The following is a 57061-nucleotide window of genomic DNA, read 5'->3' as shown; positions in this document are numbered from 1 at the left end:
ACGATGGATGGGTCAGACCGGGAGGGTCGCACGATCATGAACGACAACAACACGTACAAGGCAGTACTGTTCGGGCCCAACGTCATTGGCTCAGGCACGCCGATCGACCTCGAGTATGCCGACGGCAAGATCCAGGACATCGTCGTCGTCGACGTGGATGAAGACGGCGAGACGATCAGCCGCACCTTCAAGCGCGGTCACGAGACCACGGAGCCGATCCCCTACCGTTTCGTCGAAGAGTCCGATAGCGAAGGCCCGCCCAGCATCCAGAACTGACCGCTACCTGCCGTCTCTGGAACGCGCACTACTTTCCGCGCGTGCGCTCCAGGTGCCGCCTCACGAGTGGTGGAGACGACACATCGGGCGCACGCGTGAGCGGTTGGCGGCGCGGGGCGCGCCTAGATGCGCTTGGTGGTGCCGCGGCCGAGACGCACCGGCAGCGCCATCAGCGGTCCGATGAAGCGGCGCTGCAGTCTCCGGGCCGGACCCCAGACGTATTGCACGACGTACTGGGCGAGGATGGCGCCGGCAGCCAGTGCTCCGGCGACTGCGCCAGCGGTCAACAGGCTGACGAGCCCCTCTATGCTGCCCTCAGACAATTGCAGCAGGCCACGGAACAGGATGAGACCCGGAACCAGTGGCACCAGGGCAGACACCACGATGACGAGGGGCGGCGTGCGCGCGATGTGCGACGCCACCGCCGCGACCAGGCCGACCCCGACGGCGCTCGCCCCCGATGACCAGACCAGGCCGAGTTCCGCGCCGATCCCGGCCAGATAGAGAAACTCGGCCAGCGCGCCGAGCACACAGACCACCCAGAATGCGCGCCACGGCACCTGCGCAGCGAGGGCGAAGCCGGCAACGATGACGACGGATGCCACCAGCAGCACCGGCAGGTCGGCCAGCGTCGGAGCCGTGGTGGACTCGATGCGCAGGTCGAGGCCGAGGCGTCCGAGAAGCAGGGCGGCCCCGGCGACTCCCGTCACGAGGCCGCCCGAGATGAGCAGCGCCTCCATCAGCCGTGCCGTGCCGGTGACGTAGAAGCCAGACAGCGTGTCGTGCACGGCGCCGAACGTGGTGACACCGGCGAGGAGCATGATGATCGTCGCGACGACCACGATCGACGGGCTCGCTGACGGGTCGACGATCTGCACGAGGGCGGCGACGATCGGCCCGATCGCCCCACCGACCACCGTCTGGTAGAACACGGGCACCTTACGGTTGGCCATCACCGTGGTGATCAGGTCGACGAAGAAGGTCGCCACGAAGGCGGCGACGAGCACCGTCAGCCCGCCGCCGATCAGGACGGCGGCGCCGGCGCCGACCAGGCTCCAACCGATCCTGCGCCAGAAGACAGGCACCTGCGGCTTCGAGCTGACGATGGTGGCGAGTTTCTTGCGCGCCTCCGCGACATCCGTCGGCGCCTCGATGAGATCGGCGATCAGCTCAGTTGTCTCGGTGAGCTTGGAGTAGTCGAGCGTGCGGTATTTCACGTTGCGGCTGCGCGAGATGGACTCGTGTGAGCCGGGATCTTCGTGGGTGAGCGTCAACAGGGTATGCGTGATGTCGGCCTCCGTGCCCTTCAGGCCGTAGGCCCGGGTCACGGCCAGCATCGCCGCTGTGGCGTCTTCCGCTCCGGCGCCAGAGGAGAAGATCACCTCCGCCAGCCGCATGGTCAGGTCGAGGACCGACCTGGTGTATGCGGCATCGAAGACGGGGAGCGACTCGGTGGGGTCAGCCATCGGCGGGCCTTGCCTGAGTGGGCTCTGGCGTCTGCTCAGTCATTCGTCAACTCAGTCATTCGTCAACTCAGTCATCGATGGGTCCGAGCCAGGCGTTTGCGACGGTCGCGTGCGCCGACTCGGCGTCTGACGGGTGGAAGAGCCCGGCGAGCACGTCGCGGTACAGGCGACCGAGCTCGTTGCCGGCGAAGTACGACGAGCCGCCGCTGGCCCGAACAGCCTCATCGACGACATTCTTCGCGTTCTCGGTTGCGCGGTGCTTGAGCCCAGACAACAGGGCGAACCACTGAGGGCCGTGGTTGGCGAGTTCGTCGACATCGCGGGCAATGGCATCGATCTGCGGGTAGATAGCGTCCATCATCATGGCCGCTTCTGCGACGCGCCAACGGATGTCTGGGTCCTGTGACAGGGCACGCCCATCGTTCTTGAACGAGGTGCGCCGGCCGGCTGCCTCCACCGCCAGCTCGAGGGCACGGCGCCCGATTCCGGTGTATACGGCGGCCAGGAGAATCTCGAAGTTGGCGAAGATGCTGAAGATCAGCGGGTCGGGGTTGGGGCCAGGATCGAGCCTGCGGACGACACGATCGGCACGCGCGTATGCACCGTCGAGCACGGTCGACTGGCTCTGGCTGGCCCGCATGCCGAGCGTGTTCCAGTCGTCTTTGGTGATGACTCCATTGCTGACTCCATTGCTGTTTCCGTCGCGCGCGCCGGTGCTGACCGTGCGGTCGATGAATGCCCAGACGATCTTCGGGGCGTCTGGCGACGTGGTGTCGAGGCCCATGGTGCCGAGCCTGGTCCAGGCCGGGGAGAGCGAGGTGAAGATCTTGGTGCCGGTGAACCGGTAGCCGCCGTCTTGTTCCGGTGCGGCATCCGTTCTCGACCCGAACAGCACCAGGTCGTTGCCGGGTTCGCTGACGCCGAATCCGAAGACCTCGCCCAGACCGGTCTCGTGCAGCAGGAAAGAGAGGGAAGTGTCGCCGCGGTCGTGCAAGGCCTTGGCCACGCCGGTCCAGACCAGGTGCATGTTGACGGCGAGTGCGGTTGCCGGGGCCGCGGCCGCGAGTCGGATCTGCTCGCGGGCCACCTGCTTCAGGCTGAGCCCGAGTCCTCCGAACTCGGTCGGAACCAGAGCTCGGAGGTAACCGGCCTCGGCCAGCTCGGCGAGGTCTTCGGTGAAGAAGATGTTCTCTCGGTCGTAGTCGGCGGCGCGCGAATGGATGCGTTCGAGCAGTTCAGTGGTCAGTATGGTTTCGCTCACGCTGCCAGCCTAGGCGCCTCCCGTTGCGCCTGGTCGAGCTGGAGTGCGGCGTCTGTCAACCAGTGGGAGCGGGAGGGTCGACCGGGGCCGCCGGCTGGGCGGGTGTGACAGCCCGGGCCATACGACGCTTGCGCGTGGAAAGCCGCACGATCAGCAGCACGATGGCGCCGACCACGGCCAGCACGAGCAGCCACGGCAGCAGAACCCCGAGTCCGACGAGTAGTCCGCCGAGCGTGGCGACGAGAGCGTTCCATCCGGCTACGACGCCGGTCCAGAAGTTGTCCGGCGCTCCAGGCGCGACAACGCCTTCGGCGTACAGTTCGAGCGTCAGAGTCGAATAGTCGACCTGGTCCGACAGGAAGTCCCGCTGCGACTGAAGGCTCTCGAGTTCGCTCTGCCTCTCCGACAGCGCACTCTCGATCGTGATCAGGTCTGCCGTGTCGGTGGCATTGCTCATCAGGCCGAGCAGCCGGTCGACGGATGTCTGGAGCGACGTGATGCGCGCATCGAGGTCCTGGGTCTGCTGAGTGACATCAGACGCATTCAGCGAAACATGGTTCACCGTGCCGAGCTCCTTCAGCTCTGCCAGCGATACGTCGAGCTTGTCTGACGGGATGCGGAGGGTGAGGTTTGCGCTCGCCGGCTGGTTGTCTGTGCCGGGCGACTCGGTGCGGCTGTCGACTCGGCCACCGGCCTTCTCGGTGATCGCCAGCGCGTCTTCTGCCGCTTCGATCGGGTCCTCAACGGTGAGCGACACCGATCCGGTGGTGACGACCTGGCGCTGATCCGGCGCGATCTCGGACGCGGCGCCGTCTTCCTGGAATGGTGCTGGCTCTGCCATGCCATCGGACTGGCCGCCCTGACCGGATGACACGTTCGGCAACGAGGAGTTCTGGGCGCCGGACGAGCAACCGACCAGAAGGAGAGCGGAGAGCACGACGGCGCCGACGGAGAGACTGTGCTTTATGGTGTCATTGTGCTTCATGGCCCAACTGTATGGTCTCGGCCGGCATCGCTGTCTGGATGAAGTCTGGGAGTCGGATCACAATCAGGTGTCGGGCAGCTGCCCCGACGTATGGTCGGAAGTGCCGGTCGGCTGCGGCCGGACCACCGTTTTCACAAGGAGGAACCATGGGATTCGCAGATGACGCCAAGGACGCGCTCGACGCCACGGGCAAGAAGATCGGCCGTGCCTTCGAGGATGCCAAGGACAAGGTCGACGACAAGGTCGACGAGGCGAAGGCCGACGCCGAGGTCAGTAAGGCCGAAGGACACGTGAAGAGGGCGGAAGCCGAACGCGACGCCACGGCGGCGAAGAACGACTACAAGGAGCGGCTGCGCGGCGATAGCTGAGTCTGAGTGAGAATTGGGCCATGAGCTGGTGGGCGGCGGTGACGGATCCCATCTTTCGGGATCGCAGTCGTCGGCGCCGCCCTCCGCTGTTGCACGTCGCGACGGATGAAGGTTCCGGTTCCGTCGTCATCCTCGTACACGGCATCGCTTCCACCTGGGCCACCTTCAGGGCACTGATTCCGCTGCTGACGCCGAACCATCGGGTGATCGCGATCGAGATTCTCGGGTTCGGAGAGTCGCCGGCACCGGCCGACAGTGAGTACACCCTCGAAGAACACGTCGCGGCACTTGGGGCGACCATCGCGTCGCTTCACCTGCGCCAGCCGTACACGCTCGTCGGGCACTCTCTCGGCAGCCTGATCGTCTCGCGCCTCGCCGCCGGGGACCGGGCCCACGGCATCCGTCGCCTGGTGCCTGGCGCACGCGGACGGGTCGCCAAAGTGGTTCTCGTCGGTCCGCCGGTTTACCTCGCGCCGGCCGAGATCGGTGACCCGAAGGTGCGCAGACGGGTGAGTGCGTATCTGCGCGCGTACAACTTTCTGCGGGCGAACAAGGACTTCACCTTGGCCAACGCCGCGATCATCTCGCGGTTGCTGCCGAAGGGGATCTTCGAGATCACCGAGCTCAACTGGACGCCATTTGTGAAATCACTCGAGCACTGCATCGAGTCGCAGACGCTCGTGAGCGATATCGCCAGCCTGTCGGTGCCTGTTGAGGTCGTCTATGGCGTGCTCGATGCGTTTATCGCACCCGGCAGCATGACCGTGATCGAGCGGATGCGGCACGTCACGATGCATCGCGTCGAAGCGAATGACCATCTGGTGCGCAAGCGCCTGGCCAGGGTGGTGGTGAAGGCGATCGACGCCGTGCCAGGGCAGTCCACGACCGCGTTGGCATCCGTTTCGCCTCAGGGCGCGTGAGCCCGTCTCCGCCTGAGGAATGTTCCGGGCCTGGGATGGCTACGCTGGAGGGATGCAGACTCGAATCCTTGGAAGAACCGGCCGCGCCGTCTCCGTGATCGGCCTCGGCACCTGGCAGCTGGGCGCGGACTGGGGTGACGTCACCGAAGCCGATGCGACCGACGTGCTCGCGGCATCCGTTGACGCCGGCGTCACGTTCTTTGACACCGCAGATGTCTACGGCGACGGACGCAGCGAGCAGGTCATCGGGCACTTCCTGAAGAACCACACGGATGCGGACATCACCGTCGCGACCAAGATGGGCGGCCGTCTCGGCAAGCTGCCGGAGACCTTCGTGCTGAAGAACTTCCGCGACTGGACTGAGCGGTCGCGCCGCAACCTGCAGACCGAGACCCTCGACCTCGTGCAGCTGCACTGCCCGCCGACCGTGGTGTTCCAGACCGGAGAGGTCTACGACGCGCTCGACACACTGGTCGATGACGGGGTGATCGCCAACTACGGCGTCAGCGTGCAGACTGGTGAGGAGGCGCTCACCGCCATCGCGCGGCCGGGCATCGCCACCGTGCAGATCATCCTGAACGCGTTCCGCCTGAAGCCGCTCGACGAGGTGCTGCCGGCGGCGCGGGAAGCCGGCGTCGGCATCATCGCGCGGGTGCCGCTGGCCAGCGGCCTGCTCACCGGTAAGTACACGCGGGAGACCACGTTCGCCGAGAACGACCACCGCAACTTCAACCGCGACGGCAGCCACTTCGACGTCGGCGAGACGTTCTCCGGTGTCGACTACGAGACCGGGCTCGCCGCAGCGGCCGAGTTCGCGGCGCTCGTCGCTCGCGAGAACGCCGACCTGACCCCGGCACAGGCGGCCCTCGCCTGGGTGGCGCAGATCGATGGGGTGAGCTCGGTGATCCCCGGCGCCCGCTCGGTGGCGCAGGCGGCGGGGAATGCGGCCGCGGGTTTGGTGCCGCAGCTGAGTGTGGAGTTCAACGAAGGTGTGCAGGAGCTGTACGACCGCCTGCTGCGGGAGCAGATCCACCCCCGCTGGTAAGGCTCCCGGGCGCGCTTTAAGGCAACCGGCGGCGCAGGGTCGCGCGTCAGCCCAGCGCGCGTCAGTCCAGGTCGTCTGGGTCGCGGCCGGTGCGCTCGCCGGAGTCCAGGCGCGCGATGGCAGCCAGGTCGTCGATGTCGAGTTCGAAGTCGAACACGTCGAAGTTCTCGCGGATGCGTGACGGCGTCACTGACTTGGGTATGACCACGTTGCCGAGTTGCAGATGCCAGCGGATGACCACCTGCGCCGCCGACCTGCCGTGTTTCGCACCGATCGCGTCGAGCGTCTCGTTGCCGATGGCGCGGCCTCTGGCCAGCGGCGACCACGCCTCGGTCAGGATGCCGTGGGCCGCGTCGTATGCCCGCACTGATTCTTGCGCGAGCCAGGGATGCAGCTCCACCTGGTTGATGGCCGGTACGACATCGGTTTCGGCGAGCAGCCTATCGAGGTGGTGGGTGTGGAAGTTCGAGACGCCGATGGAGCGAGCGAGGCCGTCGGCGCGCAGTTTTTCGAGGGCGCGCCAAGTCTCGATATAGCGGTCTTGCCGCGGAGCCGGCCAGTGGATGAGATACAGGTCGACAAAGTCGAGCCCGAGCTTGCCGAGACTCTCGTCGAACGCACGAAGGGTCTCGTCGTAACCGTGCCGGTCGTTCCAGACCTTGGTGGTGACGAAGAGGTCGTTGCGGGGCAGGCCGACGCGGCTGATTCCCTCTCCGACACCCGCTTCGTTCTCATACAGGGCAGCCGTGTCGATGTGTCGGTAGCCGGCTTCGAGCGCAACCTGCACGGTGTCGGCGGCCGCGGCATCCGGAACCTTGTAGACACCAAGCCCGAGTTGCGGGATGCGGTGGCCGTCATTCAGCGTGAGGAAAGGAGAAATGGTCATACGTCATTCTTGCCGATACAGAATTCTCGCCGAATCAGGAGGGCTGGATGGAGATCGGCTCGGTGTCGGGCATCGGGCTGATGTCGCGCCCGCGGAGGTCGGGGTGCCAGCGGCGGCCGAGCGCGGGAATCAGGCAGCCGAGCGCGGCGAAGCCGGCGGCGACCAGAATGGCGGATGTCGCGCCGTAGTGGTCGATCGAGAACCCGGCGATCGCGGAGCCCAAGGCTGCCCCGATCAGCTGCCCGGTGCCGACCCAGCCGTATGCCTCTGCCGTGTCGCTGAACTTCACGCTCGCCGAGACGATCCCGAACAACACAGCGAACGCCGGGGCGATGCCGACGCCGGCCAGGAGCAGGGTTCCGGCGAGCCACCAGAAGTTCAGCGAGATCGTGGCCAGGCTGATGCCGACCGTCACGATGAGCATCCGGCCGGCGAGTGCCCACGGCCCGATCGGCATGTGACCGAGCGCCAGGCCGCCGACGAGCGAGCCGACCGCGAAGATCGCCAGAACAAAGCCGGAGTCGGCGCTGCCGTGCCCGAATGCCGCGACGACACCGGCTTCCACTGATGCCGCCGCCGCGACGAGCATGAAGCCGACGATCGTGCTGAGCAGCACCGGGGGTCGCCTGAGCACAACGCCGAGCTTGCGCCTGCTGCGGGGGATGCGCACGCGGCCGAGTTCTGGCGACGTGATGAACCAGATACCGCCGCCGACGAGGAACACGACGGCGAGAAGGATGCCGGCAACGGTGCTCACCTGGATGGCCACGAACGTGGCGACCACCGGGCCGAGCACCCAGATGATCTCTTGCGCTGAAGCGTCAAGGGAGAACAGGGGAGTCAGCTGGCGCGAGTTGACCATCTTCGGATAGATGGTGCGCACCGCCGGCTGGATCGGTGGAGTCGCGAGGCCGGCGACGAAGCCGATGAGTACCAGGCCGATGATCGGCAACGGCAGGAGCACCATGAGGGTGATCGAACTCGCGCACACCGCCAGTGTCGTGATGATGACCGGCCGCATGCCCCAGCGCCCCATCAAGCGGCTGGTGAGAGGGCCGGCAATGGCCTGTCCGATGCTCAGGGCGCCAAGCACCAGCCCGGCCGCCGCGTAGGAGTCGAAGGTGCGCTCGATATGGATGAGAAACGCCAGTGAGAGCATGCCGAACGGGAACCTGGCGGTCAGCTGGGCCCCGATGATGCGCGCAACCCCTGGGGTCTTCAGAAGGGTCCAGTAGCTGCTCACAATTCCTCAAGTCTATTCGAGCGCGGTCGCCGTTCGACAGCGGGGCAGAGTCACGTCTGGCGCGCACAATGCGGGCCCAAAACGTTATCTGCGCAAAGAATCCGCGTACCGCCGGGCAGGTTATGCTCATTATTGTCGCCACCCGTTTACGGATTCAATGACGAAACCTGTAAGGCAAGAAGAACAAGAAGAGAGATGTGCAATGCGCGCTAGATACGTACTGCCGGCAATGGCCGCAGTGGCTGCCCTGATGCTCAGTGGATGCGTCGACAACTCGACGCCAGCGGCCGATGGAGCCTCTGACGCCCCGGCCACCAGCGATGTGAAAAAGGACGACGCAGCGGCGGCGCTGCTGCCGGACGATATCGCAGAGTCTGGCGAACTGGTCATCGGCACGGATGCCGCATACCCGCCGAATGAGTACAAAGACGACGCCGGCGCACCGATCGGCTGGGGCGTTGAACTGGCCAACGCCATCGCAGGCAAGCTCGGTCTCACGCCGAGTTGGGAGATTTCCTCCTTCGACCACATTATTCCCGGTATCGTCGGCGACAAGGTCAACATGGGTTCCTCGTCATTCACCGATAACGCGGAGCGGCAGAAGCAGGTCGACTTCGTCAACTTCTACGACGCTGGAATCCTCTGGGCACAGCCGGTCGGGTCTGATGTCGACCCCGACAACGCCTGCGGGCTGAAAGTTGCCGTGCAGGCGACCACCGTGCAGGACACCGATGAAATCCCTGCCAAGAACGACGCGTGCATCGCTGCCGGCAAGCCGGAGATCGAGAAGCAGAAGTACGACACGCAAGACCTGGCCACTCAGGCCGTCGCCTCTGGGAAGGCCGACGCGATGAGCGCCGACTCTCCCGTGACCCTGTATGCGATCTCGAAGACCGACGGCAAGCTGGAGCCGGCGGGTGAGTCGTTCGACACTGCGCCGTACGGCATGGCGGTCAAGAAGGACTCCGGCATGGCAGAAGCCGTACAGGCCGCGCTGCAGTCGATGGTCGATGACGGTTCATACGCCGACATCCTCGACGAGTGGGGTGTTTCGGCCGGTGGCCTCGAAGAAATCACGATCAACGCGGGAAGCTAACCGATGTCTGACGCCGCAGTGAAGAATACGGCGGCGGGGCCACCGCCGCCGGACGGCCCGGGCGAATCGGTTGCGATCAAGGCCATCAGGCTCCGGCATCCGTGGCGGATCGTGTTCGCCGTGGTGCTGGTCATCGCCTTCGCGCTGTTCGTGATCGACGCGGCCAATAGGCCGGCGTATGACTGGCCGACTGTTGCGAAGTACGTTTTCGACAAGCGGATCACGGAGGCCGCGTTTGTCACTCTTCAGCTGACTGTCTACTCGATGATCATCGCGATCATCCTGGGCGTGACGCTCGCGGTCATGCGGCTGTCGCCGAACCCTGTCGTGAAGTCTGTCGCTTGGTTCTACCTGTGGGTGTTCCGCGGCACACCGGTGTACGTTCAGCTGGTCTTTTGGGGCCTGATCGCGATCATCTACCAGACGATCGACATCGGCATCCCGTTCACCGAGCCGTGGTTCCAGATGGACACCAAGGTTGCCCTGAGCACTTTCACGCTTGCCGTGATCGGCCTGGCGCTGAACGAGGCCGCCTATATGGCGGAGATCGTTCGGGCCGGGCTGTTGTCAGTCGACAAGGGCCAGGAAGAGGCGGCGACGGCGCTCGGCATGAGCTGGTTCCAGACCATGCGCCGGGTGATCGTGCCCCAGTCGATGCGGATCATCATCCCGCCGACCGGCAACGAGGTCATCTCGATGCTGAAGACGACATCGCTGGTGACGGCGGTTCCGTTCAGCTTCGACCTCTACACGCGGTCGCGCGACATCTCGGCCGAGACGTTCAACCCGATCCCGCTGCTCATCGTGGCGTCGATCTGGTACCTGTTCTTCACGTCGATCCTGATGGTGGGCCAGTACTTCCTGGAGAAGCGGTTCGCCCGTGGTGTCGGCGATCGCCGCCCAGACCGCAAGGGTGGCGTTGACGACGCCACCGGTGCCCTGACCGGCACGCTGCCGGTAGCCGGTTCCGGACAGCCGACGGTGATCGTGCCGCCAAGCGAGGGTAATCCGCCGATCAACCCAGGCCATGGAGGCAGACGATGACCGACACGATCACGCCTGGCGCGGCATCCGTCAGCCCCGCGCAGAACGACGTGCCCATGGTGCTTGCCGACTGCGTGTCGAAGAGCTTCGGATCGAATGAGGTGCTGAAGAGCATCTCGCTCGAGGTCAAACGAGGCGAGGTGATGTGCCTGGTCGGGCCAAGTGGTTCCGGCAAGTCGACGTTCCTGCGCTGCATCAACCATCTCGAAGTTCTCTCGGCCGGCCGGCTCAGTGTCGACGGTGTGCTGATCGGATTTCGCGAGTCGAACGGCAAGCTCTACGAGATGCAGCCCAAGGAGGCCGCGAAGCAACGGCGCGACATCGGGATGGTATTCCAGCGGTTCAACCTGTTTCCGCACATGACGGCGCTGGAGAACGTGATGGAGGCGCCGATGCAGGTGAAGGGTGAGCCGAAGGCCAAGGTCAAGCAGCGCGCGCTCGAGCTTCTGGCCAGGGTCGGGCTCGCTGAGCGCGCGGACTACTATCCGGCGCACCTCTCCGGTGGGCAGCAGCAGCGCGTCGCGATCGCCAGGGCGCTCGCGATGGAACCGAAGCTGATGCTGTTCGACGAGCCGACCAGCGCGCTCGACCCCGAACTCGTCGGCGAGGTGCTCGACGTGATGAAGGGCCTGGCGAAGTCGGGTATGACGATGATCGTCGTCACGCACGAGATGGGGTTTGCGAAGGAAGTCGCCGACTCGCTGGTGTTCATGGACGGCGGCGTGGTCGTCGAGTCTGGCGATCCGCGTGAGGTGCTCGATAACCCGCAGCACCGGCGCACGCAGGCGTTCCTCTCGAAGGTGCTCTAGGCATCCGTTTCCCCGCTTCTCGTTCGTTCGCCGAGCGTCGTTGACGGGGTGCGAGGCGGGCGACGGATGCCCGGGCACCCGATATTTCACTGGGCACCCGCAATTGTGGGTGCCCAGTGCATTTTCGGGTGCCGGGTCCGGCGCTCAGTCGGCTCAGGCGGCTCAGCTGGCGAGCACCTTCTGAATGCGCTGCAGCGACACCGACTCCGCCGCCTTCAATTCCTGGGCGAAGAGGCTGATGCGCAACTCCTCGATCATCCAGCGCGCACGCGCGAGGTTCTCCGCGGCTCCGGTCGGCAGCGGAATGGCGCCGCCGGCATCCGTGAACCTCGCGGTCGCTGCCTGCGCCTCGTTCATCCAGACGCGGTCTCGCCCCGGATTATCGATCAGCTTGCCGATGCGTGCAGTGATGCCGCCGAGGTAGCGGGGCACGTGCCGCAGCCTGGCCAGTCCGGTCGCGGCGACGAAGCCGGGGTACACCAGGCCGGCGAGCTGCTCGCGCGCATCGGTGAGCGCACCGAGAAGAGCCATGCTGGTTGCCCCTTTGAGCGCTTTGTCTGCGGCGCGGGACGCCGTGAGCACCCGGGCAACGAGGCCCACTGTCTCGAACATCGAGTCCATCACAACGGCGGAGACCCGGTCACGAATTGTGTCGAACTCCGCCTTCATGAACACCTGGCCGTCTGGCCGCACCCGGTAGAGCACGTCGTCGACGGATGCCGCGAGGCAGTCATCGAAGAGGGCCTGCGTCGTGCGGTACGGGCTGGTGGCGAGGCTCAGCTTCTCCGCTCCGGTGAGGTGCTGTTGCACGTACGCAACCGGCGACGGCGTGGCGAGCAACAGCAGCCGCCGCACGCCGCCGGGCAGCGTTCGCGCCTGCTCCGCCTCAGTGCTCATCAACCGGATCGCGACCGACTGGCCCTCGTCGATCAGGGTCGGGTAGGCGCGAATGGTGTTTCCATTGGTGCCGCCCCGTGCGGCGGTCGCCAACTGTGTATCGATGAACCGCGGCAGCTCGGCGAAGTCCCAGGTGGTCAACCCGGTGCGCTCGATGGCGTGCGGTGCGGCCGCAACGGATGCTGCGGCGACGCTTTCGCGGGCACGCGGCGCCAGCCGACGTTGCAGTTCGGAGAGGTCCTTCCCATCGGCGACAGAACGACCACGGTCGTCGACCACGCGGAAGGTCATGCGCAGGTGGGCGGGGACACGATCGAGATCGAAGTCCTGCGCCGTGACCGGAACATGGGTCATCCGTTGGATGAGCGCGGCAAGCGTGGCGGAGAATGGGGGATCGGCAGGCTCGCCCGGCTCGCTCGGCAGCTCCTTCAGCAAGCGCGCGGCCCAGTCGGCGGCGGGAACCACGTTGCGCCGGATGGTCTTGGGCAGTGACTTGATCAGCGCGGTGACGAGCTCGGCGCGGAGCCCCTGCACCTGCCAGTCGAATCCGGCCGGCGAGAGCCTGGCCAGCAGCGCAAGGGGAACCTGTGCCGTGACCCCGTCGTCATCCGCTCCCGGTTCGAACCGATACCCGAGGTCGAAGCGCTGGTCGCCCTGCTGCCAGGTCGGCGGGAACAGTGCCTCGTCGACATCCGGCGCGTCGTCGGGAACGAGAGCCTCCGCGGTCATGGTGAGCAGCTCTGGTGTCTCGTGCCGCGCCTTCTTCCACCAGCTCTCGAAGCTGCGGGTGGACGAGACGTCGGCCGGGATGCGCCGGTCGTAGAACTCGAACACGGCCTCGTCGTCGTAGAGGATGTCGCGGCGCCTGGTGCGCTCCTCGAGTTCGGCGAGCTCGGTGCGGAGCTTCTTGTTCGCGCGGTCGAAGGCTGAGATTCGCTTGTCGACCCGTTCGAGATCCCACTCGCCCTCGACCAGGGCGTGGCGAATGAAGAGGTCGCGCGCGAGAGGAGGGTCGATCCGCGAGAACTGCACGCGGCGGCGCCCGATGATCGGCACCCCGTAGAGCGTCACACGTTCGTACGCGACAGCAGCGCCCTGCTTCTTCTCCCAGTGCGGCTCTGAATAGCTGCGCTTCAGCAGATCGCCGGCGAGTGGTTCGGCCCAGGCCGGGTCGATGGCGGCGTTCATCCGGGCGAACAGGCGGCTGGTCTCCACCAGTTCTGCGCTCATCACGGCGGCCGGCTGCTTCTTCGCCAGCGCAGAGCCGGGGAAGATCACGAACTTCTGTTGCCTGGCACCGACATAGTCCTTCTTCGCGGTGTCCTTGAGACCGATATGGGAGAGCAGCCCCGCGAGCAGTGACCGGTGGATTCCGTCTGGGTTGACGCTCGGCTCACCGAGGTGCAGGCCGAGCGGCTTGGCGAGCTGGCGCAGCTGGCGGTAGACGTCGTGCCACTCACGCACCCGCAGATAGTTGAGGAACTCGGTGCGACACAGGCGGCGGAAGGCGCTGGAGCCGAGTTCCTTCTGTTTCTCCTCGAGGTAGTTCCAGAGGTTCAGCAGGCTGAGGAAGTCGCTCGACGGATCGGCGAACCTGGCGTGCTGTTGGTCGGCCTGCGCCCGGCGTTCCAGCGGGCGCTCACGCGGGTCCTGAATGGTGAGCCCGGCGACGATCGCCAGCACCTCGCGGCTGGTTCCCTGCGTTTTCGATTCGACCACCATGCGGGCGAACCGCGGGTCGATCGGCAGCTTGGCGAGCTGCTGCCCGATGCGGGTGAGCTTCGCCTGCGCACCCTGTGTTCCCTGCGCACCTTGTGTTCCCTGCGCACCCTGTGTTCCCTGTCCACCCTTCGCGCCGGCCTCGACGGCGCCGAGTTCGGCGAGCAGGTCAAGCCCGTCTTTGATGCCTCGCGAGTCCGGCGGGGTGAGGAATGGAAACGCGGCGATGTCGCCGAGCCCCAGGGAGATCATCTGCAGGATGACCGCAGCCAGGTTGGTGCGCAGAATCTCCGGCTCAGTATATTCCGGTCGACGCATATAGTCTTCTTCTGAATACAACCGGATCGCGATCCCGTCGCTGGTGCGCCCGCTCCGGCCGGAGCGCTGGCTGGCGGATGCCTGCGAGATCGCTTCGATCGGCAGCCGCTGCACCTTGGAGCGCACGCTGTACCGGCTGATCCTGGCTGTACCTGCGTCAATCACGTAACGGATGCCAGGCACGGTCAGACTCGTCTCCGCCACGTTGGTCGCCAGCACGATGCGGCGTCGCACCCCGGCGATCGTCGATGGCTGGAACACCCGGTGCTGATCGGCGGAGGAGAGTCGACCGTAGAGCGGAAGCACCTCCGTGGGGCTGGTGCGGGAAGACGACGCGTACTTGCCGTTCAGCGCATCGGCGGCATCCCGGATCTCGGTCTCGCCGGAGAGGAAGACCAGCACGTCGCCGTCAGACTCCCGCTCGAGTTCGTCGAGGGCTGCGCTGATGCCTTCGATGTAGTCGCGGTCGACTGCTGGCGCGGCATCCGTCGTCGTCTCACCGTCATCGACTGCCGGGGCCTCGGCGACCAGTGGACGGTACCGGATCTCGACCGGGTAGGTGCGCCCAGAGACCTCAACGATCGGCGCCGGTGTGCCGTCGGCGGAGGCGAAGTGCGCGGCAAAGCTCTGCGGGTCGATGGTGGCGGAGGTGATGATGAGTTTGAGGTCTGGCCGGCGCGGGAGCAATTGGCGCAGGTAGCCGAGCAGGAAGTCGATGTTGAGGCTGCGCTCGTGGGCCTCGTCGATGATGATCGTGTCGTACTTGCGCAGCAGCTTGTCGCGGTGCATCTCGTTGAGCAGGATGCCGTCGGTCATCAGCTTGATCTTGGTGTCGGCCCCGACGCGGTCAGTGAACCGCACCTGGTAGCCGACGGTCTGGCCGACCTCCTGGCCGAGTTCGTCTGCAATGCGCTCGGCGATCGTGCGGGCGGCGAGGCGGCGCGGCTGGGTGTGGCCGATCGACTCCCGGCCGAGTTCGAGGCAGATCTTCGGCAGCTGGGTGGTCTTGCCGGAGCCCGTCGCGCCGGCGACGATGACCACCTGGTTGTCGCGGATGGCGTCGGCAATGTCCTCCCGGCGCTGACTGACCGGCAGTTCGGGAGGGAAGGTGATATCGACGGGAATCATGAGCCTTCCATCGTATGGTGTGACGGATGCCTCCGCGTGCGTCGTTCTCTGCGTCGAGTTGCGGACAAAACACCTCCCGTGGTGTCGCGAAGGTGTTTTGTCGGCAACTTTGGCGGCGACTCAGGGCAGAGGCTGGGGCGGAGCCCAGGGTTTAAGCGGAGAATGTTACGCTCAAACCATGAGAGGCCAGGGAGATGACGACGGCCAGGGAGACGGCGGCGGCCGGCACGCGGCGCTCGCCTCCGGTGTGCGGAGGCACGTGCTCGACGCGCTCGCCGAGTCGGGAACCCCGCTGGACGCGGCCGCGATCGCTGCACAGCTGAAACTGCACGTCACCACCGCACGGTTTCACCTCGGGCAACTCGAAGCGGCCGGGCTCATCCGTCGGCGTCTGGAGCGAGCCGGCGCCCGAGGAAGGCCGCGCGTGCTCTTCGAGGCGGCTCCCTCCGCCCGGGCGGAGAACGCGCAGCGTGAATTGAGTGGAGCGCTCGCCAGTGCCCTTGCACAGGACGCAGACGGGGGGCGCGAGAGGGCCATTCAGGCGGGGGAGCAGTGGTCGAGCGAGTACTCGGCGGAGGTCGCGGCGGAGGTCGCGGCATCGGCGGGGTCGGCGGGGTCGGGATCTGGCCCGCTGGTGCGAATCCTCGACCGGCTGGGCTTCGACCCTGAGACACGCCCTGACGGCCGGACAATCGATCTGCGCTCGTGTCCGTTTCGCGACGAGGCCAGGCAGAATCCGTCGGTCGTCTGTTCGGTGCACCTCGGTCTGATCAGAGGCGTTGTGGAAGCGCTCGGGCAGGACGCCGACGACTCGGGCCTCGCTCCGTTCGTCGAACCGGAGCTCTGTGTGGTGAGCCTGCGCGGGGGGCTGGCGCGGGCATCCGCTGCCTCGCGCTGAGGCGCTTTCACGCTCGGGCGCCCTCGCGCTGCCGGCACCTCGCGCTGCCGGCGTCTTTTCGTCGAGTGTCCCTGTTTGCGCCGAGGATCGCTGCTGCACCGGCGATTGCGGGCGCAAACGGCGATTTTCGATGGGGCACACGGCCACGAGTCACCCACAGAGACTGGCACCCACAGCGACGGCCTCATGGGGCCGGCGGGTCAGGCGGGTCAGCGCGGGTCAGGCGGGCCGGGCGCTGATGGTCTCGAAGTCGCTGCCGGAACGCCCCTGCACGCGGCGGTGAATCGACCCCGCGATGCGGGTCGCCTGCAGCTTGGCCAGTTCGGCCTTCTCCCCGGCGAAATGCTCGTCGACATTCGCAACCCAGATCGCCAGCCAGCGGTCGAAGTGACGCTCGTCGAGGGGCGACTGCTTGTGCAGGTTCGTGTGCAGGGCCAGCGCGTTGCGATGGTAGAGATTGGCGCGAAAGAGCACCGTCTCCCAGAAGTCGCACATGATCGGCATGTGGTGATCGAGGTCCATGTGCGCAACCTCGGTGAAGAGGGGCCCGATCAGCGGGTCGGCGAACGCCCGGTGATAGAACTCGCTCACCAGCCTGTGCACGTCGTCCCGGTTAGCGAGGTCGGGGAGGTCGGGTTCCATATCTCCACGATACCGAAATAAACGGATGATGTTACGTTTAATCCATGACCCCTCCTCCTGTTGCTCCAGATGCCGACTCGGTTGCCCCCGTACACGAAGACGCGGCGCGCGCAGAACCGGTGACAATTCATCGCAACCGTGCCTCTGCCACCGCATCCGCCGAGACAGAGTCGGCGGTCACCCTCGGCTCGATGGTGCTTGCCAAACACGAGTGCGAGTGCGGCATCCTCGACGAGGAAGTGCCCGTGCTCGACGTGCGAGCCATTCCTCACGCCATCCGCCATGCCACCGTTTTCGGCGCACTGGATTCGCTGGCGCCCGGGGGAGGCCTGGTGCTGGTGGCACCGCACGACCCGCTGCCGCTCCTGTCGCAGATCGAGGAGCGCACCCCAGGCCAGTTCTCGGTTCGTTATCTTGAGAGCGGGCCCGAAGCGTGGCAGCTCGTGCTCACACGCGACGGTGCGCACGAGCATTGACCGAAGCCGCACCGACTGACGAAGACGCGGTATCAGCGCGCGAGCGCGCCCTTCCCCTCAATCCACCGCTCCGGTTCGGCAACGGTCTCGAAAGCCTCTTCCTCGTCTTCGGTACGACGGCCATCATTGCCGGAGGGCTGGTCGCCGCGGTCACCGGGCCGCTGCAGTGGGAACGGGGATCGTGGGTCGCCGCGTTCCTCGTTCTGGTCGGCGGCGTAGCCCAGGTTGCGCTCGGCGCGGCGCAGCACGCACTCACGCCGCGGCATCCGTCGCCCGCCACGGTCGTCACCGAACTGTTGGCCTGGAATCTCGGCGGGGCCGCCGTGATCGTCGGCACGCTGGTGCGGATGCCGCTGGTCGTCGACGCGGGCGGCATACTGCTGGTCGTCGCCCTGGTCGCACTCCTTCGAGCCGTTCGCAGCGGTGCTGCGAGGCCGCGCTGGGCGCTCTTGACCTACCGTTGCCTGCTCGTCGTGCTGATCGTGAGCATCCCCATCGGACTGGTTCTCGCCCACCTGCGCGCCTGAGGGTGGTGTGGGCGCAGATCCGCCTAAAAGGTCCGCCCAAAACAGGGGACTTGAGTCCATCGCCGCGGGCGAGGCGGCCGCACTACTCTGGTGACGCCAAACAGCCACAGCCACAGCCGACAGCTAAAGCAGGAGCAGTCATGCACAAGCGTTATATCGTCGTCACTGCCCTCGCCGCCGCGATGGTCACCGTCCTGGCCGGGTGCAGCGCGCCGAAAGAGACCACGATCGTGAACGGAGACGCTCCGAGTCAAGACGTGCTCGCGATGCCGGAAGGCAGTGTCGACAGCGCGGTCAAGAAGCTGCCGGAGATCGTGAAGTCTGTCATGGAGCGAACGGGTGTTCCCGGCGTCGCCGTCTCGGTCGTGCACGGCGGCGAGACGGTGTTCGCAGAGGGATACGGCGTTCGTAAGAAGGGCGAGGAGGCGAAGGTCGACGCTGACACGGTGTTCCAGATCGCCTCCGTGTCGAAGTCGTTGGGTGCCACTGTTGTCGCCACCCAGGTCACCCAGGGCGTCGTCGACTGGACCACTCCGATCACCGACTCCTTACCCGAGTTTGAACTGGCCGACCCGTGGATCAGCGAACACGTGACGATCGGGGACTTCTACTCCCACCGCACCGGGCTGCCCTTCGCCGCCGGCGACTCTCTTGAAGACATCGGCTACGACCGCGACTACGTGATCGACCACCTCAAGTACCAGACGCTTGCCCCCTTCCGCGCCAGCTACGCCTACGCGAATTTCGGCATCACCGTCGGGGCAGAGGCCGTCGCCAAGGCCGCAGGAACCGACTGGGAGACTCTCTCAGATGAGCAGCTCTACCAGCCACTCGGCATGGACTCCACCAGCTCCCGGCACAGCGACTTCGTCGAACGCGAGAACAAGGCGACGATCCATGCCAAGGTCGCCGAAAAGGACTTCGAGCCGCTCTACGAGCGCAACGCCGACCCGCAGTCGCCCGCCGGCGGTGTCTCCTCGAGCGTGAATGACATGGCCAAGTGGATGGAGCTCATCCTGGCCGGCGGCACATACGAGGGAAAGGAGCTGGTCAGCGAGGAGGCACTGCTGCCTGCCGTCACCTCTGAGAACATCTCTTCGCATCCGCAGGCCATGGACCAGCGCTCCGGCACGTACGGCTACGGTTTCGGGGTCGGCGTGCAACCGAGTGGTCGGGTGAACCTGAGCCACTCTGGCGCGTTCTCGCTTGGTGCTGCAACGAACTTTCAGATGATGCCCTCTGCCGACGTCGGCATCGTGGTGCTGACCAACGGTGGGCCGGTTGGCGCACCTGAGGCGATCACCGCCGAGTTCCTCGACATCGTGCAGTTCGGTCACAGCACCCGCGACTGGGTGGTCGACTACTCACACGCCATGGCCGGCTACTACGCACCCGCCGGAGATCTTGCCGGTGAGACCGCCCCGGCGAACGCAGCACAGGCGAAGCCGCTCTCCGCTTATGTCGGCGAGTACACGAACGACTACTACGGCCCGGCCACGGTCACAGAGGAGAACGGGTCGCTTGTCGTCGCCGTCGGGCCAGATGGCGTCTCCACCGCCGAGCTTGAGCCGTGGGACGGCGACACCTTCGCCTTCGTGCCGATGGGGGAGAACGCGCCAGAAGGCTCGCTTTCTTCGGTCAAATTCGCCGCCACCGGCGATGCCGTCACATCGATGACCCTCGACTTCTTCAACTCCGAAACAGGCCTGCTCGGTACCTGGGAACGCGCAGACTGATTTCACGGCCCTGATCGCTGTGCGCTGAATTCAAACCACCGAAACGGATGTCGGTGCGCAGGATGCACTCATAGGGTGGAGTCATGAAGACTTCCGTTCCCTCCATCACCCTCAACGACGGTCACACCATCCCGCAGCTCGGATTCGGCGTATTCAAGGTCGAGCCGACTGAGACGAAACGGATCGTGTCCGATGCGCTCCGCGTGGGTTACCGGCACCTGGACACCGCCGCCATCTACGGGAATGAGCAGGGCGTCGGCGACGCGATCGCGACATCCGGTATCGACAGGGGCGAGCTCTACGTCACCACCAAGCTGTGGAACGCCCGTCAGGGCGATGCGCTCGATGCGTTCGATGAAAGCCTGGAGAAGCTCGGGCTTGACTATGTCGACCTCTACCTGATCCACTGGCCGGCACCGGCGAATGGCCGGTTCGTCGACGCCTGGAAGTCTCTGGAGAAGATTCGTGAGTCCGGCCGGGCGCGGTCGATCGGAGTCTCCAACTTCGAGGAAGCCCATTTGCAGCGGCTCCTTGCCGAGACCGAGGTCGTGCCGGCCGTCAATCAGATCGAACTTCACCCGGCACACCAGCAGCAGAAGGTGACCGAGTTCGCCAGGCGGAAGGGCATCGCGATCGAGGCCTGGGGGCCGCTCGGTCAGGGCAAGTATCCCTTGTTCGAAGAAACCGTTGTCGCCGTCGCCGCAGAGGCTCACGACAAGACACCGGCCCAGGTGGTCATCCGCTGGCACCTGCAGACCGGCAACATCGTGTTCCCGAAGTCGAACTCGCGCGAGCGCATGGCCGAGAACTTCGACGTACTCGACTTCGCGCTGAGTGACTCTGAGGTGGCGGCGATCTCCGGCCTTGAGCGCTCCGGTCGCATGGGCGGGCACCCCAACGACGTCAACTGACGAGGCCCAGGCGCCGTGAGGGGACAAGAAGTCCTAGTGGGACGCGCTCGTAACTAGGGAAAGTTGGCACCTCACAGAGCGAACCGGGGGCGAAAGCGCTGGGGGCGGGTTTCTTACGTCGTGTGACGATCCTTACGCCGTGTGTCGGCCCTGCTGGCGACATCCGTTCACCGGTTCTAGCGTCGGACCATGTCGAACTCACTGAACGTCGTCGCCGTCTCCGGAAGCCTGCACGCACCGTCGAAAACCACGGTGCTGGTGCGAGAGATCCTGGGCGCGTTAGAACTCGCGCTTCCGGTTGAGACCCACCTGATCGAACTCAGCGAGGTGGGTACCGAGTTCTCGGGTGCGCTGAACCGCGACCAACTCTCGGCTCGCGCGGAAGCCGAACTGCGCCAGATCGAAGGGGCTGACCTGCTGGTTGTTGCGTCGCCGGTGTACCGGGCGTCATTCACCGGCCTGTTCAAGCACGTGTTCGACTTCGTCGGTCAGTACACGCTGATCGACACGCCGGTGCTGCTGGCCGCGACCGGCGGGAGTGACCGGCACGCGCTCATTCTCGAGCACCAGTTTCGGCCGCTGTTCAGCTTCTTCCAGGCGCTCACCCTGCCGATCGGCGTGTACGCGAATGACTCTGACTTCACCAACTACGAGGTCAGCAGCGACGCGTTGCGCGCCAGGATCACGCAGGCGATCACCCGCGGGCTGCCCTTGATTCGCGCGAGCCTGACGGGCGAGCCACCGTCGGTCGTGCCGATCGGAGACCGCGCGGTACGGCTCGCAGCGGTTCCGGATGCCGCGCCGCGCCCGCCTGCGGCCGACCAGGGCGCCGGAACCCACGCGGCCGGTGGAGTCGCATCCGTCGGCGTCTCCACCGCAGCTGTCTCCACCGCCGCCGCTGCGGCCTGGTAGATCGTCGTGGCCACCGCGGATTGTCCATTGCTTCCGGTTGTCGGGGGAGACCTTTCGGTGCCCCTCGTCGACGGAAGCAGCACACGCTACGTGAACCTCGACTACGCCGCCTCCACGCCGGCGCTGGCGAGCGTTGCCGCGCATCTCGGTGACGTGCTGCCGCTCTATGCGAGCGTGCACCGCGGGGCCGGATACGCGTCGCAGGTCTCCACCTCGGCATATGAGGGCGCCCGTTCCGTGGTCGGGGACTTCGTCGGCGCCAGGGAGGGCGACCATGTCATCTTCACGCGCAACACGACGGACTCGCTGAACCTGCTCGCCGGCATTGTGCAGGGGGAGACGGTGCTGCTCGACATCGAGCACCACGCGAACCTGCTGCCGTGGACGCAGACGACCGGGCGCATCGTGGCCGCCGGCGCCACGCTCGAGGAGACGCTTGACCGGGTTGGCACCGAACTCGCTGCTCGCCCCGCGGCGCTGCTGACGGTGACCGGCGCGAGCAACGTGACCGGCGAGACCCTGCCCTTGCGCAGCCTCGCGTCGATCGCTCACCGCTACGGCGCCCGCCTGGCGGTGGACGGCGCCCAGCTGGTGCCGCACCGGCCGGTCGATCTCGCCCGCGACGGCATCGACTACCTTGCCTTCTCCGGCCACAAGACCTATGCGCCATTCGGCACCGGAGTGCTCGTCGGGCGCGGTGACTGGCTGGATGCCGGGGCGCCGTACCTGCTCGGCGGTGGGGCGGTCAGCAGTGTGGCCTACCATGCCGCGTCCGGGGCAGAGGCAATCTGGCGAAACGGTGCTGCTCGTCACGAAGCCGGCTCGCCGAATGTGCTCGGTGCGGTCGCACTGGCGCGTGCGGTGCAGGACCTTTCCGCACTCGATCAATCCGCTTGGCTCGAGCACGAGTCGACCCTGCGGCGGCAGTTGATCGACGGACTCGCCACCGTTCCCGGCGCCCGAGTGCTGCAGCTCTTCCCCGATTCGGTCGACCCGGTCGGGGTGGTCGGCTTCGTCGTCGACGGTGTTGATTCCCGGCTATTGGCGACGTATCTCTCCGCCGAATGGGGCATCGGCGTGCGCGACGGCAAGTTCTGTGCGCACCCGCTGCTCGATCGGCTCGGCGTCACCTCCCCTGCACTGCGCGCAAGCTTCGGGGTGGGGTCTTCGGCGGCGGATGTCACGGCGCTGGTCGACGCACTGCACGCGTTCTCGGCATCCGCCGTCGCGTGCCGGTACGAACTCTCCGACGGCCACTGGTCGGTCATCGGCGACGAACGCCCTCGTCCGGACTGGGCTCCGGTGCTCGCGCCAGGTGCCGGCGCATACGGCTGCGCTGCCTAGCCGGAGTGGCCGTGCACGTCACGGAATAGACCGCCGAAGGAATAGGTTTGGTCTGCGTGACACGGCGGAGCGACCTTCGCCGCGGCCAGCCGAACAGGCAACAGGGAGGTGGGCAGGTGAACCCGATCGAGTGGCTGTTCGACGCCCAGCTCCAGATCGGCGATCAGGTCATCCTCTGGCGCGAGGTCGTCGGCAACGCGTTCGGACTCGCCAGCGCCCTCGGCGGCATGCGACGCAAGGTCTGGGCCTGGCCCATCGGCCTGGTCGGCAATGTGCTGCTGTTCACCGTCTTTCTCGGCGCCGTCTTCGACACCCCGAACCCGATCAACCTCTATGGCCAGGCCGGCCGTCAGGTCATGTTCATCCTCGTGTCGGTATATGGCTGGGTGCAGTGGTCGCGCAGTCGCAACTCCGCAACCCGCGTCGCCGTCGAACCGCACTGGGCGGGCACCAGGGCGCGCATTATCATCGCCGTGGTCCTGGTCGGCGGCACGCTGCTCCTGACGCCCGTTTTCCGGGCGCTCGGCTCGTTCGAACCGGTCTGGGCAGACGCCTGGATCTTCATGGGCTCCCTCCTCGCCACCTGGGGCATGGCGAAGGGCTGGACCGAATTCTGGCTCATCTGGATCGCCGTCGACATCGTCGGCGTTCCGCTGCTGTTCAGCGCCGGCTACTACGCCTCAGCATTGCTCTACCTGTTCTACGGCGTGTTTACGCTGGTCGGGTTCATCGTCTGGGTGCGAATTCAACGCAGGCGACGGATGCTGGCAGAAGTCGTCTGAGATCCGTCGCGTGCCCGCCGGGTTGCGTCAAGACCTCGACCGGCAGGTTACGCCGGGTGTCGCACTGTGAAGGCGGAGCCGTAACACGCTCGCCGCGACGTGGCCGGCGGGCTTAGCGTGCAGGCATGAGCGAGCAGATCATTCTTGGTGCCATGTTCCGTGCCCTCGGGGCGTATCCGTCTGGGTGGCGCTACCCAGGCGCGCACAACAACCCACTCGGCGATGCCGCCGTGATCCGGCGCACTGCAAAAGCAGCCGAGGCAGCGAAGCTCGACTACATCTTCTTCGGCGACTGGCTGGCGACCGGGCACGACCTCGAGTTTCGCGACCCGTATCTGCTCGCCCGCATCGACCCGCTCTCGGCGATCACGTACCTGGCCGGCGTCACTAAGCGCATCGGCCTGATCGCCACAGCCAACACCACATACAGCGACCCGTACACGCTCGCGCGGGCCACGGCATCCGTCGACCTGCTGAGCGGTGGACGCGCCGGACTCAACCTGGTTACCGGGGCGGAGCCACGGGCGGCCGGCAACCACGGGCGCGATGCGCACTGGGGCAACGAGCACCGGTACGACCGGGCAGAGGAGTTCGTCGACGCGGTGAAGCTGCTCTGGGACAGCTGGGAAGACGACGCGTTCCGGCGCGATCGCCAGGGTGGCGTGCTCATCGACCCCGAACGTCTGCACCGCACCGACTTCGTGGGGGAGCACGTGCGGGTGGCTGGTCCGTTGAACGTGGCGCGCCCGGTGCAGGGGCACCTGCCGATCGTGCACGCGGGCACCTCCGTGCGCTCCAGGCAGCTGGTTCGGGATGTCGCGGACCTCGCCCTGGTGGCACAGCCGACGCTCGAAGACGCGGTGGCGTTCACCGCCGATATCAAGCGTCAGGCGGCATCCGTCGGCCGTGACCCCTCGCAGCTCAAGGTGATCACTCCGGTGCTGCCGATCGTCGCGGAGACGACCCAGGCCGCGTGGGAGATCTTCGACACGCTGGTGTCGCTGGTTCCGCTCGACGACGGGTCAGGGCTGTCGCAGGCGCCCGACTTCCCGAAGGGGCGCTCGATCAGGGCGCTGTCGCAGGTGGTCGGTATTGCGCTGGGGCCTCGTGGGCTTGACGACGAGATTCCTGCGAAGGTTGCGGCGCGATTCAGCGATGTCGGGCAGGGGCTCCTGGAGCGCGTCGCGGCGCGCACCGGCCGAAGGGTCGGCAGTGCGGACCGGCCGGTCACCTATCGGCACGTGCTGGTCACGCACGTGATTCCGTCTTCGGTGGTGGTCGGGGACGCGGTGTCGGTTGCCGATCATTTCGAGACGTGGTTCGCGTCGGGTGCGGTCGACGGCTTCAACGTGCTGACGGCGTTCATGGGCGACCAGTTCTCGTCGTTCACGACGGGAGTGGTTCCCGAACTGGTGCGTCGCGGGCTGTTCCGCAGCGAGTACGAGGGGCGCACCCTGCGGGAGCACCTCGGTTTGTCACGCCCGGAGAACCTGCACGTCGTAGCTGCTCGGGCGGAGGCGGAGGCGGCCGCGCGCCGTTCCGCTTAGCTTGAGTTGCTCAGGATTCTCATGTGTGGATCCCGACCTTAGGGCGCGACGTGGCGGGTGGTTCCACCGCTGAAGGTGCCGTCCTGACCCCAGCTCACCCGCAGGTCGAGCAGGGTGTCGAGCGGGCCGTCCGTGGCATCTGAGCCGCGCCCGAGCACAACAGCGTCCAGTCGCAGGCCGTACTTCTCGATCACACTTGCGCCCGCGCACTCCGTGCTGCCGGTGAGGTCGGCGTTCTGAACGATGATGCAGTACTGACTGACGCCGCGCTGGGCGACGTACACGCCGAATCCGTCGACGCTGGGCGTTGCACCGAACACGGAGCGGATCGACTCCGGGATATACGCGGAGCCGAGGTTCGGAACCGTGTCGCCTGGGAACTGGGCCGGTTGATCGAAGATCGCCAACACGTTCGAGCTGCCGGGAGTACCGTCCTCGTCACGAGCCTCGGCCTGGATGGTTCCGTCGTATTCGGTGAGGGGCTGTGAGTCTGATGCGGCTTCGGTGGAGGCCGGTGGTCCCTGCACGGCCTGGACGCCGAGGGTGATCAGTACGCCCGCCGCCGCTCCGGTTGCGAGCAGCAGAAGTGTGCGGCGGAACGGGATTCGTGAGAATCGGTCGGAAAACTCCGCTTCAGATCCCGGTCGGCCGGCGTTGCCCGCAACATCCGTCATCGCAGCATTTGTCGGCGTGGCAAATGTCGGCATGGCATCTGATGTCGCAAAACCTGGGTTCGTGGCGTCTTCGTTGGCCGGGGCCATTCTCGTTGGCCAGTCGCTGAACCGATCGAGCACCGCGTCCAGTTCCGCCGCATCGTCCGCCAGCTGTCTGCGCACCTCATTCAGCCGGCGTTCGCTGGGAGTGGCGTGCCGTGTTTCGCCGGTTTCTGGGTCGGTGAACTCCACGAAAGGTTCGTCAGCAGATGCTCGCGAATACACGGCTGACTGCAGTTCCCTGAGCTCCGCGGCCGGGTCGTCGAGTCCAGCCGGTGTGGGGGAGAGCGGGTTTTCGCGCCACCACAGCGCATCCAGGACATCAAAGCGGCCGCCATAGGCCGCGCGCAGTTCGCGCAGAAGCGTCGGATCGGTGTCGGCCGCAGCCCGTAATCGCGCGGCGAGATGTGTCTCCATCATCCCGCCTCCTCGCTCGCAGTGGCACAACCCTAGTCAATCCAGGTGAACGGAGCAGAATGGAATCATGCCCAACCGCCTCGCCGACGCCATCAGCCCGTACCTGCGGTCTCACGCCGAGAACCCGGTCGACTGGCACAGCTGGGGCGCAGACGCATTCGCCGAGGCCGAGCAGCGCGACGTTCCGGTGCTGGTCTCGATCGGATACTCGACCTGTCACTGGTGCCACGTCATGGCCAGGGAGAGTTTCAGCGATCCATCGCTCGCGGAGTACCTGAACGCGAACTTCGTGAGCATCAAGGTCGACCGCGAGGAGCACCCAGACGTCGACGCCGGCTACCTCGCCGCTGCAGGAGCCTTCACCGGCAACCTCGGCTGGCCGCTCAACGTGTTCGTCACGCCGGCCGGTCAGGCCTTCTATGCCGGCACCTACTTTCCCCCGCAGCCGGCGCAGGGGCACCCGGCGTTCCGGCAGGTGCTCGAGGCGGTGACGGATGCCTGGACAACGCGCCGAGACGAGGTCACCTCCACGGCGGCCCGGGTGTCAGAGGCGCTCGCCGAGGTCGCCGCGAACACTGCTCCGTCTGGCACGCTGCCGGCGACGGAGACCCTCGCCGCTGCCGTGGCAGAACTCGGCGCCTATGAAGACACCACATTCGGCGGCTTCGGCGGCGCGCCGAAGTTTCCGGTCGCGCCAACCCTCGGGTTTCTGCTCGACCGCCCCGACGGACGCGAACTCGCGCTCCGCACCCTCAAGCGCATGGGTGCGTCTCCACTGCGCGACCCCATCGAAGGTGGGTTCTTCCGTTACGCAACCGGCCGGGACTGGAGCGACCCGCACTATGAACGCATGCTGTACGACAACGCCCAGCTGCTCGACCTGTATACCCTCGCCTGGAAGCACACGGGCGAGGCCTGGGCACGCACGGTTGCCGAGGGTGTTGCCCGCTACCTCACGACAGTGATGCGGCTGCCGAGCGGAGGTTTCGCCAGCGCGCAAGACTCGGAGAGCACCGTCGCTGGGCACCGCGTCGAAGGCGGATACTATGCACTCGGCGAAGACGAACGCACGCGCGAAACGCCGCCCGCACTCGACACCAAGGTGCTCACCGGCTGGAACGGGCTCGCCATCACGGCACTCGCCCGCGCAGGCTTCGCGTTCGGAGATGAGAGCCTGATCACCGCGGCTCGGGATGCGGCCGACTTTCTACTCGCCAATCATCTCCGCCCTGACGGCACACTCGTTCGGGCGTCCATTGATTCCGGCTCGTCTGAATCCGGCTCGTCTGAATTCGGCTCCTTCGGCGCGCGGGTCTCCAGCGCACGCGCCACGCTGGAGGACTTCGGGATGTTCGCACAAGGCCTCCTCGAGCTTGCTCTGGTCACCGGAGAGGTGCGCTACGCCACGGCCGCGCGCAGCCTCATAAACAGCACGCTATCGGCAGCCCCCGACAGTGCCGATGGTGGTAGTGCCGATGGTGGTAGTGCCGACGGTGCCAGTGCAGACGGTGCCGCTGCCGACGGTGGGGCCGCACCAGATGCCGCAGCCGCGCCGTTTCGTGCCCCGAACGGCGCAGATCCCGTGCTCGCTGCGCAAGGCCTCGCGGTCGATGTCGACCCGTCCGAGGGCGCATATCCGTCTGGTCTGACCGCGAGCGCTGATGCTGCCTACACGCTCTATCTGCTCACTGCCGACGAGCGGTACCGTTCTGCCGCGGTGAGCGGCATGTCCATCCTCACGAATCTCGCCCCCGCCCGGCCGATCGCGTTCGGCGCTGCCCTCCGCCTGGTGGAGCGGCTTCACGCCCCGGTCGACCAACTGGTGGTGGTGTCGCCAGATGCCACCACTGCGGCCGTCACCACTGCCGCCGCCACAACCGCCGCCCCCAGTCGGGCCGCCATGCTGGAAACCGCAGCGCGTCGCACCGGCGCGCTCACGACATCCGTCACCGTCAGTCAGGCGCAGCAGTTCCAGGCGCGCGGATTCGAACTCTTCGACGGCCGAGGCGCACAGGCAGGGCTGCCGACTGCATACCTGTGTCGCGATTTCGTCTGCCGGCTGCCGGTGACAGACCCGCATGACCTCGAGGCCGCCGCCGTCGACGCAACAAGAGGCGCATCGGAAGATGAAGGGAAACCAGAGTGACAATTCGAATCAAGCGGGTGTACGACGACCCATCGGCCGATGACGGCTTTCGCGTGCTGGTCGACCGAATCTGGCCGCGCGGCATCACCAAGGAACGCGCGAATGCGGATCTCTGGCTCAAGGAAGTGGCGCCGTCGACCGAGCTGCGTCACTGGTGGAATCACGATCCGGAGCAGATCGACGAGTTCACCCGCCGCTACCGCGCAGAACTGACAGCTGACGCGGGCACGAACGCCGCTCTCTCCGAGTTGCAGGACCACGTCGGGCAGAACGAGCGAGCCGGCGCGAATACCACGCTGGTGTACAGCGCCAAAGATCCGGAGTTGAATCAGGCGAGGGTGCTGGCCGACTACCTGGCCGGCCACCCCCTTGACCACCCTGCCGACCACCCTGCCGACCACCCGCCAGGCAGTGCCTCCCCTGCCGTGTCGGCTCCCGATACCGACGACCAGTCTGCACCACGATCGCCCAGCTAAGCGACGTACACTGAGAAAGCGCCACAGCGTACCTCGGCAGCCCGCGCACCCGGGCCGTAACGCAACGGCAGGACCGCACCGCCGCGCAGTCCTCCGGAAGAGCCGAAAGCACCCCAGGACGCAACCCCGCCGACGCGCGTGGCTGACTCACGAACACACGTATATCGATTCCCTTCAGGAGGACCATGGCCACATTCGACCGTTCGGCATCGAAGCGCACAGACTCCCAGGGATCGACTTCGAAACGCGCCGAACCCAGGCCGACGGACGAACCAGTCGCCACCGACACCGGCTCGATGCCCGTGTTGTCGCTCAGCCGCGAGCCGGAACTGGTGCTGGTCACCCAGGATTCGCGCACCCGCCGGTTCGACCGCGAAGACGTGGTCGTGCGGAAGGGCGAGATCTCCCTCATCAACGGGCACTTCACCCCGTACGAGTCGATGGTCAAAGACCTCCTCGCCGTTCGCGACGTACTCGACAACGCCGGCATCGAGTTTCTGCTGGTGCGCGGCGACAACGATCGCCCGGTCATCGCAGTCGACCGCAAGCGCCGCAAGGAGATCACCCGCATCTTCGCAGAGGTGTTTGTCAACGAACCCTTCTACGTGCGCCCGTACGACGAGGTGGTGGCCACTCGCGCAACCAAGGCGCGGCGCGACGTGCAGGCCGCGCTGCTCGCCGACGGCGGCCTGATGACGCACCGTAAGGCATCCGTTTTCCGTGTCTACCGGCCCCGGATCGAACCGATCGGGCGCCTGCGCTACGGTGCAGACACCGCGTTCCAGCTGGAGTTCTGGCGCTTCGGCGACGACGAGATCATCGCCCCGGTTGAGAACGCACTGATGCGCCAACGGATGCCGCGCTCCGAGGCGCGTGAGACCACCATCGAGCGCTACGGACGCACCTGGCGCACCCTGCAAAGCATGTTCGACGACCTCGCCAGCGACGTCTCCTTCGACATCGACATGGTGTTCTCCTGGGTCGACGGCTCGTCGACCGACTTCCAGCGTGAACGCGCGAAACGGATGCAGGCGTACGTCGTCGGGGAAGGCGACGAGTCCGACGCCCGGTTCCGCCAGATCGATGAGTTGAAGTATGCGTTGCGGAGTGTGTATCTCTTCGCTCCCTGGGTGCGGCGAATCTTCATCGCGACAGACTCGCCCGCGCCGGCCTGGCTGGCCGACCACCCGCGGGTCACCATCATGCGCAGCGAGGAGTTCTTCGCAGACACGAACGTGCTGCCGACACACAATTCGCACGCCGTCGAGAGTCAGCTGCACAACATCCCTGGCATTGCGGAGCACTTCCTGTACTCCAACGACGACATGTTCTTCGGGCGACCGATCGGGCCGGAGCTGTTCTTCTCACCCGGCGGTGTCACGAAATTCATCGAGGCGCCCACCCGTATCGGACTGGGGGAGAACGACCCGACACGCAGCGGCTTCGAAAACGCGGCGCGGGTGAACCGGGCGCTGCTCCTCGAACGTTTCGGCAAGGTCACCACCCGCCATCTCGAGCACACCGCCGCACCGCTCCGCAAGAGCGTGATGCAGGAGCTCGAGTGCGAGTTCCCAGAGGACTTCGCCCGCACCGCTGCCAGCCGGTTCCGGTCGGCCACCGACATCTCAGTGACCAATTCGCTGTACCACTACTACGCGCTGATGACCGGGCGCGCCGTCGCGCAGACGCAGGCCAGGTCGCTGTACGTCGAGACGACGCTGCGGCTGGCGCTCCGCCAGATGAACAAGCTGCGGAAGCGCCGCGACCAGGACATGTTCTGCCTGAACGACGGCAGCTTCCCTGAAATCTCTGACGAGGTGCGCCGCGAGGCCGTGACCGACTTCCTTGAGCGCTACTTTCCGTTTCCCGCACCGTGGGAGCGGGTGCCTGAGATCGGCGCAGACGGCCTGAGCCGGCGATCGGAAGAGAGCTACTCATCCCCGCTCGACGGAGTGGGCGGAATTTCGGCGGTCGCCGGGCAGGAGTGAAGCGGGCTTCGCTCATCATTTCGCTGCATCGTTTCAGTGCGGGGTCCTTTCGCTGACGGTTTGTCCCTAGAGTGAGAGAAACCAGCGAGAGGACGCCTTTGTGAATGCACCGGCCGGAACCGATGAACTCATTCCACTTTTCGACCGTGCCGCAGAGGGGAGTGCCACGAAGCGCACCCGCCTGGCGGACGAGGAACTCCTCCCGGAGACGGCGTACCAGCTCGTCCATGATGAGACCATGCTCGACGGAAATGCCAGGCTCAACCTGGCGACCTTCGTGAGCACCTGGATGGATGAGTATGCCGACAAGCTCTATGCAGAGTCCTACGACAAGAACATGATCGACAAGGACGAGTACCCAGGTACGGCGGCCATCGAAGACACCTGCTGGCGGATGCTGGCGAACCTCTGGAACGCCCCAGATGCCGATCGCGCCATCGGCACATCGACGACCGGCTCATCCGAAGCCTGCATGCTCGGAGGCCTGGCCATGAAGCGCCGCTGGCAGCACGCACGGGCGGCCGAAGGCAAGCCGACCGACAGACCGAACCTGGTCATGAGTTCGGCCGTGCAGGTGTGCTGGGAGAAGTTTTGCAACTACTGGGATGTCGAGGCGCGTTTTGTTCCCATGACCGACGACCACAAGGTGTTCGACGGGCACGATCTCGCCGACTATATAGACGAGGACACCATTGGGGTCGTCGCCATCATGGGCGTCACCTACACCGGCGTCTATGAACCGATCGCCGAGATCGCAGCGGCGCTCGACGCGATTCAGGAGAGAACAGGACTCGATGTCCCGATTCACGTAGACGGCGCATCCGGGGCCATGATCGCGCCATTCCTGCAACGCGATCTTCTCTGGGACTTCCGGCTGGAACGCGTTCACTCGATCAGCACGTCAGGGCACAAATACGGTGGCGTCTACCCTGGTGTGGGCTGGGTCGTCTGGCGCGAGACGGAATGGCTCCCGGAAGACCTGATCTTCAATGTCAGCTACCTCGGCGGAAGCATGCCGACCTTTGCGCTCAATTTCTCCCGGCCGGGTGCCCAGATCCTGCTGCAGTACTATCTGTTCCTCCGCCTCGGAATGGAGGGATACCGGGCCATCCAGCAAGGTGCGCAGGATGTCGCGCTGTTCCTCTCCGACGGAATTTCCAAGATCGGTGCATTCGACCTCTGGAGCGACGGATCCGACATCCCCGTATTCGCGTGGCAGTTGCGACCAGGTCACACCACGAACTGGAGCCTCTACGATCTCTCCGATCGTCTGCGCATGAGAGGGTGGCTGGTGCCGGCATATCCGATGCCAGACAATCTGAGCGACCGCACGGTTCAGCGAATTGTGGTGCGCAACGGACTCAGCATGGACCGCGCCAGGGACTTGCTCGACGGAATCATCGCGGAGACGGCCTACCTGGACAGCCTGGCATCACCGATGCCTGCCCAGAACCGAACTCAGTCGTTCTCGCACTGAAGACGAGTACCGTCAGACGGACTGCGCTACGCTCCGCGACGAAACGGAGCGATCAGCGCAGTACCGGGATCGGGCGAGTCATGGGCGGCTCACGGAATGCGGGAAGAGAACCCGCCGGCCGGATCTCGATGCCGGAGGCGCCGAGCCTCTGCGCACTCTCTTCCGCGTCGATGTAGTCGAGGGCGGGGTAGCTGCCGAGCGGCACCACGGAGTGCAGGACCGTGTCTGGGTAGACGTGCACCAGGTTGAAAGCCCTGGCGCCGTCCCGTCCGCGCGTACCGCCGACCGGAACGTTGAGGTCTTGGGTGTAGCAGGTGGCCGATGCTACCGACACCGGAATGCCGGCAAACGTCGCTGTCGACGAATAGTGCAGGTGACCGGCGATGATGCTGCGCACATCCGTGCCCCTGAGCACCTCGGCCAGGCCCGACTGGTCGCGCAATTCGACCGAGACGGCCAGCTCGAGCACGCTCGGCACTGGCGGGTGGTGCATCGCCAGAATCGTGCCGTCTGGCGCAGGCACGGAGAGTTCCCCGGCGAGCCAGTCGAGCTGGTCCGGCCTGATTTCACCGTGATGGTGGCCGGGGACAGATGAGTCCAGCGTGATCACTCGGAGCCCGTTGACGTCGGTGACGCTGTCGACCGGGTTCGTCGTCGGCAGCTCGCCGAGCAGATTGGTGCGGAACGAGGCTCGGTCGTCGTGGTTTCCCATCACCCAGATGACCCTTGCGCCCAGGCGCTCGGCGGCCGGCTCGACGATGGCGCGCAACCGATCATAGGCGCCTGGCTCGCCCCTGTCGGCGAGATCGCCGGTGAAGACGATGGCCTCCGGTCGGCCGCCGGAGGACTCCAGCTCGGCAAAGAGCTGGGTCAGGTGCGCTGCGCTGTCTACCGTGTCGTAGAGGCGATTGCCTCCTGCAAGCAGATGCGTGTCGCTGAGGTGGAGCAGGAAATGATCCGGCCTCGGGTATTCGGCCGTTCGAATGCTCACAGAGCTTTCCATTCGTTGGCAAGTACGCACTCTGCGGCGTGCGCACTAACGGTACTGGTGATTATTCGATCATGCCCAGTTGAACATTTGGTGTACGCCACGCGACCGGCGCCACTCCCGGTGACACCAATTCGAGGGCGACGGATGCCGCGGCAGGCAGAAAAGGGATCGAGTGGCCGCGCGGTATCCGTTCGGAATGCCTAGGCTGGGGCCATGGCACGCTATGTACGCTTCGACCGGTTCGGTGGGCCAGACGTGCTCCATATCGAGACCGAAGACGATCCGCCGCTGCCCGGCCCCGGGCAGGTGAGGGTGCGCGTGCACGCGGGCGGACTTAACCCGGTCGACTGGAAGATCTTCCACGGCGGGCCGTCGGCCGCCACCTACCATGCCGTGCCGCCGTGCGGAAACGGCAACGACTTCGCCGGCTTCGTCGACGAGGTCGGCCACGGGTCGACTGGCGTGCAGGCCGGCGATGCCGTCTTCGGTGGCAAACGGATGTTCGCGCAGGCCGACTATGTGCTGGTCGACCCTGGCACCCTGGTGCCAAAGCCGGATGAACTCAGCTTCGACGAAGCCGGTTCCCTCGACATTTCCGGGCGCACGGCGATCGCCACGGTCGAGTCGCTCGCGCTCACCCCAGACGACACGGTGCTGGTGAGTGCGGCGGCGGGCGGCGTCGGCGTGCTCGCAGCGCAGCTGGCCATTCGCAGAGGCGCGACCGTGGTCGGAACGGCGAGCGAGCGCAACCATGAATTCCTGCGCGGGCTCGGGGTGATTCCCGTCGCCTACGGTGAAGGGCTTGTCAAGCGAGTGCGTTCGGTGGTGCCGCGCATCACGGCCGCTCTCGACAACCACGGCCCGGAGACGATCGACGCGGCCTTGAAGCTCGGCGTGCCCGGTCGCCGCATCAACACGATCGCTGCGCGCGGGCATCGAACGGATGCCGGAATCGCCGGCGTCGGAGGCGCGGGAGTTGATCCTCAGCGGGTCGGTGAACTGGCGGCACTCATCGCGGCGGGTGAGATTGTGCTGCCGATCGACACCGTCTTTCCGCTGGAGCGTGTGCGCGACGCCTACGAGCACCTCATCGCCGGGCACGTGCGCGGCAAGGTCGTTCTCGCGCTGGTGTGAACACGTGCGCCGTGGCATCCGTGACCGGGTCAGCCCATCGGGAACGGATCAGCGACCGCGGTTCTTCGCGCGGCGCCTGCCGAGGAGATAGCCGGCGACGAGGCCGACGATCACCAGCAGCACGAGAACGAACCACTGCGGGGCGCTGATCGTCATCCAGAACAGGTGGATCGCCATCGACGCACGGTTCTGCGCGACGAAGACGATGGCCAGCACGATCAGGATCACCGCGATCCACTGTGCGGGGCCGAACGGCCAGAATCGATTGCCGTGCGGTTCGGTGTCTCGGCTGCTCATGGCATGACCCTAGCGGGTCGGAAGTCGCGGGCGCGTGAAGCAGTCGTACATTCTGCTGTGGGAACATTAACGAATGCGTGCGAGTACGAGAGCGAGCCCGATCCGCTACCTGGCGGCGGCGCTGGCCGCAGCGGTGGTCCTGGCGCTGCTGTACGTCTTCTTCGTGCGCACCCAGATCGGCCAGACCGTTGACCAGCTGGCCTACGATGGTGCCGATTTCGGCTGGCGGAGCGTGACGCCGTTCACCCGCAGACTACTGGATGCGTTGCCCATGATCTCTGGTGTGGTCGGCGGTCTGCTCACGGTGGTCATCGCGGTCGTCCGACGCAACTGGTTGACGCTCCTGGTCGCGCTCTGTGCTGCCGTAGCGGCCGCGGCGACCACCCAGATTCTGAAATACGTCGTCTTCGACCGCCCGGATCTCGGGGTAGAGGGCTTCGCAGACAGCTCATTCCCGTCTGGGCATACAACCGTGGCCGCGGCATCCGCCCTCGCCGTTTTCCTCGTCTCCAGCCCGCGTGCTCGGCCGGCCGTCGCCGGGTGGGGAGCAGCGTTCACCGTGCTTGCCGGGGTGTCGACGCTCGCCAATCAATGGCATCGTCCGAGCGATGTGATCGCGGCACTGCTGGTTGTCGCCGTCTGGGGGTGCCTGGTGGGTGCCGTGCTCGCAGTGGTGCGCCCGGTGGCACTGACCGGCCGGCGCACGGCCGGCCGTGGGTGGCTGTGGTGGATCGTCGTCCCGTTTCTGGTGGTCACCGCTGTCGCGTTTGTCATCACCTACCTCGGCGCGAACAGTGAGAGCCCGGATACGGTCATCGCCTACATCGGGGGTGCCACCGCGATCATCGCCGCTGGCTTCCTCCTGGCACTCGGCGCAATCCGCACCTTCGCACGCCTGCCCTGATTGTTTTCAGATCTTGTGGATGTTCGTCTTCGCGAGCTGCACGGCCTCGCCAACTCCGCCGTTCATGACCACCTTCGAAATCGCGAGCGCGAACCCGAACACCTGCGCCCCGGTGATCGTCGGCGGCAGGCTGAGCGCGAGCGGGTCGGTGATCAGGTCGACCAGGGCGGGCCCGTCATGTTCCAGCGCCCGCTCGAATGCGCCTCGGATGCCACTGGGATCCTCCACCCGCTGCCCGTAGATGCCCAGCGCGTTGGCGACCGCCGCGTAGTCAACGGACGGCACGTCGACGCCGAAGTCGGGATATCCGTCGACCAGCATCTCGAGCTTCACCATGCCGAGCGTCGAGTTGTTGAACACCACGATCTTCACCGGCAGCTTCTGGGCCGCCACCGTGACCAGTTCACCCATCAACATCGAGAGCCCGCCGTCGCCCGACATCGACACCACCTGTCGCCCCGGGTGGCTGGCCTGTGCGCCGATGGCCTGCGGCAGGGCGTTGGCCATCGATCCGTGCAGCATGGAGGCGAGCATCCGTCGCCGACCGTTCGGGTTGATGTAGCGCGCAGACCAAACGTTGCACATGCCGGTGTCTGCCGTGAAGATGGCATCGTCAGCGGCGATGTCGTCGAGGATGGAGGCCGCGTATTCCGGGTGGATTGGGGTGCGACGTTCCACATTCCGCGGATTGCCGTCCACCTTGTGCATCAGCTGGTCATGCCGCTTCTGCGTCTTCTCCAGGAATCGCCGGCTCGCTGTGCGGGTGATCAACGGCGTCACGGCCGCGATCGTCGCAGCCACATCGCCGTGCACCGGAACGCTCACGTTCGCCCTGCGGCCGAGGTGCTCTGCGCGAATGTCGACCTGCGCGATCACGACGTCCTTGCCGTCTGGCAGGAACTGGGTATAGGGGAAGTCGGTGCCGAGCAGGATGAGCAGGTCGGCGTCGTGGATGCCGTCGTGGGCGGCGCCGTAGCCGATCAGCCCGGTCATGCCGACGTCGAACGGATTGTCGTACTGAATCCACTCCTTGCCGCGCAGTGAGTGCCCCATCGGTGCCGCGAGCAGGTCGGCGAACGCGATGACCTCGTCGTGGGCGCCGGCCGTACCGATGCCGGCGAAAATGGCGATCTGCTTTGCCTTGTTGATCGCCGCGGCGAGGGCTTCGACGTCAGAGGCGGCGGGAACGATCGTCGGCCGCTGGGTCAGTTCGAGCGTCGGCGCAGAGCCCACGGCATCCAACTCGGCAATGTCGCCGGGGAGGGTGACCACCGCAACGCCGCCGAGCCCGATCGCGTGTCGCATGGCCATGTTCACCACACGCGGCGCCTGCGCGGCGGTACTGACCAGCTCGCGGTAGTTGGAGCACTCGACGAACAACCGGTCCGGGTGCGTCTCCTGAAAGAAGCTGCTGCCGATCTGGGGGCTCGGAACGTGGCTGGCGATCGCGAGCACCGGTGCGCCGGAGCGATGCGCGTCGTATAGGCCGTTGATCAGGTGCAGGTTGCCCGGCCCGCAACTCCCCGCACAGACAGCGAGCTGACCGGTGAGCTGCGCCTCTGCCCCGGCCGCAAACGCCGCGGCCTCCTCGTTGCGCACGTGCACCCAGTCGATGCCGCCCTTCGCTGAACCGCCGGAGCGGCGAACCGCGTCGACGATCGGGTTGAGGCTGTCGCCGACGATGCCGTAGATGCGGCGCACCCCGGCTCCGGTCAACTGGGCGATGAGCTGGTCGGCGACGGTCATGGCCATGATGGGCTCCCTGCTTGGCTTTTCGAAAGAACAAATCTCTCTCGCCACCTTAGGCAGGTTCAGACCGGCAAGCGAGTGACGGATGCCGGCGGCGCGGCCCGGCCATCGGCATCCGTCTGTGTTGTTTGCCTGTGCGGTCCGACTGGCTGCGTGTTGCATGTGTGACCTACCGATGGCCACAGCAGCGTGTAACACTGGCCATATGGCCGTCACGCTGAGAGCGCTCCAGACTGCAGTTCCGCCGACGATTCTGTATCAGGAGCAGGTGCGCGACGTTTTCGCCAGCCAGCCCGGGCTCAGTCGGCTCGCCCAACGGCTCGTCACGACCTCCTTCAACGTATCGGGTATCGAGACCCGGCACACCGTCATCGATGAACTCACGCTTGACGGCAACGGCGCAGATCCGCAGTTCTTTGACCCGGAGACGCAGACGCTGCTCGTGCCGGGAACCCGCGTGCGCAACGAGCTCTACATCACCGAGGCCACGAAGCTCTTCGTTGAGGCAGGGCGACGGGCGCTGGAGGCCTGCCCCGACATCGACGCGGCGGACGTGACCCATGTCGTCACGGTCTCGTGCACCGGTTTTTATGCGCCGGGCCCCGACTACATGCTCGTGCGCGAGCTCGGCCTGAGCCCCGCGACGCAGCGGTATCACCTGGGATTCATGGGCTGTTACGCCTCGATGCCCGCGCTGCGGACAGCGAAACAGTTCGCCCTTGCAGACCCGGACGCCGTGGTGCTGGTGGTCAGCGCCGAACTGTGTTCACTGCACCTGCGCACGTCGAACGACCCCGACACCATCGTGGCGTCGTCGTTGTTCGCAGACGGTGCGGCGGCCTGCATCGTGAGCAACCGAGCGCCGGCACCGGGCGAGAAGGCGCTGGATCTCGACCACTTCGAGACCGTCATCACGCCGGTCGGCGAGGGCGACATGGCCTGGAAGATCGGCGATGAGGGCTTCGAGATGGTGCTGAGCACCTACGTTCCACACATCATCGACGAGCACATCGAGGGAGCGCTGGCGCCGTTGCTCGCACGCGATGCTGAACTGGCTGAGTTGCTTGAGCCTGACGGGTCGCTGTCGGTGACGGTGGCGGCGGCTAGCGTCTCTGACAACGACCCGTCTTCGGAAAGCGCCCCGGCATCCGTTGCCGTGCTCGCAAAGCCTTTGAACATGGCGATTGCGCACTGGGCGATCCACCCGGGTGGCCGGAGCATCCTCGACAAGACCGAGGCGAAGCTCGGGCTGAGCGAGGCGCAGCTGGTGCCGGCTCGTGAGACGCTGCGGCGCTACGGCAATATGTCGAGTGCCACGGTGTTGTTCGTCATGAAGGCGATTCTCGATGGCGAGGCAACCGAAGACGGCGACCGGGTTTGTGCGATGGCGTTCGGCCCTGGGTTGACGGTCGAAACCGGCCTGATGACCGTCACCGCGCGGTAGCCGAGCATGGGCATCCCGTCGCTGCGCTCGCGGGCAGAAAGCGCTGTCGAGATCATGGACAGCCCGGACTGCGATCCGCAGATGCTGCGGCGCACATATGCCCAGTTTCGGTTCGTGAACCCCTTCGTGTCGGGGTGGCAGACGATGTATCGGCGCGACATCCGGCCGCAACTGTCGACGACGCGCCCGCGCACGCTGCTTGACGTCGGTTCCGGTGGGGGTGATGTCGCGCGCTCGCTGGCGCGCTGGGCCGCGCGCGATGGGCTACGGCTGGAAGTGACGGCGGTCGACCCTGATGCGCGCGCCCACGCTTATGCGACCGGGCTCCCGCAGCTGCGTGGCCTGACTTTTCGGCGGGCGCTCAGTTCAGAGCTCGTCGCAGAGGGGGCGACGTTCGACTTCGTCGTATCGAATCATGTGCTGCACCACCTCACCGCAGCGGAACTGGGCGGACTGCTGTTCGATTCTGAACGCCTGTGCACCGGTAGCGTGCTGCACGCAGATATCGAGCGCAGCCGCTTCGCCTACCTCGGGTTCGGATTGGGAACGTGGCCGTTCTTCCGCGGTTCGTACATTCGCCAGGACGGACTCACGTCGATTCGGCGCAGCTACCGCGCTGCTGAACTGCGGGCGGCGCTCCCTGCCGGCTGGCACGTCACGCGCGAGGCCCCGTCTCGTCTGGTGCTGCGCTGGCAGGCACCAGCAGCCCCCTCCGCCTCGCCCACTGTGACCTTTCCGGCCCCGAGTGCCCGCTCCGCCGGTCACTCGGGGCCGGAAGGGTCGCTCTCACGGCGGTCCGGCCGGACGGCGCCGGAGACATCGCGGCCCGTGCCCGACGAAACCACGGCGACGGATGCGTGACGTCACCATCGTCGGCGGGGGACCGGTCGGCGTGCTTCTGGCCTGCCTCCTCGCCGAGCGCGGGGTCGACGTTGTGGTCCTTGAGCAACGCACCAAGCCATCGATGCACTCGCGCGCCATCGGCATCCACCCGCCGTCGCTGGCCGCGCTGGAGCGGATCGGTGTCGCAGACGAACTGCAGGGCCGTGCCGTGAAGATCGGCGACGGCGAGGTGTACTGCGACGGGCGACGGCTCGGGCGGCTCTCGTTCGCTGGAACGGGAGCGTCGTACCCGTTCGTGGCAGCACTCCCGCAGTACGAAACTGAGGCGCTGCTGCGCACACGATTGGAACAGTTGCGACCCGGTAGCTTGCGGCAGGGGCGCACAGCAGTCGGCGTGCAAGACCGCGGCGATCATGTCGACGTGCACGTTCGCGCGGCGGACGGTGCGACCGGCACAGAGCGGGCGCGCGCGGTGCAGGCGCGCACGGTGCAGTCTCGATACGTGATCGCCGCAGATGGAGCTCGTAGCTCCATGCGAGTCGCGGCCGGCATCGGCTGGCGGTCGATCGGCGGCGGGGAGACCTATCTGATGGCCGACTATGCGGACGACGGTTCGCGCGCGTCGACGGCGGCACTCTACTTCGAACGCGGTGGAGTGGTTGAGTCCTTCCCCCTTCCGAATGGTCGGCGCCGATGGGTGGCGATGACCGACGGACTCTGGGGCGATGCGTCATCCGCTGACCTGGCCGGAGTCATCCGTTCGCGCACCGGTGTCTCGCTGACGGCGTCGACGGATGCACCGAGCCCGTTCAGCGTGCAGCAGCGGCTGGCGTCGCAGTTCGCCCTGGGCCGGGTCGTGCTCGTCGGGGACGCCGCCCACGAGATCAGTCCGATCGGCGGACAGGGGATGAACCTCGGCTGGCTCGACGCGGTGGCGTTGGTTCCGGCGATCGAACGGGCGCTTCGTGACCCGGATGCCGCGGCATCCGTTCTCGCCGACTGGGGTGAGCGTCGCCGTCGCGCTGCTCGGATGGCCGTTCGCCAGGCCGGCTTCAACATGGCGATGGGCAGGCCCTATCGCGGGCCACGCCTCGCCGCACGCAATCTGCTGGTTCGGGCGCTCGCGTTGCCCCCCACCCGCGGCGTGCTGGCGCGCGCCTTCACCATGCGCTGGCTCTGACCTGAGGGGCTAACTCAGGAGATCCGGGAATGGCAGCCGCCGAAATGGCGGAAAGACGCCGTGACGGATGCGGTGGGCACGAGATCTCCTGAATTAGCCACAGAGGGCCGCGCAATCGGGCACGGAACTGTGCGCTGGACGGCTGCGGTTGGGACGTGCAGTTGAATGGACCGGTGACTTCAGAACTGATCGACCGGCTCCGCGCCGACCTCACCACTGCCAACTTCAGCGTCAGCGCGCTCACCGGCCTGTGGGGAGCCCCGGCGGAGGCGGCCCTGCACCGCAACCAGCGGGTGCCAGCCCTGCGCGCGCTCGCTGCACTGCGTGACAGGCTCGAACGCACCGAGCCGTCAGCGACTCTCGCGCAGTTGTTCGTGTTGGGGCTGCCGGTGTCGGCAGCGGATGCCGGCAACGCATTTCCCGCACTCGGGCTGGACGGGGCCGAACAACTCGGCCTCGTAACCCGAGAAGCGGCTGACGTGCGACCGCTCCTCGATCTCCGCCCGTACAGCTTCATCGACGCACACGGCGCCGGCAGCTGGTGGGTAGCGTCAGACCTCGGCGAACTCGCACTCGGCCACGCGCTCACCGAGACTCACGTCCTCGGCGTCGGCGGAGCATCCCTCACGCTCACCGGGTTGATGATCCCGACCCCGGTGAAGAGTGCACTCGACCTCGGCACCGGCTGCGGAATCCAGGCTATGCACGCGGCCCGTCACGCCGAGCGGGTCGTCGCCACCGATATCTCCGAACGCGCACTCGAACTCGCGGCGCTGAATGCCGAGCTGAACGGCATCCGGAACATTGAATTTCGCCTCGGCAGCCTGTTCGAGCCGGTGGGGGGAGAGCGTTTCGACCACATCATCTCCAACCCGCCGTTTGTGATCACGCCCCGTGTGGCCGGCGTGCCGAGCTACGAATATCGCGATGGCGGGCTCGTCGGCGACGCGATCGTCGAAGCGGTGGTGCGTGGCTCGGCCGAGCACCTGAGCCCGGGCGGAATCGCGCAGCTGCTCGGCAATTGGGAGTATCGAACGGATGCCGGCGGCCAGGAAGTCGACGCGTTCGAACGCTTGCGCGACTGGCTCGGGGATCCGGGCGACGCAGCGGCGCAGGGCGCCTGGATCATCGAACGTGAGGTGCAGTTGCCGACCGAGTATGCCGAGACCTGGATCCGCGACGGTGGCACGCTTCCGGACTCCGCGGAATTCGACCGGCTCTACGACGCCTGGCTCGACGACTTCGCCGCCCGCGGGGTGCGCCAGGTCGGCTTCGGTTACCTGCTGCTGAGGAAGCCGGTCGGCGGCGACGAGCCGCTCCGCCGTCTCGAGCGACTGCATGGCGAACTCGGCACCAACGGGTCTGGGCTCGGCACCCATCTCGCCGAGTGCCTCGCGGCGCACGACTGGAATGCGAGAACGGATGCCGTGGCTCTCGCGAGGGCGAGATTCACTGTTGCTCCCGACGTCACAGAGGAGCGCCACTACTGGCCGGGTGCAGACGATCCGACCCTGATGACGCTGCACCAGGGCGGAGGTTTCGGCCGGTCGGTGCAGCTCGACACGGCGCTCGCGGCCCTGGTCGGCGCCTGCGACGGGGAGCTCGCGGTCAGCGCGATCATCGCTGCACTGGCGCACCTGCTTGACGCCGACGAACACGCACTGACTGAACAGCTGCTGCCGCGGGTGCGCGAGTTGCTGGGCGACGGTTTCCTGCTGCCGCCCGGGCTGTGACACTCGCGATGGCGCGAGCTGCGGCATTCGCCCACCGAACGCGAGAATCGCCGTCTGCGCCGAGTGTCGTCGCAGGAGCGGCAATTCTCGGCGCAAACGGCGATTCAGGCCGCGCGCAAGCTAGTTCTTCGGCGTCGCCCTGCGTAGCGTGACGTATCCGCCGACCGCTGCCAGCACCGTCGGCACCAGGAGCCAGAGGAAGATCCCCGCGATGCCCTGCTGCCCGAACCACGTGGCGACCGCAGGCCAACTCGACGTGAAGGTGATCAGCGAGAGCGTGCCGAGCACCACCACGGCTACGGTGATGGCGAACACCAGCATTCCGACGATGCGCCAGCGCATGTAGATGGTGGTGACGGATGCCCCGATGAAGAACACCAGCAGCTGCAGCACGAAGAACGAGAGCAGGTCGACGTACCAGCCATCGACGCCGAACCAGAGGGCGTTGAACATGTAGGTGCCCATCCACCAGCCGTCTGTGACCTTCTCGATCTGCGTCAGCACGGCGAACGCGACGGCGTTGAACGCCGAGATCAGTACGAACATCAGCGAGGTGCCGAGGTAGAAGTCTCGCCTGGTCACGCTGAAGCCGAGCGCGAACGGGAAGGTCAGCCCGATCGACTGCACCGCAACGACGATCAGATACCACTGTGGGGCGAGCACCGCCCAGCTGTACCGCTGGTTTGCGGTCGCCTCCGCTCCGCCGAGCCCGTCACCGGTCACGAAACCGATGATGTTTGAGAGGACGATCGAGATGAGGAATGCGAAGGCGACGATGATCCACGGAATGCCGATGTAGGTCCGACGGTCGACCAGATGCAGGCGGACGACGTTCCAGATGCGGGCGAACGGCGAAGGCAAGGGCCTCGTCATGGCCGGTGTGGAGGTCATGGGCGTGGTCTCTCTTTCGATGGCGGTGGTGGTCATGCGCTTTCACTCCAATCAGACTGGGCCGCGGCTCCTGAGCCGCTCGTCTTTCTCACGATCAACTGCTGCAGCGACACCGGTGCGAGCTCGAGCCCGGCATCGGCGGCGGTGCGGCGTTCTGCAGCGGAAAGGCCGCTGACGGTCACCGAGGCGAGACCGCCGATGCCCTCGCGATGTAGCACGTCGCGGCCGGCGACGAACGCGTCGACATCCGTCGCCTTCCCAACAACGGTGCTGGCACTCCCGCGCAGCTCTTCTGCATCCTGATCGATGATGATGCGCCCCTCGTCGATCACGAGCACGTGCTCGAGCAGGTTGCTGACCTCGTCGATCAGGTGCGTCGAGAGAATGACGGTGCGCGGATGCTCGGCGAAGTCCTCGAGGAGACGGTCGTAGAAGGTCTGCCGAGCCACGGCGTCGAGGCCGAGGTATGGCTCGTCGAAGAACGTCAGCGGTGCCCGCGACGCGAGACCGACGATGACGCCGATTGCCGACAGCTGGCCACGAGAGACCTTCTTCACGTCGCGCTTCATCGGCAGTCGGAAGTCGTCGACCAGGCGGTCGGCGAAGTCGGCGTCCCAATTCTCGAAGAACCACGGAGCGCTGGCCAGCACGTGCTTGACCTTGAAAGTGTCCGGGTACTTCTGCGCTTCCTTGATGAAGCAGATCTGCTGCAGAACACGCGCGTTCTCTGCGGGGTAGTCTCCGAAGACCGAGATCTCGCCCGAGGTGGCGAACTGTTGCCCGGTGAGTAACTGCATGATGGTGGTCTTGCCCGCGCCGTTGCGGCCGAGCAGGCCGTAGATCTTGTTCGACTCCACGTGGAAGCTCACGTTGTCGACCGCGGTGAACTTTCCATAACGCTTGGTGAGACCTTCGACGCTCACGGCGGGAGCGAGAGTGGTGGTGGTCATGAGGTGACCGTCTCCTTCTGGTTGGTGGTGTCTGCCGAAGCGGCGGACTGGATCATGGCGGCCACCTGATTCGGCGCGATGCCGAGCTTGGCGGCCTCGTCAAGCAGCGGCCTGACGAAGCTGGCAGCGAACTCTTCGGTGCGGTTGGTCACGAGTCGTGCCCGTGCGCCTGCGGCGACGAACATTCCGATGCCTCGTTTCTTGTAGAGGATGCCGTCTTCGACCAGACGGTTGACACCCTTGCCTGCGGTGGCCGGATTGATGCGGTAGAAAACAGCGAACTCGTTGGTGGATGGGACCTGCGTCTCTTCCTCGATGGCGCCATCGATGATGTCGTTCTCGATTTGTTCCGCGATCTGAACGAAGATCGGTTTGCCTTCTTCGATCACAGATGACTCGCTCTCTGGTGGCTTCATGTTCACTGGTTAGTTGGTGATGTAACTAACCAACCATGCTGCGAGGGAGATGTCAAGTGCCGGTTCGCTGGAGTAGCGTTGAGGCATGTCACGGGGTCAGTTGCATGCGCACGCGAGTCGGATGCCGCGGCCAGGGCGATGAAGCGTCGAACGTTTCTGATCGGTGCGGCATCCGGTCTCACCGTCGCCGCGCTCGCCGCGTGCACGCCGCCGAAACCGACGCCGACGCCTTCCGTTCCACCGACCACTCCGCCACCGTCACTGGTGCCACAACCGGAGGCGATGCAGCGCAGCAACTGGTCTGCTGACCCGTTTGCGCGCGGCTCATTCAGCTTTCCGGCCGTCGATGCAACGCCAGAGCAGCGGGCGACTCTGCGCGAACCGATCAACGCCCGCCTGTATTTTGCGGGGGAAGCGACGGCGACTGAGGGTGTCGGCACGGTCGCCGGCGCCCGGGATTCCGGGCGCCGTGCGGCAAGGGAGCTCGATTCTGAGGCGGAGTCCGGCGAGCGGATCGCCGTCATCGGCGCCGGGATCGCCGGAATCTCGGCTGCCAGGATGCTGAGTGATTCGGGATACGAGGTGGTGGTCATCGAGGCGCGAGACCGCATCGGCGGTCGCATCGACACGCGCACGAGCGACTCGTGGCCGTTCCCGATCGAGCTGGGCCCGTCATTTGTGGGCGGGGCAGGCGATACCGATCTCGACGAGGAGCTCGACGAGGCCGGCATCTCCACCCTGCCGTTCGTGCGCACCACAGAGACCCGCACCGTTGACGGAACAGTCGCCCTGGTGCCCCCTACCGGCGCAGAGGCCGTTGCGGCGGCAGTCGCCTGGGCCACCACAACACCAGAAGACCTCTCGATCACGAAGGCACTCGCCGAGTCCGGCGCAGGGGAACTCTCCACCGAGCCCGATGAGTCAGGCGTATCGCCGGCCGACTGGCTCGGCTACGACATCGCAACCTCCCTCGAGGTGGGGGCCGGGGCATCCGCCGGCAAGGTCTCGGCCTGGTACGGAGGCGACGTCGCACCCGTGCAGACGACGGAAGACGATATCGTGCTCGGCGGCTACGCGGGCCTGGTCTCTGAGGCTGCGCAAGACCTCGATGTATTGGTCTCGAACGTCGTCACCCGCGTCTCGTACACCGACGACCGGGTCAGCCTGCGGCTCGGCACCGGCGAATCACTCTCTGTCGATCGTGTGGTCATCACCGTGCCGCTCGGCGTGCTGAAGACCGACGCGATCGAGTTCGCTCCGCCGCTGCCCTTCGCCCATCGCGGGGCGATCGCCGCACTCGGCATGGGAACCCTCGACAAAGTCTGGCTGCGATTCGAGAAGCCGTTCTGGACGACGGATGCTCCGGTCTGGACGACCGTCAGGGCAACGGATGCCGCGGCAGCGGCCGGCACGCCGAAACCGTCCGCAGGCTCCGGTTCGGATGCCGAGGCCACGGCCGAGCCGAAGGCATCCGACTTCGCCACCTGGTTCAACCTCGCCCCGCTGACCGGAGAGCCGGTGCTGATGGGGCTGATCGCGGCGGACTCCGCCGTTCGTCTCGCCGAAGTCGGCGATGACGAATTTCTCGCTGCGGCACTGGCGAGCCTCGAGCCGTTCGCCGACCCGGCCACGGGCCAGGTGCCGGAGACCGGCGCTCTGACCGAGCCACCCGCCGAGTCGCCGGACTAGCCAGCGCCTGAGGGCAGCGTGCGTGCGAGCCGACCCGGTCTGGGCACCCGATATTGCCGTGGGCACCCGAAATTGTGGGTGCCCAGTGTATTTCCGGGTGCCCAGGCCGCTGGCGCTGCGCCGCTAACGTCCCCTGCCGGGCTCGCGGCGCTCCCACCACGGACTGAGGTGCACGCGGGTTGTTGCCGCGAGGGTGGCCGTGATGCCAACGATGATCAATAGGCAGATTGCGCAGTACAGCAGCATTTCGAGCGGAGTCACCTGCGCCGAATCGAGGAAGAAGTACGGATACCACCCGACGGATGCGCCCCGCACCAGCGTGAACACGCCCCAGACCAGCGGGTAGAGCGCCACCCAGCGCAGAATGCGCACTGACACGCGCGCCTTGTGCGGGTCGAACAGCCAGTCGAGCAGGGCGAAGGCCGGCACCCAGAAATGCAGCACCTGGTCAGACCAGGGAACATCGATGCGGTAGTCGCGCGTGTTCGACTGGATGACCATGAGTGCGAACACGATGCCGGAGACGATGATGTAGGTGGTCACGAGCGAGCGGAACAGGTCGAACCAGGGCGGATCCTCTTGTGTCCGAAGCGCCAGAACGGCGCCGACGACGAACATCACCACCGCGGCTATCGCGCTCTGGATGGTGAAGTAGCTGAAGAAGTTGCCGGTTGCAAAGGTTGCAAAGCCGAGCACGTAGTCGAAGTTGCCGACGAGGGCGGCGACTTGCACGGCGGCCAGGAGGAGCCGCCCGATGCCGAATGATGTGCGCACAGAGATCCTCATCCGGCTACTCCGGATGCTCGCGCGTTCTCATGCCACAACGCTACGCCAGCCCGGGCGGATGGCTGACTCAGGCGCGGTTGCCACCGGTGTACGGGGTATCAGCCGCCCGCCGGCCAGCCGGCGCGCGTTGCGGTTCAGCCGTCGGCGCGTGAGGCGGTCGGCGCGTCGTCGGGGGAGAGGAGCGTGGCGATCCGCCTCACCAGGTCGTCGGCGCGGTTTCTGAGTGTTCCAGGCCAGTCGGTCTGGCTGGCCTCGGTGTATGTGACGGATGCCGCCACCGTGATCCGTTCGGACGGCAGGGTCGCCACGGCGCCGGCATACCCCCCGAACGACGGCGTCTGCAGCAACCAGTTCTCCGACCGCACAACGCCGAGTCCGTAGTTCCACTCTTTGGTCAGCTCGTGGCAGCTGCTGCACCCCTCGAGCGGCGAGCCGAAGCCAACGAGGCTCGGTGCCACCATGGCCTCATACGATTCGGGGCTGAGTAATTCGCCGGCCCCGACGATGGCATCGAAGCTGCGCGCCATGTCGCTGATAGTGGTGGTCTGCACAGCACCGACCGGGAGGGTCCACGACGGATCCCAGTAGGTCGAATCCTCCCAGACACCGCGCTCGGCGGTGAACGCGTGTTGTACCGGCTCTGGGATGAGGGGGCCCTGATCGCCGACCGTGTCGTCCAGCTTCAGCGGTTCGATGATGAGCTCGTCCATCAGCTGCGACATCGGCTTGCCGGTGGCCGCGGTGAGTGCCTCCCCGAGCATGACGTAGCCGGCGTGCGAGTAGTCCCAATTTGTGCCTGGTTCGAACAGGTGTGGTGTGGCCAGGCTGAAGCCGATCAGATCATCTGAGGTGTAGTTCTGGAACGGATCCGCATCCAGCGAATCGAGGAAGTCCTGGTCCGCGACATGGTCGGCGTATCCGCTCGTCATGTTCACCAGCATCCGCAGCGTCACCGCATCGGCGTTCGGCAGTTCAGGCAGCCACTCGTCGATGGTGTCGTCAAGTGAGACGGTGCCATCGTCGACGAGCTGCAGCAGCACGGCGACGACGTAGGAGATCGCGACGGCCCCGTTGCGGAAGTGCATGTCGGCGGTGGCGGGAACACCCATCGTCGACTCGCCGAGAACGACGGTCGTCAGTTCCTTCCCGTCGACGAGAACCTGCACGATCGCCGATTTGAGCGCGTGCTCGCTGACGGTGGCATCGACCAGCTCGGCGATTTCCGCCACTCGCGGGTCATCGGATTCCGGTGGTGCGGTCGATGTGCCGGTCGCCGCTGGCGCGTCAGACGACGTGGCTACGGGCGTGGCCGTGCATGCGGTGAGTGCCAAGACAGTCACGGCGGCGGCGGTGAGGATGAGTGGACGACGCATGAGCTCCCTATGGTCGGGGCCGAGATGCGCGAGCTTGCAGCGCAGAGGTGACGGCCATTCTCTGAGCGTCCCACGCGGCATCCGTCGTGCACGAGCGACCCAGGTCGCCAGTCGGATCGGACCGGTCGTTCGCGGCGCCTTTGCCGAGGCCACGGTCGAACCCGCGCAGCACTATGCCGCCGTGGCAGTGCTCAGCTCGCGGCGGTCGGTATGCTCTGCTCGGAATGGAAGAGATTGTCGGGGTCCCATTCGGCCTTCACATCGATCAGGCGGTCGAGGTTCTCTGCGTAGTACTGCTGGGCCCAGTCGTCGATTCGCCGGTTGGGGAAGTTCTGGTAACTCTCGCGTGGGGTGTGCGGGTCGAATACCGAGATGACATCGTCTGTCCAGTCCATCAGGTCGTCGGCGACGCCTGCGTCTGCGGTGTTCGACCAGACTGGCGACGGTCGGACCATGTTCTTCATGCCACGGTGGACATACGCCGTCTCGGTGCGGTCGAAGCGGTCGACGACATCTCCGCCGACCCAGCCCAGCATGAACATGGCCGCGTTGTCGGTTTCGGTGCGGCTCGGAGTGTCGACGACCAGGTCCACCATCTTCTGCAGAGCGGATGCCGGCAACGCGGCATCCGTGTACCGGGAGATGTCTCCCCAGGAGTGGTTGGTGGCTTCAGCGGAAGTGAAGATCTTCGCTGTCTCCCAGAACGGCTGCGCAACGATCTGCTGCTTCGCCGGGGGTGCGGCGGCGAGCAGGGGGGCGATCAGGCTCATGAAGTCGTCGATGCTGCCGAGGAACTGACCCCGCAGCATTACATCGATCGCCTCGCGGGGGCCATCGGCACCGACCGGTGTCGCCTGTGCCATGCCAGAGGCAACGAACTCGGGTGGCGCCGTCTGCTCAAGCGCATCGACGGCGCTGAACATCGCCAGCGCAGCATCCGCCCCGCGCCAGTCGAAACGGTAGTAGACGATGTCGCCGGTCGGCACCGGTACGAGGTCGAAGGTGAACTCGGTGTTTATCCCAAAGTTGCCGCCCGCACCGCCGCGTGAGGCCCAGAACAGGTCGGGGTTCTTCGAGGCGCTGGCCAGGGCGATGTCACCCGATGCGGTCACCATCCTGGTTCCGGTGAGGAGGTCGGCTGTGAGCCCCGCCCAGCGGGTGTGGTAGCCGATGCCGCCGCCGAGGGCGAGGCCGCCGATGCCGACGCTCAGACAGGTGCCTCCGGGGAGGATCAGCCCACCCCCGGTGCTGGCTCCGAAGATGTCGCCGTTCGAAGCGGCACCACCGGTGACCATGGTCGCGGCGTCAGTGTCGATCGTCACCGCGTTGAGCTTGCTCAGGTCGATGATGAGTCCCGTTGTCGTCGACAGTCCGGCGTAATTGTGTCCGCCTCCGCGGGGCACCGGCTGAATGTTGTGCTCGCGCGCCCAGTTCACGCAGGCGACGACATCCGTTTCATCGGCAACGCGGGCGACCACCATCGGGACGGTGTCGCGGTAGCGTCCGTTTGTCGGCATCCAGGCGTTGGTGAAGCCGTCATCGCCGGGGATGAGCACGGTACCGTGCAGGCGCTTTCGGAGGTCGTCGAGTGCGCTGGCCTCGATGGCGACCCAGTCACCGTCAGTCGTGCAGGCGGTCAGGCCGATGCCGAGCGCGGCGAGGCTGCCGACTACGAGGAACTGGCGGCGGTCGATGGTGGGCATGGCGTCCTTCGGGATCAGGGTGATGGCGGAATCGGGCTCGGCGTGTGAGGTTCAGGCGATGATCTCCAGGGCCTCCAACCCGCCGTGGTCGTGATGGGTGGGCTTCGGCACGGGGATGGCGCCGTCGTAGTTGTAGCTGGTGACCATTGCGCCGACGCCGATGTCGGCGGAGACCTGGCGCCCGGTGAGGTGTCTGGAGGGAGTGTTCACACCAGATCGTTTCCCCGAATGGCCGCCACAGGGTGGGCGCTCGCCCGTGTGCACGGAGCGCGCAGCGCAGAGTGGACGACCATTCTCTGAGGATGCCATAGGGAGTCTGCGGGGCGCTAGGGACCCAGGCCGTGTGCCGTCCTGCGCTCGTGCCCGCTGGTTCGGTACGGACGCGATCGATCAGCTGACGGTGGCCGCGTCACCCACGCGAAACTTCTCGAGGCGCTCGGGAATGACGTCTACCCCGAAGCCGGGTCCGGTCGGCACGGCGACCTCGCCGGCGGTCATGACGATCGGCTCCGTGATGTCTTCAGCATAAAAACGATCGGAGCCGGAGATGTCGCCTGGCAGGGTGAAGCCGGGCAATGCGGCCAGCGACGCATTTGCAGCGCGGCCGATGCCGGTCTCCAGCATCCCGCCGCACCAGACGGCGATGCCGTTCGCCCTGGCGATGTCGTGGATCCGTCTGGCCTCGAGGTAGCCGCCGACCCGTCCTGGCTTGATATTGATGACGGATGCCGCGCCGAGGGCAATCGCGTCGGCCGCGCTGGCCGCAGACACGATCGACTCGTCGAGGCAGACGGGGGTGTCGAGGAGTTCGGCCAGCCTGGCGTGCTGGCGCAGGTCTTCTTCGCCGAGGGGCTGCTCGATCAGCAGGAGGTCGAAGTCGTCTAGGCGCTTGAGGTGCGCCGCATCAGCGAGTGTGTACGCCGCATTGGCGTCCACCTGAAGGAGCAGGTCGCCGCCGAACTCCTCGCGTACCGCCCGGACAGGCTCGATGTCGGTGCCCGGCTTGATCTTCAGCTTGATGCGCGCGTATCCCTCGTCGAGGTATCCACTGACGGTGCGCAAGAGTGCGGGCACGGAGTCATGGATGCCGACTGAAACGCCAGACGGCACATGCGTTCGAGTGGCTCCGAGGTAGGAGGCGAAGGATCGGTTGTCTGCTCGCAACTGGGCGTCGAGTATTGCCATCTCGAGTGCGGCCTTCGCCATCCGGTGCCCGACGATCGGTTCGAGAAGGTGTGCGACCATCTCCGCTGAGACGTCGCCCGCCGCGATCAGCCTCGGCACCAGCCAGGTCTCCAGCACGTGCGCGGCCCCGGACAGGTACTCAGACGAATACAGCGGCTCAGCCATTGCAACGCATTCGCCCCAGCCGGTGAACTCATCGACTCCGACCCGCAGTCGCGCCTCCAGGAGGAGGACGTGACGAACGGTCTGAGTGGAGAACGACGTGGTGAACGGACTCACCAGCGGCATCTCGAGCTGGTGCATGGTCACGCTCGTCAGCCGCATAGCGCTCATTCCGTTCGAGGGGATTCGGGGTTGTCACCATGATGCCCCACCGCGGCGAGCGGGTGCACTGCCTGTACCCGCGGGTCTGGCTCGCCAGGACCAGGTGCGATCTCGATCTCCTCGTCGGCGACCACATCGCCGTCTGCGGTGACGAAGGCCACATGCACGCGTTCACCTGTGCTTGCGCGCCGGTAGACACGGTTCGGGCCGAAGCCGGTCGGACGATGTGCGTCACCCCACTGCGTCAGCGATCCGAGCACGGGGAGCAGATCGTTGCCAGCCGGTGTGAGGTGGTAATCGAAACGCTCACGAGCACCTGGCTCACGGTACGAGCGTCGCTCGAGGATGCCGCTGCCCTGGAGCACCGCCAGGCGCGCAGTGAGCACGTCGCTCGGAATGCCCAGCACGGACCGGAAGTCACTGAACCGGGTGCGCCCCCGGAAGATCTCGCGCACGATGAGAATCGACCAGCGGTCACCGAGCACCTGCACCGTGCGAGCGATCGAACAACGCGCCTCGGCCTTCTGGTGTTTTGGCTCTGCTTGATTCGGCATGAATTCAGTGTACCAAGGTCTAACTTTGAGAATCCAACTCAGGGTGCTAGCGTGACACGCACGCAACTTCGGGGGCCCTCGCGCCCGGCAGCGCACCGGCACACTGCATCACGATCGTTCGAGGAGCCGCCCATGTCAACCATTCGCACCAGGATCAGCTTCTGGACCGCGGCATCCGTCGCCATGCTTGCGCTCTGGGCGAGCGCCGCACCGTCGATGATCTACCCGGTCTATGCCCGCGACTGGAACCTCTCTCCGACGGTCATCACGTCGCTCTTCGCCGTCTACCCGATCGCACTCGTGGTGGTGTTGGTGATTTTCGGCAGCATCTCAGACCACATCGGGCGCCGGAGCACCCTGCTTGTCGGGGTGGCCGTCCTGTTGGCCGGTGCGGTGATATTCGCCGTGGCAACGGATGTCGCGTGGCTGTTCGTCGCGAGGGCCCTGCAGGGCATCGGCGTCGGCCTGGCCATGTCGCCGGCAAGCGCTGCGATGGTGGAGTTCAACGCCCGCGGCGGAACAGCGCGAGCCAGCTCAGTGAACACGGTCGCCACGGCGCTCGGCCTTGCCCTGGCGACCATCGTCGCCGGTGCCCTGGTGGAGTACGCCCCTGCTCCGCGCCAGCTCAGCTACTGGGTGTTGTTCGGCGTTGGCGTACTCGTATTCGTCGCGGTGCTGTACGTGCCGCGGCATGTGCGGGGAACGGAAGACAGCGCACGCTGGCGTCCCCGTCCGATCCGCATCCCGGCTCGGCTGCGCGGCGTCGTGACGGCGGCGTCGTTGGCGGTGACGGCCGGGTTCGCGGTCGGTGCGGTGCTGCTCTCCCTGGGTGCACAGATCGCCCAAGACCTGATCCACACCGAGAACTCGCTGGTAACAGGCTCGGTCCTGGCCATCACATCCGTTGTCATCGGGCTGACAGCGCTGGCCGCCAGGCGCGTGCCGGCGCGGGTCAGCGTCATGAGCGGGGGAGTGATTTCCGCACTCGCCGTCGGGTTGCTCGCGGTGAGCGCAACGACTTCGTCGCTCGGAGTGTTCGCACTCATGTCGGTGACGGCCGGCATCGGATACGGCTTACTGTTCCTTGGCGGGCTTGGCCTGGTGAACCAGCATGCGCCGTCACGACACCGAGCAGCCACGCTCTCGGCGGTGTACCTGGTTGCCTATCTGGCGCAGGGCATCATTGCGGTCGCTGTCGGAGTGGTGGCGACGTCAGTCGGACTGCGCGTGGCGATCGATGTGGCTGCGCCAGTGCTCGTGCTGCTCTGCCTGGTGACGTCCGGCGTCGCGATTGTGTTCGGGCGAGAGCCGCGGCCGGTGACGGCGTCGCTGCAGATCGATCAGGCGTAGTCGCGGCGCGCCCCGCTGGGATGCCAGAGGCGCTTCAGCCTCAGAAGGTGATGCGGAAGTCGTCGTCACCGGTCGGCCGCAGCTCTGAGGTGTCGACCGATTCGACGACGGCGCCGCGCGGGCCGGATCGCAGCCAGTCCAGCATCCGTTCGACCGCTGCGCTGCCACCCTCGATCTCGAGTTCGACGGTTCCGTCCTGCTGATTGCGGGCGAACCCGGTGATGCCGAGCCGAGTGGCCTGTTGCCGCGCCGAGTAGCGGAAGCCGACACCCTGCACCATCCCGTGCACCACGACATGTTGACGGATCATCGTTCCCATCCCGCCATTCTGCTCCTCGGGCGCGCGGTGCGTGTCGGGGGAGTGCACTAGCGTTTAACAGTGCCACGAGACGAGGACCCTGAAACGGATGCCGCCGGTGTGCACTCCGGTGACGCAGCTGGCTCCGCGGGTCATACCTCTGCCCTGGCTCCCGAGCAGCACGGCGCGTCGCGCGCCGACTACGCCGCCGCATTTCGTACCAGGGGCATGGTCTGGCCGGTACTCGCCTCCCTCCTGGCGCGGCTGCCGATCGCGATGGGCAGCATCTCGCTCCTGTTCTACGTGCAGCGCACCACCGGAACATTCAGCGACGCCGGCTTTGTCAGCGGCGCCGCCCTCTTCGGGCTTGCTGTCGGATCAGTCAGCCAGGGCAAGCTCATCGACCGGTTCGGGCCGACGCGCAGTCTCGGCACGATCCTGCTCGTCTTCCTGCCCATCGCGGCATCCGTTTTCATTGCCATCGAGGCTCACGCGCCTCTGCCGGTGCTGATCGTGGCGGCCTTCGCCTTCGGACTCACGCAGCCCGCGATCTCTCCCGCATCGCGTGGGCTGTGGGGGCGGATGCTGCCGGCCGGCTCGGTGCGTGAGGCCGCGTACACCTACGAGGCGATCAGCCTGGAGACGTTCTTCATCCTCGGGCCAGCGCTGGCAGGGCTGCTGGCGACCAGCGCGGTGCCCGCCGCAGGACTTGTCGTCACTGTGTCGCTGTTCTTCGTCGGAACCACGCTGTTCATCGCGGCACCGGTCGTGCGGAGGTGGCGGCCGTCGCGGCAGGTCGAGAGCGGGTCAGGGAAGGCGACCCAGCTCATCCGTCGCCCGGGGGTGCAGACCATGATTCTGCTGGTCTTCGGGTTCGGAATTGTGATCGGGTTCGGTGAAGTCGCCATTCCTGCAGCGGCGATCGAGGCGGGGTACCCGGCTCTCGGCGGAGTCCTGCTCGGCGTGTGGTCGATCACCTCGGTCATCTTCGGCATCTTCTACGCCGCCCACCCGTGGCCGCGCGCCCTGCACCTGCGCGGGCCGGTGCTGCTCGGCGCATTCGCGATTCTGGTGGGCGTGATGGGCCTGACTCACGGATTGTTGTGGCTTACCGTCGCGCTACTGGTCTCCGGGTTGATGATCACGCCGCAGGCGACGCTGCACTCGCTGCTCGTCGATCGCGTGGCGCCAGACCGATACTCTGCAGAGGCGTTCGGGTGGGTCACCACGGCGGTCACTGTCGGCATCGGAATCGGCCAGGCCAGCTCTGGTCAGTTGGTGGAGACGCTCGGCTACGAGTCGGCGCTGCTGGTGGCGGCGGTGCCGGGCGTGCTCGTTGCGGCATTGGGCTGGCTGCGGCGCGGCACCCTGCTTCGCTCGGCGGTCGACTGAGGGCGCTGCGGGCCGGCGCCGGTCGCCGTTCGCCGCCTGCCGGTCGCCGGTCACCGCCTGCCGGTCGCCGTTCGCCGCCCGGAATCGCTGTTCGCGCCGATTGTCGCTGGTGTGCCGGGTCAAGTCGGCGCAAACGGCGATTCTCGACGAGGGCACCTGCTTCGGCGGTGGGAGCGGTCGGCAAGGGGCGGTGCGCGCCCGATTTCCCCTGGAATCGCCGTTCGCGCCGCGAATCGCCGGTGTAGCGGGTCAACTCGGCGCGGTGGGCGATTCTCGGCGAGTGCGTCGGGCGAGCCCGTCGAGGATGCACGCCGCCACCACGCCAACCGCGTAGGCAACGAGGTCGAGAGGTGCGAAGGTGGTTCCGAGCACGAGGCGCGCGGGTGGGAAGGCTTCGGCGAGGAGCAGTGGCACATCCGTGAGCTGGAAGAGCTCGATGAGGGCGCAGGCCGCGAAGGCGATCACGGCAACGAGGGCACGCCGCAGCACCGGGAATGCGAGCGCGATCACCAGATAGGCGAGCACGGCGTAGAGCGCGTCGGCAGCCAGTTGACCAGCGGCATCCGTCATCGTGAAATGCACCAGGTGGCCCGCTGCGATCGTCAGGATGCCGACGACGAGCAGCGCCGGTCGACGCCGCCCATGCGTCGACCCGGGTTTTGTTGGCATTGCGAAACCGTATCGGGTCGGGCTGCGCGGGTGGCACACGTGCAGCGCAGTGGCGCAGTTCCCGCGCATGCGCCGCGCGAAGCCTCTTCGGCGGCTGAGGCCCGGCGCTCAGCCGATCTTGGTGAGCGCCGTCATCGACATGGTCGACGACTGGCCGTCCTGGCAGGTCTGGTAGAGGAGGTCGTAGCCGGTCGGCAGGTCGGCCGTGGTTGCCGTGTTCTGGTTCAGCATCGCGACGATGCCCTCGACCCGGTAGGTGCCCGCGCGCACGCCGGTCAGCGTGATGATCGTTCCGGCGTCGTCTGGGAAGTCTTTCCCGCCACACGACCAGTGCTCAGCGATGGCGGCGAGACCGTAGTTGGCGGAGAGATCGACGGAGCCCTGGCAGGCATCGAGTTCAGGGATCCAGCCGGCGGCCCAGACGTTGTTCGTGTACCGCGAGGCGAGGATGCGGTCTTGCTCCGCCTGCCACGCTGCCACGGCATCCGTCACCGCCTTCACCGGCCCGGCCAGCGATTCGGGCACATCGGCCAGGTCTTGTGCCGCATCAAGCCGGAAGGCGGCCAGCTCCGTCGCACCCTGCCGTAGTGCGATCCCGGGCGAGAAGAAACCGTCATCCGGCGCGCGCGCGATCGCGTCCTCCGAGGCAGCGAGCTCACGATCAACCGAGCGGATGCGATCGGTCGCGTCGTCGATGGCCGTTGCGAGAGACTCGCGGGGGTCTTCGTCGAGCACCTTTCCCTTGCTGTCGTC

Annotated in this window: 52 protein-coding genes (1 of these 52 running past the window's edge); 29 read left to right on the top strand and 23 right to left on the bottom strand. The window is 66.3% G+C overall.

The annotated features are described in order from the left end of the window. Positions 1-36: 36 nt before the first annotated feature. Positions 37-276 carry a hypothetical protein gene (locus K323_RS0112705; RefSeq protein ID WP_157509430.1) on the top strand — a complete coding sequence of 80 codons (240 nt, stop codon included), beginning with the start codon at positions 37-39 and terminating at the stop codon, positions 274-276. A gap of 122 nt (positions 277-398) precedes the next feature. On the opposite strand, the gene K323_RS25890 is transcribed toward K323_RS0112705, so the two are convergent. The 3 genes from K323_RS25890 to K323_RS25885 form a co-directional block, all read right to left on the bottom strand. Next, entirely contained in the window at positions 399-1742 is a 1344-nt protein-coding gene (locus K323_RS25890) for a threonine/serine exporter family protein (RefSeq protein ID WP_022885659.1), read from the bottom strand. 67 nt (positions 1743-1809) lie between these two features. Then, on the bottom strand, positions 1810-3003 hold the full coding sequence (locus K323_RS0112695; protein ID WP_022885658.1) for an acyl-CoA dehydrogenase family protein: 1194 nt from the start codon (positions 3001-3003) through the stop codon (positions 1810-1812). A gap of 55 nt (positions 3004-3058) precedes the next feature. Next, the gene (locus tag K323_RS25885) at positions 3059-3988 is read right to left on the bottom strand and encodes a DUF4349 domain-containing protein (protein WP_084697264.1); all 930 of its coding nucleotides are present in this window, start codon (positions 3986-3988) and stop codon (positions 3059-3061) included. A gap of 146 nt (positions 3989-4134) precedes the next feature. Between K323_RS25885 and K323_RS0112685 the strand changes: the two genes are divergently transcribed. From K323_RS0112685 to K323_RS0112675, 3 genes are read left to right on the top strand one after another with little or no spacing between them, the layout of a single operon-like run. Further along, complete coding sequence (locus K323_RS0112685) at positions 4135-4356, top strand: hypothetical protein (protein WP_022885657.1); 222 nt, start codon at positions 4135-4137, stop codon at positions 4354-4356. Positions 4357-4376: 20 nt separating this feature from the next. Then, positions 4377-5276 (top strand): alpha/beta fold hydrolase, encoded by a 900-nt coding sequence (locus tag K323_RS25880; protein ID WP_022885656.1) that lies wholly within the window; start codon positions 4377-4379, stop codon positions 5274-5276. A gap of 52 nt (positions 5277-5328) precedes the next feature. Further along, positions 5329-6321: an aldo/keto reductase gene (locus K323_RS0112675; RefSeq protein WP_022885655.1), complete on the top strand. Its 993-nt coding sequence runs from the start codon at positions 5329-5331 to the stop codon at positions 6319-6321. 61 nt (positions 6322-6382) lie between these two features. On the opposite strand, the gene K323_RS0112670 is transcribed toward K323_RS0112675, so the two are convergent. Together K323_RS0112670 and K323_RS0112665 are read right to left on the bottom strand one after the other, a co-directional pair. Then, positions 6383-7207, bottom strand: a complete 825-nt coding sequence (locus tag K323_RS0112670) for an aldo/keto reductase (RefSeq protein ID WP_022885654.1) — start codon at positions 7205-7207, stop codon at positions 6383-6385. A gap of 34 nt (positions 7208-7241) precedes the next feature. Next, positions 7242-8450, bottom strand: coding sequence for an MFS transporter (locus tag K323_RS0112665; RefSeq protein ID WP_022885653.1), 1209 nt, complete (start codon positions 8448-8450; stop codon positions 7242-7244). Between the two features lie 202 nt (positions 8451-8652). Between K323_RS0112665 and K323_RS0112660 the strand changes: the two genes are divergently transcribed. Genes K323_RS0112660 through K323_RS0112650 form a run of 3 tightly spaced genes read left to right on the top strand, consistent with a single transcriptional unit; the run spans position 8653 to position 11399 of the window. Further along, a complete protein-coding gene (locus tag K323_RS0112660; RefSeq protein ID WP_022885652.1) occupies positions 8653-9546 on the top strand; it encodes an ABC transporter substrate-binding protein in 894 nt (297 codons plus the stop codon). Positions 9547-9549: 3 nt separating this feature from the next. After that, positions 9550-10590, top strand: a complete 1041-nt coding sequence (locus tag K323_RS0112655; RefSeq protein ID WP_022885651.1) for an amino acid ABC transporter permease — start codon at positions 9550-9552, stop codon at positions 10588-10590. Positions 10591-10646: 56 nt separating this feature from the next. Continuing rightward, positions 10647-11399: an ATP-binding cassette domain-containing protein gene (locus K323_RS0112650; RefSeq protein ID WP_026851611.1), complete on the top strand. Its 753-nt coding sequence runs from the start codon at positions 10647-10649 to the stop codon at positions 11397-11399. 162 nt (positions 11400-11561) lie between these two features. Here K323_RS0112650 and hrpA read toward each other — a convergent pair whose 3' ends face one another. Further along, on the bottom strand, positions 11562-15461 hold the full coding sequence (gene hrpA / locus K323_RS0112645; RefSeq protein ID WP_022885649.1) for an ATP-dependent RNA helicase HrpA: 3900 nt from the start codon (positions 15459-15461) through the stop codon (positions 11562-11564). Between the two features lie 178 nt (positions 15462-15639). Here hrpA and K323_RS25875 point away from each other — a divergent pair, with 178 nt between their 5' ends. Then, a complete protein-coding gene (locus tag K323_RS25875) occupies positions 15640-16359 on the top strand; it encodes a helix-turn-helix transcriptional regulator (protein ID WP_022885648.1) in 720 nt (239 codons plus the stop codon). Positions 16360-16578: 219 nt separating this feature from the next. Here the strand turns inward: K323_RS25875 and K323_RS0112635 are convergent, their stop codons facing one another. Beyond that, a complete protein-coding gene (locus K323_RS0112635) occupies positions 16579-17001 on the bottom strand; it encodes a group III truncated hemoglobin (RefSeq protein WP_022885647.1) in 423 nt (140 codons plus the stop codon). Between the two features lie 44 nt (positions 17002-17045). Here K323_RS0112635 and K323_RS25870 point away from each other — a divergent pair, with 44 nt between their 5' ends. From K323_RS25870 to K323_RS0112595, 8 genes are all read left to right on the top strand, one after another. Then, the gene (locus K323_RS25870) at positions 17046-17477 is read left to right on the top strand and encodes a DUF2249 domain-containing protein (protein WP_022885646.1); all 432 of its coding nucleotides are present in this window, start codon (positions 17046-17048) and stop codon (positions 17475-17477) included. Next, positions 17474-18004 carry a hypothetical protein gene (locus K323_RS25865; RefSeq protein ID WP_022885645.1) on the top strand — a complete coding sequence of 177 codons (531 nt, stop codon included), beginning with the start codon at positions 17474-17476 and terminating at the stop codon, positions 18002-18004. The genes K323_RS25870 and K323_RS25865 overlap by 4 nt, the downstream gene beginning before the upstream one ends. A 140-nt stretch (positions 18005-18144) precedes the next feature. After that, a complete protein-coding gene (locus tag K323_RS0112620) occupies positions 18145-19740 on the top strand; it encodes a serine hydrolase (RefSeq protein ID WP_022885644.1) in 1596 nt (531 codons plus the stop codon). A gap of 83 nt (positions 19741-19823) precedes the next feature. Next, positions 19824-20651, top strand: a complete 828-nt coding sequence (locus K323_RS0112615; RefSeq protein WP_022885643.1) for an aldo/keto reductase — start codon at positions 19824-19826, stop codon at positions 20649-20651. Between the two features lie 189 nt (positions 20652-20840). After that, positions 20841-21563, top strand: coding sequence for an FMN reductase (gene msuE / locus K323_RS25860; protein ID WP_022885642.1), 723 nt, complete (start codon positions 20841-20843; stop codon positions 21561-21563). Positions 21564-21569: 6 nt separating this feature from the next. Beyond that, the gene (locus tag K323_RS28500; protein WP_022885641.1) at positions 21570-22907 is read left to right on the top strand and encodes an aminotransferase class V-fold PLP-dependent enzyme; all 1338 of its coding nucleotides are present in this window, start codon (positions 21570-21572) and stop codon (positions 22905-22907) included. Positions 22908-23023: 116 nt separating this feature from the next. Continuing rightward, positions 23024-23689 (top strand): nicotinamide riboside transporter PnuC, encoded by a 666-nt coding sequence (pnuC, locus tag K323_RS25850; protein ID WP_033373060.1) that lies wholly within the window; start codon positions 23024-23026, stop codon positions 23687-23689. Between the two features lie 125 nt (positions 23690-23814). Continuing rightward, positions 23815-25236: an NtaA/DmoA family FMN-dependent monooxygenase gene (locus tag K323_RS0112595; protein WP_022885639.1), complete on the top strand. Its 1422-nt coding sequence runs from the start codon at positions 23815-23817 to the stop codon at positions 25234-25236. A 38-nt stretch (positions 25237-25274) separates the two neighbouring features. On the opposite strand, the gene K323_RS0112590 is transcribed toward K323_RS0112595, so the two are convergent. Then, positions 25275-26369 (bottom strand): hypothetical protein, encoded by a 1095-nt coding sequence (locus K323_RS0112590; protein WP_022885638.1) that lies wholly within the window; start codon positions 26367-26369, stop codon positions 25275-25277. 64 nt (positions 26370-26433) lie between these two features. Here K323_RS0112590 and K323_RS0112585 point away from each other — a divergent pair, with 64 nt between their 5' ends. The 4 genes from K323_RS0112585 (at position 26434) to gad (ending at position 32453) form a co-directional block, all read left to right on the top strand. Next, on the top strand, positions 26434-28512 hold the full coding sequence (locus tag K323_RS0112585) for a thioredoxin domain-containing protein (protein WP_022885637.1): 2079 nt from the start codon (positions 26434-26436) through the stop codon (positions 28510-28512). Next, entirely contained in the window at positions 28509-28988 is a 480-nt protein-coding gene (locus K323_RS25845) for a DUF488 family protein, N3 subclade (RefSeq protein ID WP_022885636.1), read from the top strand. Before K323_RS0112585 ends, K323_RS25845 begins: the two co-directional genes overlap by 4 nt. 296 nt (positions 28989-29284) lie before the next feature. Further along, positions 29285-30976 (top strand): stealth family protein, encoded by a 1692-nt coding sequence (locus K323_RS25840; protein WP_084697280.1) that lies wholly within the window; start codon positions 29285-29287, stop codon positions 30974-30976. 100 nt (positions 30977-31076) lie between these two features. Further along, a complete protein-coding gene (gene gad, locus K323_RS0112570; protein ID WP_022885634.1) occupies positions 31077-32453 on the top strand; it encodes a glutamate decarboxylase in 1377 nt (458 codons plus the stop codon). A 52-nt stretch (positions 32454-32505) separates the two neighbouring features. Here the strand turns inward: gad and K323_RS0112565 are convergent, their stop codons facing one another. Continuing rightward, positions 32506-33444: a phosphodiesterase gene (locus K323_RS0112565; protein ID WP_022885633.1), complete on the bottom strand. Its 939-nt coding sequence runs from the start codon at positions 33442-33444 to the stop codon at positions 32506-32508. Positions 33445-33657: 213 nt separating this feature from the next. Between K323_RS0112565 and K323_RS0112560 the strand changes: the two genes are divergently transcribed. Beyond that, positions 33658-34578 carry an NADP-dependent oxidoreductase gene (locus K323_RS0112560; protein WP_022885632.1) on the top strand — a complete coding sequence of 307 codons (921 nt, stop codon included), beginning with the start codon at positions 33658-33660 and terminating at the stop codon, positions 34576-34578. A gap of 48 nt (positions 34579-34626) precedes the next feature. On the opposite strand, the gene K323_RS25835 is transcribed toward K323_RS0112560, so the two are convergent. After that, complete coding sequence (locus K323_RS25835) at positions 34627-34875, bottom strand: LapA family protein (protein WP_022885631.1); 249 nt, start codon at positions 34873-34875, stop codon at positions 34627-34629. Positions 34876-34948: 73 nt separating this feature from the next. On the opposite strand from K323_RS25835, the gene K323_RS0112550 reads away from it, so the two are divergent. After that, complete coding sequence (locus K323_RS0112550) at positions 34949-35779, top strand: phosphatase PAP2 family protein (protein ID WP_022885630.1); 831 nt, start codon at positions 34949-34951, stop codon at positions 35777-35779. Between the two features lie 6 nt (positions 35780-35785). On the opposite strand, the gene K323_RS0112545 is transcribed toward K323_RS0112550, so the two are convergent. Further along, positions 35786-37531, bottom strand: a complete 1746-nt coding sequence (locus K323_RS0112545; RefSeq protein ID WP_026851608.1) for a pyruvate dehydrogenase — start codon at positions 37529-37531, stop codon at positions 35786-35788. Positions 37532-37703: 172 nt separating this feature from the next. Here K323_RS0112545 and K323_RS0112540 point away from each other — a divergent pair, with 172 nt between their 5' ends. The 4 genes from K323_RS0112540 to K323_RS0112525 all read left to right on the top strand — a co-directional run bounded on the left by K323_RS0112540 (position 37704) and on the right by K323_RS0112525 (position 42728). After that, complete coding sequence (locus tag K323_RS0112540; RefSeq protein WP_084697261.1) at positions 37704-38972, top strand: type III polyketide synthase; 1269 nt, start codon at positions 37704-37706, stop codon at positions 38970-38972. 6 nt (positions 38973-38978) lie between these two features. Beyond that, complete coding sequence (locus K323_RS25830) at positions 38979-39833, top strand: class I SAM-dependent methyltransferase (RefSeq protein WP_022885628.1); 855 nt, start codon at positions 38979-38981, stop codon at positions 39831-39833. Then, positions 39826-40995 carry an FAD-dependent oxidoreductase gene (locus K323_RS0112530; RefSeq protein ID WP_022885627.1) on the top strand — a complete coding sequence of 390 codons (1170 nt, stop codon included), beginning with the start codon at positions 39826-39828 and terminating at the stop codon, positions 40993-40995. Before K323_RS25830 ends, K323_RS0112530 begins: the two co-directional genes overlap by 8 nt. Positions 40996-41168: 173 nt before the next feature. Then, positions 41169-42728 (top strand): DUF7059 domain-containing protein, encoded by a 1560-nt coding sequence (locus tag K323_RS0112525; RefSeq protein ID WP_022885626.1) that lies wholly within the window; start codon positions 41169-41171, stop codon positions 42726-42728. A gap of 120 nt (positions 42729-42848) precedes the next feature. On the opposite strand, the gene K323_RS0112520 is transcribed toward K323_RS0112525, so the two are convergent. Genes K323_RS0112520 through K323_RS0112510 form a run of 3 tightly spaced genes read right to left on the bottom strand, consistent with a single transcriptional unit; the run spans position 42849 to position 44985 of the window. After that, entirely contained in the window at positions 42849-43655 is an 807-nt protein-coding gene (locus tag K323_RS0112520; RefSeq protein WP_022885625.1) for a hypothetical protein, read from the bottom strand. Further along, a complete protein-coding gene (locus K323_RS0112515) occupies positions 43652-44569 on the bottom strand; it encodes an ABC transporter ATP-binding protein (RefSeq protein ID WP_022885624.1) in 918 nt (305 codons plus the stop codon). The genes K323_RS0112520 and K323_RS0112515 overlap by 4 nt, the downstream gene beginning before the upstream one ends. After that, entirely contained in the window at positions 44566-44985 is a 420-nt protein-coding gene (locus K323_RS0112510; RefSeq protein WP_245570976.1) for a GntR family transcriptional regulator, read from the bottom strand. The genes K323_RS0112515 and K323_RS0112510 overlap by 4 nt, the downstream gene beginning before the upstream one ends. Before the next feature lie 138 nt (positions 44986-45123). Between K323_RS0112510 and K323_RS25825 the strand changes: the two genes are divergently transcribed. Beyond that, the gene (locus K323_RS25825) at positions 45124-46674 is read left to right on the top strand and encodes a flavin monoamine oxidase family protein (protein ID WP_051147337.1); all 1551 of its coding nucleotides are present in this window, start codon (positions 45124-45126) and stop codon (positions 46672-46674) included. Between the two features lie 123 nt (positions 46675-46797). Here K323_RS25825 and K323_RS25820 read toward each other — a convergent pair whose 3' ends face one another. From K323_RS25820 to K323_RS25815, 6 genes are all read right to left on the bottom strand, one after another. Then, positions 46798-47448 carry a Pr6Pr family membrane protein gene (locus tag K323_RS25820; RefSeq protein ID WP_157509429.1) on the bottom strand — a complete coding sequence of 217 codons (651 nt, stop codon included), beginning with the start codon at positions 47446-47448 and terminating at the stop codon, positions 46798-46800. A gap of 146 nt (positions 47449-47594) precedes the next feature. Continuing rightward, positions 47595-48833, bottom strand: coding sequence for a serine hydrolase domain-containing protein (locus tag K323_RS0112495; protein ID WP_022885620.1), 1239 nt, complete (start codon positions 48831-48833; stop codon positions 47595-47597). A gap of 191 nt (positions 48834-49024) precedes the next feature. Continuing rightward, a complete protein-coding gene (locus K323_RS0112490; protein ID WP_022885619.1) occupies positions 49025-50536 on the bottom strand; it encodes an FAD-binding oxidoreductase in 1512 nt (503 codons plus the stop codon). 51 nt (positions 50537-50587) lie between these two features. Further along, a complete protein-coding gene (locus tag K323_RS29820; protein WP_022885618.1) occupies positions 50588-50746 on the bottom strand; it encodes a hypothetical protein in 159 nt (52 codons plus the stop codon). Positions 50747-50926: 180 nt separating this feature from the next. Then, a complete protein-coding gene (gene menC / locus K323_RS0112480) occupies positions 50927-52045 on the bottom strand; it encodes an o-succinylbenzoate synthase (protein WP_022885617.1) in 1119 nt (372 codons plus the stop codon). Between the two features lie 5 nt (positions 52046-52050). Further along, a complete protein-coding gene (locus K323_RS25815; RefSeq protein WP_022885616.1) occupies positions 52051-52599 on the bottom strand; it encodes a winged helix-turn-helix transcriptional regulator in 549 nt (182 codons plus the stop codon). Positions 52600-52731: 132 nt separating this feature from the next. Here K323_RS25815 and K323_RS25810 point away from each other — a divergent pair, with 132 nt between their 5' ends. Beyond that, positions 52732-53949 carry an MFS transporter gene (locus tag K323_RS25810; RefSeq protein ID WP_022885615.1) on the top strand — a complete coding sequence of 406 codons (1218 nt, stop codon included), beginning with the start codon at positions 52732-52734 and terminating at the stop codon, positions 53947-53949. 40 nt (positions 53950-53989) lie between these two features. On the opposite strand, the gene yccX is transcribed toward K323_RS25810, so the two are convergent. Beyond that, entirely contained in the window at positions 53990-54268 is a 279-nt protein-coding gene (yccX, locus tag K323_RS0112465; RefSeq protein ID WP_022885614.1) for an acylphosphatase, read from the bottom strand. 60 nt (positions 54269-54328) lie between these two features. Here yccX and K323_RS0112460 point away from each other — a divergent pair, with 60 nt between their 5' ends. After that, positions 54329-55639, top strand: coding sequence for an MFS transporter (locus K323_RS0112460; protein WP_211219851.1), 1311 nt, complete (start codon positions 54329-54331; stop codon positions 55637-55639). Positions 55640-55888: 249 nt separating this feature from the next. Here K323_RS0112460 and K323_RS28905 read toward each other — a convergent pair whose 3' ends face one another. Continuing rightward, on the bottom strand, positions 55889-56308 hold the full coding sequence (locus tag K323_RS28905) for a ribosomal maturation YjgA family protein (RefSeq protein ID WP_157509428.1): 420 nt from the start codon (positions 56306-56308) through the stop codon (positions 55889-55891). A gap of 108 nt (positions 56309-56416) precedes the next feature. Continuing rightward, positions 56417-57061, bottom strand: the 3' portion of a protein-coding gene (locus K323_RS0112450) for a hypothetical protein (RefSeq protein WP_022885611.1). The gene runs 270 nt beyond the window's last position; the window shows 645 of its 915 coding nt (coding positions 271-915); its start codon lies beyond the right edge, outside the window; it ends in the stop codon at positions 56417-56419.

This window comes from Glaciibacter superstes DSM 21135 (genome assembly GCF_000421145.1).
In the GTDB taxonomy this organism is placed as follows: Bacteria; Actinomycetota; Actinomycetes; order Actinomycetales; family Microbacteriaceae; genus Cryobacterium; species Cryobacterium superstes.
Note: the sequence above shows the minus strand (reverse complement) of the source record. Positions and strands in the feature narration are given on the sequence as shown.

Coding starts and splice junctions, on each gene's coding strand:
- K323_RS0112705 (WP_157509430.1), top strand. CDS start 37: ATGAACGACAACAACACGTACAAGGCAGTACTGTTCGGGCCCAACGTC.
- K323_RS25890 (WP_022885659.1), bottom strand. CDS start 1,742: ATGGCTGACCCCACCGAGTCGCTCCCCGTCTTCGATGCCGCATACACC.
- K323_RS25885 (WP_084697264.1), bottom strand. CDS start 3,988: ATGAAGCACAATGACACCATAAAGCACAGTCTCTCCGTCGGCGCCGTC.
- K323_RS0112685 (WP_022885657.1), top strand. CDS start 4,135: ATGGGATTCGCAGATGACGCCAAGGACGCGCTCGACGCCACGGGCAAG.
- K323_RS25880 (WP_022885656.1), top strand. CDS start 4,377: ATGAGCTGGTGGGCGGCGGTGACGGATCCCATCTTTCGGGATCGCAGT.
- K323_RS0112675 (WP_022885655.1), top strand. CDS start 5,329: ATGCAGACTCGAATCCTTGGAAGAACCGGCCGCGCCGTCTCCGTGATC.
- K323_RS0112670 (WP_022885654.1), bottom strand. CDS start 7,207: ATGACCATTTCTCCTTTCCTCACGCTGAATGACGGCCACCGCATCCCG.
- K323_RS0112660 (WP_022885652.1), top strand. CDS start 8,653: ATGCGCGCTAGATACGTACTGCCGGCAATGGCCGCAGTGGCTGCCCTG.
- K323_RS0112655 (WP_022885651.1), top strand. CDS start 9,550: ATGTCTGACGCCGCAGTGAAGAATACGGCGGCGGGGCCACCGCCGCCG.
- K323_RS0112650 (WP_026851611.1), top strand. CDS start 10,647: ATGGTGCTTGCCGACTGCGTGTCGAAGAGCTTCGGATCGAATGAGGTG.
- hrpA (WP_022885649.1), bottom strand. CDS start 15,461: ATGATTCCCGTCGATATCACCTTCCCTCCCGAACTGCCGGTCAGTCAG.
- K323_RS25875 (WP_022885648.1), top strand. CDS start 15,640: ATGAGAGGCCAGGGAGATGACGACGGCCAGGGAGACGGCGGCGGCCGG.
- K323_RS0112635 (WP_022885647.1), bottom strand. CDS start 17,001: ATGGAACCCGACCTCCCCGACCTCGCTAACCGGGACGACGTGCACAGG.
- K323_RS25870 (WP_022885646.1), top strand. CDS start 17,046: ATGACCCCTCCTCCTGTTGCTCCAGATGCCGACTCGGTTGCCCCCGTA.
- K323_RS0112620 (WP_022885644.1), top strand. CDS start 18,145: ATGCACAAGCGTTATATCGTCGTCACTGCCCTCGCCGCCGCGATGGTC.
- K323_RS0112615 (WP_022885643.1), top strand. CDS start 19,824: ATGAAGACTTCCGTTCCCTCCATCACCCTCAACGACGGTCACACCATC.
- msuE (WP_022885642.1), top strand. CDS start 20,841: ATGTCGAACTCACTGAACGTCGTCGCCGTCTCCGGAAGCCTGCACGCA.
- K323_RS0112595 (WP_022885639.1), top strand. CDS start 23,815: ATGAGCGAGCAGATCATTCTTGGTGCCATGTTCCGTGCCCTCGGGGCG.
- K323_RS0112590 (WP_022885638.1), bottom strand. CDS start 26,369: ATGATGGAGACACATCTCGCCGCGCGATTACGGGCTGCGGCCGACACC.
- K323_RS0112585 (WP_022885637.1), top strand. CDS start 26,434: ATGCCCAACCGCCTCGCCGACGCCATCAGCCCGTACCTGCGGTCTCAC.
- K323_RS25840 (WP_084697280.1), top strand. CDS start 29,285: ATGCCCGTGTTGTCGCTCAGCCGCGAGCCGGAACTGGTGCTGGTCACC.
- K323_RS0112560 (WP_022885632.1), top strand. CDS start 33,658: ATGGCACGCTATGTACGCTTCGACCGGTTCGGTGGGCCAGACGTGCTC.
- K323_RS25835 (WP_022885631.1), bottom strand. CDS start 34,875: ATGAGCAGCCGAGACACCGAACCGCACGGCAATCGATTCTGGCCGTTC.
- K323_RS0112550 (WP_022885630.1), top strand. CDS start 34,949: ATGCGTGCGAGTACGAGAGCGAGCCCGATCCGCTACCTGGCGGCGGCG.
- K323_RS0112545 (WP_026851608.1), bottom strand. CDS start 37,531: ATGGCCATGACCGTCGCCGACCAGCTCATCGCCCAGTTGACCGGAGCC.
- K323_RS0112540 (WP_084697261.1), top strand. CDS start 37,704: ATGGCCACAGCAGCGTGTAACACTGGCCATATGGCCGTCACGCTGAGA.
- K323_RS25830 (WP_022885628.1), top strand. CDS start 38,979: ATGGGCATCCCGTCGCTGCGCTCGCGGGCAGAAAGCGCTGTCGAGATC.
- K323_RS0112530 (WP_022885627.1), top strand. CDS start 39,826: ATGCGTGACGTCACCATCGTCGGCGGGGGACCGGTCGGCGTGCTTCTG.
- K323_RS0112520 (WP_022885625.1), bottom strand. CDS start 43,655: ATGACCACCACCGCCATCGAAAGAGAGACCACGCCCATGACCTCCACA.
- K323_RS0112515 (WP_022885624.1), bottom strand. CDS start 44,569: ATGACCACCACCACTCTCGCTCCCGCCGTGAGCGTCGAAGGTCTCACC.
- K323_RS0112510 (WP_245570976.1), bottom strand. CDS start 44,985: ATGAAGCCACCAGAGAGCGAGTCATCTGTGATCGAAGAAGGCAAACCG.
- K323_RS25825 (WP_051147337.1), top strand. CDS start 45,124: ATGAAGCGTCGAACGTTTCTGATCGGTGCGGCATCCGGTCTCACCGTC.
- K323_RS0112495 (WP_022885620.1), bottom strand. CDS start 48,833: ATGCGTCGTCCACTCATCCTCACCGCCGCCGCCGTGACTGTCTTGGCA.
- K323_RS0112490 (WP_022885619.1), bottom strand. CDS start 50,536: ATGCCCACCATCGACCGCCGCCAGTTCCTCGTAGTCGGCAGCCTCGCC.
- menC (WP_022885617.1), bottom strand. CDS start 52,045: ATGCGGCTGACGAGCGTGACCATGCACCAGCTCGAGATGCCGCTGGTG.
- K323_RS25815 (WP_022885616.1), bottom strand. CDS start 52,599: ATGCCGAATCAAGCAGAGCCAAAACACCAGAAGGCCGAGGCGCGTTGT.
- K323_RS25810 (WP_022885615.1), top strand. CDS start 52,732: ATGTCAACCATTCGCACCAGGATCAGCTTCTGGACCGCGGCATCCGTC.
- yccX (WP_022885614.1), bottom strand. CDS start 54,268: ATGGGAACGATGATCCGTCAACATGTCGTGGTGCACGGGATGGTGCAG.
- K323_RS28905 (WP_157509428.1), bottom strand. CDS start 56,308: ATGCCAACAAAACCCGGGTCGACGCATGGGCGGCGTCGACCGGCGCTG.